Below are 57,671 nucleotides of genomic sequence, written 5' to 3' on the forward strand. Positions count from 1 at the left end.
CTGTGAACCTTCTCCTCTCACACTTAATTAAGGGTGAAATCCTGCGAATTCATGAGCCTGAGTGAGGAAACTGAATCATTTCGAGGGAGTTTAATTCATCAATTAATTTCTTGCGCTGATTTCCTATAACGTTTCTGTATTCATGAACCCCGAAGGGGTTGTCTGCTGAAATGCCTACTTGAGATCCATCTATCAGACCAAGGCTCCTTTCGGAGCCGCTGCTTGAATATTATGTTAGCTGAATTAACTGAATTCATTGAAATTACTGTAGCCCATCCCCTTCAAGAATAAATTTCAAGAATTTCTTTCCGTACAATGAAATTTCAACATCTTTTCTATCTTTATCTGAATCACTTCCACCAATGTCTTTCAATGTTTTCTTTATATTTAGTAATCCATTGTTCTCTAATCTTCTATCTATATTTCGTATCAAACCATGTACGTCACTTCCTTGGACAAAAGCAATAGTTTCTTCAGTCAATCCGGCTAAATAAAATAATCTTTTCAGATCCAGGTATCTTAAACTCCTTAACATATCATAAAAGTTAATTATTACCGATTCATTACTATTCTGTTCAATAAAAATATTTTCAAAGCCATTAAGTATTAAATTTATTTTTGCATCTTCATGTTCTTCAAACAAATCCGAAAAGATAATTGGGAAAATCCTTTGACTGATATATTCGGATGATAATACAGAATCTGCTGCAAGGTCCGATATAAAATCAATTTTTTTTCTCATGCTCTTTGAATCTGCGAATTAGCCGATTAATTTTAACTGTCTGAACTAATTTTCCTATGTAAGGCACAAAATCAATTCCATTTTCTAATATTTGTCCAAAGTATGGATTTATCATCCCTCCTTCTTGAATTACTTCATTAAAGATTTCCTTATCTGTCACTCAATATCACTCCTTGTTCTCTCAGTTATTTCAGCTAACGTTCCTGTATTCACGACCCCGTGCTGGGTGTCCGGCTCCTGCCGGACCCAGGGCGTATGTCCGCAGCGTGAATATTATGTTAGCTGATGTTTCCTACTTCATTGAGTTATTCAAGATCTAAATTATAGGTTTCATTCTTTAAAAGCCATGATATAGGATAATTCAATTCAAGTTCTTCAAAAAATAATTTTGTAAGATTAAGGGAGGAATGTATACCCCACTTAATAAAATCATAGCTCAGACATTTATCAGGAAAAAACGGATCTGGCGAATTAGCAAATGGATTCAATTTGAATTTATTTTTCAGCTTCTTTTCTAACGTTTGCTCAGTTATTTTCTCAGAGAATTCAGACTCAGTTGTAACCCATTCTGGTTCATAGTGAGTAATCGCATTCCTAACTTGAATCAATAAATATACATCTTGATAAGGGCTATTTCCCTTTTCAAATAGTTTTTTATCGGCTAAAGTAAGTGCAATTTGATATTTATCTAAAATGCTGTATTTTGCTGTTCTTGGCACACCCAGTTTCCACATTGAGTCAATCATTTCTATCTTTTTTGGCTTTAATCTCTTACCATTTTTATTATTTTTATCTTTTATGTTCGAGAAAAATTCATTTATTGTAGCCTCTAAATAGCCAACTGTACATAATAATGCACCTGTGACATAAGACTCGTATTGGATTCGAGCCACTACATCATCATTGTTATTTTGATTCTTTTCTACTTGTAAAGCATTCCTTGCCAAAAGCACTGCCGATTGAATATGGTTAAAAGAAAAATTTGTTTTTAGAGTAATTTCATAATTATCAATCATTCTTTCTCCTTTTTACTCTCGTACTTTATTCAGGTAATTTCAGCTAACGTTCTTATATTCATGAACCCTCACTGGCTTAAGGTAGCGCCAGCTGCCGGGTCCGACGGACTTAGCCAGTGCAGGGTTGTCTGCTGATTCCGCTTCCTCCAAATACCTCTTGCAGACCAAGGGACGGAAGGACCGCCGCGTGAATACGTTGTTAGGTGGAGTCATCGGCTTCTTAGAGTTCCTTAAGGATTACTTGAAGTTATTGTCGGGTTATCAGCGATATAATCAAAAATCTTCATGACATCTGCTCTAACACTACTGAAGTAATCTTCCAAAATATCCTTAGTTAAAACTGTAATTACAGTGTGTGGCATTCCTACTATTGGATTTCGCCAAAGTAAAATACCTTTATTTACTTCGCTTACACACATTTCGTTGTTAACATTTAAATAAGTTTCAAATAGCTTTCCGTCAATTACAATTACAGGGAAACTGATATTCACATACCTTTCATTTCTCTGTGCATCATATTCTTTTGCTATCGATCGAGTTGCTTTTGATACCGAGACGCATGGGTTATATGCAACGTCATTCCCGCTAGTAAAAGCCTGCGTCAATCCGTATCCTGGACGTTCCGGCAAACTGAAAAGATTAAGCTGTTGAATTTCATCTACATGGGCTATATTTCGCAGAATAATCTTCCCCGCCCTTGAACCTGCTCTTTGAGCAATTCTTGCAGGAGGAGCTAATCTAGTATTCTTTGATGTAAAAATAACCCAAGGTTTCTCCTTCGACACCTTACACTCCACAATAAAATTAATTCTAATAAATATATTTCCTATTTCCTTATGAAGACTTGCTACAATATCTATCTCCCTATGATTTCCTGATTCTTCGTCAATAAAGTATTCTGATTGAAGCACATTATATTTCATCTTCTGTAACACTTCTGCCACATTCATTTCAAGTGGGTAACCTTGAGTGTTTAACCAATCAATTAATCTATCATTAAAAGTATTATCTGACATACTTATTACATCCTCCTTATCGATGATTTCACCTAACGTTCCTGTATTCATGACACCCAGCGAATGCTGGGTGTGTCTGCTGAATCTGCTTTCATGAAATCCATCCAGCAGACCAAGGCTCCGAAGGAGCCGCTGCTTGAATATTATGTTATACGACGGAATCGCTTCTCGAATTTACCTTCACTATTGGTTTTCTTTGGGTACATACTCAATTAAATCTGATAATTTGCAGTTAAATGTATCACATAGCTTGAATAAGGTTTCCAGCTTTGTTGTTTCTATATTCGTTTCCCTATACAACTTGTTGACTGAGTTCCGACTTAAGCCCGATTTCGCCATCAATTCTGTTATATCATCTATTCGATGTTCTGCCATGAGTTCTCGTATATTACACTTGATTACGTTCATCTTTTCCCCTCCATAATTCTATCTTATCTTCCATATTAGCAATCATCAACGAAAAGCGAGGTTTTAACTCTATAAAGTTATAGGAAGGAGGAATAATATATGATTAATACATTAGAATCATTAACAGAACCGCTGATATGAGTACGTTTAGAATTACTCTATACTGAGCTTCTGGAGTGTCATAAGGAGTACACTCAGCTTTCTGCGGAGACAGATCAATATTTTAAAACACTTCGTGATGCTTTGCCCGATCAACTTCAACATACGGTTTTTCTTTACGAAGATGCCCAAATTTCTCTCCAATCCATCCTAGAAAAAAGTATCTACATACAAGGTTTCAAAGATGCTCTACAACTATTTAGTGAATTGCAAAATTCTGGGATTTAAATAATAATGCGAATCTGTTTACCTAATCTGCGCCCAACAATGTGCTTATAAAAAAATTATCTAAGCATTATCCATAACTTCATTTTATTAAACAAATACCAAAATCATATTTTGGTATTTGTTTAATATCAATATTCTCCCAATCCACCACTATGAGATACAATTCTTGTTTTTCTCTGTGTTCTTGCTCCTCTATTCTTATTGCTAGATGATACAGGTCTATAATTCATCTCTGATGGACTTGCAGGTTCTAGTTGTAGTGTAGAATCATAAAACTCTATATTTCTAGAAGCAAGTAATGAAAAAAAGTTGTCTGATGATATATAATTTGATCTACTTGTTAGAAAGCCCTTCTTAATTGCTTCGTATGCAAATATCCAATGCTCTTGATACAGATGATCATGTGATAAATAATTATTCCACTCTGATATATTTAATCCAGTAGTTATCAAACCATTACTCCTCATATCAAGTGCTACAATTCTAGAGAAAGAATCTTCGATTGTTGATAGCTCTTTCGCAGCGGCTCTACTAATTTTAATATTAAAAGATTTTGCCAGCCATAAATTCCATGAAACTTTATATCCGTGACTAAATTTTGAGTGATAACCAATGTTGTTATCAATAGTCTTAGCGATTTTTTTATAATTCAAATTATAACCTTTATCTCTATATGCCAATAAAATTTCTATGACAGTAGGTATAACACTTGGTTCAGCAATCATAGAATTTAAAATGAGAGACTCAAACAATTCCCAATTATCCTTATGAACTAGTACATTTTTTATTCTAGCTAATGAATATTTTAGAACATATTCATTAGGGTGTTTTTTACTATACTCAAAAGCCTTCGAAAAAAATGTAACCAAATCTGTTCTCTGTCTTTTAATGCTACTATGAAATTCATAATTACGAATTTCTGAGATCCAGTTAAACTCCAATGGCTCTGGTAATGGATAAATCATTGTTTTTTCAGGATTTATTTCTAGTTCATATTTTTTTACTATTTTATGAATTTTAGTAAGCGCTTCTTCAGCCTCAGATAATGAATTAAAAAAGAAATAATAATCATCAATATAACGCAAACCAGTTACACCGAGTTCTTGATAGATCTCTTGATCCATAACAGATCCTATTAATTCAGAAATCACATAAGAAGAATCCGGCCCAATCGGTATTCCGATTGTTTGTTGATCCTGAGTATTTCTCACATTAGTGTCCAGTACATTTCCAAAATGAGCAGATCCTCTATTCCTCTTAGCAAAACTCTTTCCATGACAAGCCCATGGAATCGAATGAGTATAGATTGTAGGGTAGTATCTTGAAATATCTGTTTTTAATACAAATCTGCTGTTAGACGATAGGATAGGTATTATTTGAGGAATTTCACTAAAACTATGTTGTCGACTAATTGCTCTTTGTAAATCTTTATTTACCATCGGCTTAGTAAGAGAATATTTCGACTTTTTAATCTCATTTTTTATCGTTATCCAATTGTGAATTATAGTTTCAAACACTTTTATTTGATGAAAGGGGTTGGGAATACTTAAGGTCCTTCGTTGATGTTGAATCTTTGGAATTGTATGTATACAACACTTACTACAATTTATTTTGTGACCGTTAACTATTATTGATATTCCTGAAAGGGCTGAAGCAATACTATTTATTTGAGTTCCAAGCATTTTCGTTGTAAATCCTGGAACTAGTTCTGCTGGAAAGTAGCCTTTTAGTATACAATTCTGTAAAGTGAGTCTTGCTTGTCTTGCCAACATCATCATCTCCAATATAATAATTTGTAGCTGTTACCTGTGTGATAAAGAAGATTTCTAAATTCTCTCATCTAAACTATATATTATTTAGATTAATAACCTCTTTTGATTCTGTCGTTATAACGTTACTGTATTCACGACATCCCACCGACTTAAGCGACCATCGGGAGCAGCCGCGATGCGGTTAGTCGGTGCGGATGTGTCCGCCAGATTTAACTTCCCTGCCTAACTCCTTCGGGCGGACCGAGGAGCCGCCAGGCTCTGATGCGTGGATATGATGTTATCAGATGTCGATGACCCCCTGATTATCCCCACACAGATCTAATTATCATATTTTTTTAACACTACAATTTGACTCTTAATTGAAAAAATCTCTAACTCAGTACCATATTGATTTGTTTTCGCTTCCCCATAACAAATAACTAATGCATTCTCTATTGATTCAATAAACTCTTTGTTTTTCTCAACATAATCCCATCTGATAAATAAGGAAAAATCTTTTGTGTTCTTATATGCAGGGTTATTACCTCTAGTTAATGGGATCACTATGTTGTTTTTAATTGTCTTAGCTTTTCTAGTGTTGCCTCTTAAAATACAAATAAGCCCTTCTCCATTTGTAGCATCAATTCTCTGAATAATTTCATCCTGTGATCCCATTAATTCCCTTAACTTTATTATATTTCCATCTTCAATCAGTAGTTCTAACTCTTCATAATCCTTCTTGAGATTAAAATAGTTTCTACTATCTAATAAGTTTACTAGAGAATAAATAAACTTTCTGCTTCTTCTTCCTCCAAATTCTTTTGCTCTATTTACCCTATTGATATTTATTGTTGTTTTGTCATCCTTTAACCTTTGTGATCTAGGCAATATTGTAGAAACTAACTGCTCAATCTCCCCGTAATTTTCAAATTTCTCTTTTTGCTTCTCAATATTAGGAATGGCACATTCACTTAGATGATTTATTAATGGCCAATTTTTGAAATGGGGATCTTTATGATCTTTTCCTCTTGTAAACTGCACTTGAACTCCGCAGAATTTGCAACTAAATTTATCTCTTTTGTCTTGATACTTGTAATATTCGCTATCCACATCAAGTGCACAAACTAAATTATCTGTTTGTTTATTAAAAATTGCATGACTCATTCTTGTCATTACTTTTCCTCCGCTATTTCCATCGATTTCTGATAACGTCCTTGTATTCACGAACCCGTCAGAGTTGTCTGCTGAAATTCATCTCCGAAATCCACCTGGCAGACCCAGGCTCCAAAGAAGCCGCAGCTTGAATATTATGTTATGCGTAGTTACTTCCCAGTATTGTGTACACCCTCAATCCATTATTGGATTCCTTGTATTTTAATCCTATTTATTCAATTTATATTTCCTTACTTCTTTTGTTTGAGTATAAGTTGCAGTTAAATAACTATTGTCAATACCTTCGATAATTCTGTCTAGTATTCCTTGCTTTAATGAATTCTTCTGTAATGACTTCGAAAAATCCTGAATACTAACACTTTTTTTTGCAATCTCAAAGATCTTTTCAAACATTTCTCCTGCATTCTTTATATCAGATCCATCCGAATCTAATTCAATTATTATTCGTTTGGTTTTGTTAAAATGTCCCCTATCATATTCCAATAAAATAAGCACTGGATTGTATGGATAATCGATCATAAAATCTTCTTCCAATTTATTCAGAAATTCAAGATATATTTCTCTATCGAAATAGTAATTTTTCTTTTTTATAGTTATTTTTTCATTATTACCATGGAAGTCTTCCTCTAAATATCCTGGTAAATAAAAATTAATATATCTATCTGATTTATAGTCGAATCTATCAATATAATTCAAGATATAATCTCTACATCTCTGCTGATTAAAGTCTGCCACTAATAAACCAAAAGTTACTGGAATACTATTATCTTCTCGACGTTTGATTTCATAAACTAATCTATCATACTGTCCTAATGGCCACATAAACATCCTCCATAACTATCATTGAATCTTAAAATCTTGGAATCGGACAAAATAAAAGCTGCTTTGTTTATTCTTCTTCGAATTCTATTCTACATTCTAGCCCTATAGTAATTACGCATAACGTTCCTGTATTCATGAACCCCGAAGGGTTGTCTGCTGAAATGCTTCCCTGAAATCCTTCTCGCAGACCAAGGCTCCAAAGGAGCCGCTGCTTGAATACTATGTTAGGCGAGGCTAACGGCATCTTCGAATAAATTTACCAGTTCTTCGTAAGTCTTTTTATTCTTTCTTTGACAAAATTCACAAGTACCTTGATGCAAATCCGATGATAATTTCAGTTAGCTTGCGGAGAATAGCCTTTTATTTGTTTTTTGATCGTTTCTATAAAAACCTTCAACAATTTCTCCTAACGCTCTTTAACAACACGAACTCGAGCGAGTGCGGTTCTAATAATACCATTCTGACGTCCCATAATGTTCCATGGACATTCTAATTAATTCATTCCAAAAATCTTCCAAATCACTAAATAGACGGTTTGTGTTTACTAATTCAATCAATTGTGAAATATAACTACTAAAGCTCAGTTCATCTGCATTGAAGGACTTCATAAATCTCAATTTATCTATTTCGCTATCAGTAATACCGAGTTTTTTGACTTCTTCTACCGTTTCGAAAACATGACTAACCCAAAGCAGGGAATAGAACGATTTATACATACTCCTCCCTTTGATATTGGATTTTATTAATATTTCCCTATAAATTTTCCTGATTACGTCGAATATATATGCCGAATCAGGTAACTCATCTATTTCTTTTCTGACATACTTCGAAGTTTGAATATATCCACCCTCTACATCAATAACATTAGAAGGTCGGTATATAGCTCTGTCTCTTACATAACAAAGCTTTTCATAAAGCCCTTTAATACTTTCATTTGGTTTATTTTCATCAGCAAATATAAAGTTGTTATAAAGTATTCTAAATACCTCATCCAATTTTTCACTTTCTTCTCTTAAACAATCACAATATTCTTTAACGTCAGTATGTGTTATCAGTGTTGAAAGGTCTTGTTCAAGTAATTTAAACTCATTCCATACATTTGGTAATTCGGAGGGATCTGATAAATCATTAAAATTGACTCCAAGATTTACAATACCGTTCGAGCATAACCTTTTGGGAACTTTTAAGTTAAAACGCTCATCTAATAGCATTAACGAAATAAATAAATGATACACCGAGTAGTAAGTCAAAACTGCCCTACTAATTCTTAATCCCCCAGCACTCTCTACATCTTTAACTGATTCAAGTGCCCTTAATTCTGATAAACCAATAAGACTTTTATGAAATGAAAGTGCAGAACATGAGCACAAATAAACCATATTGGTGATATTAGTTCTATCCAAATAATTGAATTTCCCACTTTGTATATATGTAAGTTCTTCTTTCATTTACCTGTCTCCTTATATAACGTTTTGGTCTTCTAAAATCTATCTAACAAATCTCACAGCTTTTATACCAGCCATCTTCTCATTTTTATAGTTTTTCAAGAGTTTCGCCTAACGTTCTCGTATTCATGAACCCCGAAGGGGTTGTCTGCTGAAATTCCTCCCCGAAATCCATCCCAGACCAAGGCTCCGAAGGAGCCGCCGCTTGAATATTATGCTAGACGAGGTTATTCTTCTTTTAGAAACTCACTCATCCATTTTTTATCTTCCTCACTCTGTTCAAATTTAAATTGACCTTCATCAATCTTATTCCAATAAATATGCTCATAAAAATAATCATAAAATACAATCTCACTGGTAACATATAAACACCAGGTGCATACCATTATCATATTTAAATTTATTCTTGTAGGCTGGTTATTCTTTGTGTGTTTTGTTAATCCGTTAAGTTCTGAATGTAGTGAACTGATATGTACGAAGTGATTACTTAGTAGTCCTTGTAAACTCCCTAAGTTTGGTATCAACTGTTTTCCGTATTTTATAGTTCTATTAACATCAAGCTTTCCATCCTGATAAATTTTGTGTCCATCGGGTTCTATTACGAAATAAGCAACTGTACTTATAGTTTCTATTACTGAACGAAGCAACATACATGGTTGTAAAGTATAACCTAATCTTAATAATTCTACGGATGATTGAATTGTAGCGGCAGCATTCATCATTAATTGTGTACAAGTGACTTTTACTGAATCATCCTCATAATTAGCTCTAAAAAAACTATTGCTGATAATATAGTTGGCTTTACTAAACAGTTCACTTATGGGAATTAGCTCATTTGAATATACCTTATCAAAAGATTTTGCTATTCCAAATGAATCTCTTTGGATTCTCTTTTGGAGCATATCTTTGGAATATACACGAATTTGATTGTTTTCATTATCTATGACAGCACCCAAAAAGTTTTTTTCGTGTATACGCCCATCTAAGAATTGTTTTTTCTTCTTTTTCATCTATTGTTTCTCCCCAAGAATAATTTCGTCTAACGTTCCTGTATTCACGAACCCCAACGTGGTTGTCTGCTGAAATCCCTCTCCGAAATCCTTCCCGCAGACCAAGGCTCCGAAGGAGCCGCTGCTTGAATATTATGTTATACGACGGAATTTCTTCTTGAATTCCTATCACAATTTTTGTTACATTTCATTTTAACCCTTAAGATTTTAAATATTTTATGTCAGATATTAAAATGATTGGTTGCTATAACTAAACTTAATATATAAAGAGAGACTTTATAAGTAGAAGAAATCACATTCATTCCAATAAAATAACTTTGTTTTTGCATGTATCTTATACTTTTATACGTTAGATAGTTCCAAGCTAGAAAAACCATACCCAAAAAAAATGTCAAAAAACTGCTTAGAAATCTCCACTCAATAACGGACACAAAAAATAATAAAATTGCAATTGAAACCACAATGTAGAATTTCAGAAATATACTCATTTTCCTCATTGTACTCTCATTGATTTCAACACTTTCTCTTCTAAATTTATCTAAACTTTCAATGACACCTTTATCAGAGAAATATGCCCTATATATAGTCAACTTCAACGTATCGTAGATCAAAGCTACTGTAAATAATAATGACAAAGCTAACAAAGTCATTCCTATATAAAAGCATATTATTAAGTCCATATTATCAAAGGCTTTATTGGCTAACTTAAATACCAAAGACGTAAATATTGTTAAAGTCCATAAAATTGAAACTATTAGAAATGGAAAAAGTGAGTTTTCAAGTTGCCCCATCCTCAATAGTGACTTGGAAAATGTAATATCTGTCATCGCAGCATAAAAACCAAAAGCAGCAATTATTACGGCAAAAATCGTTGCAGAAGTAGATACATTTATGCTCATGAACTCTTGAAATATATCTTTACTTGTTTCATTTTGACCAAACAAAAAAGTCAAAAACAGACTCACTAATATGGTTATAAAAAATAGAGGCATTGATATTAATCCATTATCAGAATAGTACTTAAAAATCAATTTTTTTATGGTTATTTTCATATATCGAGCACTTCTTTCACTATACTCCACAAACCGTTAATTCTCCCTGACTCAGAAGGCTCTACATTTTTATGATAGCGTTTAATATGATCGTGTGATCTCACTTCATCATATTCTCCTGAATTTTTATAGCCGGCAATAACATATTGACGCCCATGACCTTCATTAACTTCATCGACTAAACTCTCCATTTCCCCAGAGTACTTAAGCCCTTTTTGGTTTTCAAAATCATATGTACTACTTGTTGAGTTCATATCTTCACTAATTGACTCAAACATGCTCCACATTCTACGTCCTGGATTATTTGGGATCACCTCAAAATGAGCCCATGTAATAGTCTTTAAGGATGAAATTTTTTCTTTTATTTTTTCATCTTTCAATGCATTTAAAGTAATATTAAATTCAAAGTTATTAAAATTTACAATAAATTCAATAGCTTTTTTGAAGTCTTCAATATTTAAAGCACTCCTTTCTTCCAAAAAAATATATTCTCTTCTTTTATCATATATAAAGTATGCTTTTTCTAGTATATCGTTTTCCTCGACAACATTAATAATGTCATGATTTTTGTCATCCCATTGCTCTCTCTTTTTCATCCACATACTTAATTAGTCGAGACAAAATTAATTCCTCATCTTCTATTCTAATATTTTCCCTTTTTTGAATCGCATAAGTAATCCTTCTTTTTTTGTATGAATTATTGTTTTGTTCGTTAAACTTTGCATATACTTTCTCAATAACTTGAGCAGGATCTTTTCTCATCTAAAAATATTGTCGCTATTAATTGAAACTTTATAAATTATCGCTTTAAATCTCATATTGTTCCCCCACATTAATTCTTTTCTTTTATATTCTTTAAAGCTTTCTTAAACTAGAAGTTCATTTAAAGGAATTTAAGTTTACTTTCCCTTTATTAAATTAATTCTGTCGTATAACGTTGTTGTATTCATGAACCCCGAAGGGGTTGTCTGCTGAAATTTCTCTCTGAAATCCATCCCGCAGACTCAGGCTCCAGAGGAGCCGCTGCTTGAATATTATGTTATACGATGGTATCACTTCTTCAATTAACCAACATTCATTCTTGATTCTAACCTTCACTGATCTGTTATATGTTCCAATAAATCTCCTGGCTGACAACCTAAAGCAGCACATAATTTATCAATCACTTCTAATGACACATATTCGTTCGTATTGAGTTTTGCCATTGTAGCAGACGAAATACCCGTCATTTTCAATAAATCCTGCTTCTTAATCTCCCTGTCGATCAATAATTTTTGAAAAGGTTTATAACTAATCATCTACTATTCCTTTCACACATCAAGTGAATTTTTCTTTAATTATATGAAAGTATATTTTCTTTATCAAAAATATCTTCAACATATATTGACTTATTTATTTGATATGATAAAATTATTTTTAATAAGTTAAACTTTTATTCATAAAATTAAACGAATTGGATGGTGTTCAATTATGCATAATTCTTTAGAAATCTTACTCGATTCACTGATACGTAATCGAATTGAATCTTTATATGGCGAACTTATCAAAAACAACTCCAGCTACAACCAGTTCTCATCCGAACGGAATCTTTACTTCAAGCAGTTACATAAACTACTACCAGAGGATATACAAAAGACTCTATTCCTTTATGATGATGCAGACCTTTCAGTTCAAGCTATTTTAGAACGTGAAATCTATTTACAAGGTTTTAAGGACGCTCTTCACCTACATAACGAATTACATATATCTTTAGATTGAGAGTCTTCTGGCTCTTTTTCATTTTGATTCTGTTGTATAACGTTCCTGTATTCACAACGCCCTAGTGCCTTAGATCCGGCTGCCGCTTGCGGCAGTTAAGCGGTGGGATGTGTCCAGTAAATTCACTTCCCCTAAATGCCTCTTCCGGATCAAGGGGCCGGATTGTCCCGGCCCAATTCGTTAAATTCGATGTTATACGAAGGAATTGACTTCTTCGAATCATCATTCAAATTCAATAATTTCTTCAAGATATCTTAAAACTTCATCTTCACTAAGTTCAATTAGCTTAATAGCTGTTCCATGAGGATCTAATAGATAACTGGTAACATATATTGATATTCCTAATTTTTGTTCAATTACTTCTCGAAGCTCAATTAATTCTTCGTTATCAATACTAGTTTCAAATAAATTAGTTATTTGTTCGAAATACTCAATAACATCTTTGATCAATATTATCAGCTGTGCAAACAGTTTATCTGTTATATACGAATTGAACATTCCACCGATGCATGATCCCCAAAATGAATTATGATTCGAATGAACAATTTCACTTAATTGGCTATATATACGTTGTGAGGTAGTGTTGTTATCTACGGCAAGTCTTCGATCTTGTGGAGAAATTCTAAATTTATTATTTGCTTTTATCCAAAAATTCGCTTTATCGGGATTCTCAATAAAATATTTTAAGAGCCATGATGTTTCATAAGTTTGTCGAAGCATAACTAAACATTCGTCCTCTAACCCCATCTTTAGCATTTGGTAAGTGGCCACTATATGGTTTATTAGCCTTGAAGTTATAAAAAACCGAGCGTGATAAAATAAATCATCTTCTTTATCTAATTTTTCATCATTAAGCATTTTCAAGTAGCTAATACTTTCCCAAAATGTATCATCCCTATCACCTAGATGTTCCAAAAACAACTTTTCTTTGGAACTTTCGTAAACTAAATCTTTAATGTTTTTCACATTACCTGCTCCTTTGCTTAATCGAATTTAATTGATTTATTGTTTTTCGATACTTTCGTATAACGTTCTCGTATTCACGAAACGCCCCAGCCATAGATAGCTCTTATCTTAGGCTGGGGTGTTTGTTGACTGAGCTTTCTTCAATGATTTACATCTGTCAACCAAAGGGCGGTACGTCAGCAGTGTGAATACGTTGTTAGGTGGAGTACTTGCCTTCCTGAATAATCATAAATCTTGAAGTTTATATACCTCTATCTCCATAATCATATCCTTAACAGTAGAATTAAAAATACGCGAGAACCCGCATCCCTCAAGTTTTTCTATCATATCTTTTTCTTTTACTACCCTTGTATTTCTCGTAGTTAGTTTTTTTTCTATATTATGATCAATGGTTTGGGCTATATAAAAAACCACCCCTACATCGTTTCGAACGAAATCCCTAAAAGTATAACGTATTAAATCTATCTCAATATCATCATTGTCAAAAGAATCATGAACAGCTATATCCTTTATGTAATATAAACTCCCATTATCAAAGGGATTGTCATATAGCTCTCTCTCTGATATTTCATCGGCTCTCGAGCCTATTACCAAGTGATCTCCATCAATTACATCAAGCCAGTAAGACCAAGTAACATCCATACGTTCTCTCCAAGTATTTGGGAATTCCGTAATTGTCATCTTTGCAATTATTAATTGATCCCTATCTTCATCAACCCAATATTTCTTTTTCAATAGTTCTTCTATCTCATCTGTTATTTCATATTCATCATTTATTACTTCCAAAGAAACAACTAGTTTTATATTATGGACGATTGGATCTATGTCGGAATTATAGTGAAATTCAGGAAAATCATTAAATTCACAATATGTTTCGCAAGTGACAAAAGGAAGCACTTCATACTCCAGTCTTCCCGTTGATGTTATTAAATCAATGATCATAACTATCATCTCCATTATTAATTTTTTGCAAGTATTTCACCTAACGTTCAGGTATTCACGAACTTCCGCAGGAAGTTGTCAGACAGCGATCACATCCTGAATTTCCTCTGCTGACCAAGGCGAAGCCGCTGCGTGAATACTTTGTTAACTGATTTCGACACTTCTTTGATTCACATTCATAGATCATTATCCAGCTCTTTAATTAGATACATGAGCAGATCATCATCTACCGTCACTTGCTCCCCAGGTATTACTTGAATGTTCCTATAGACAATTCCTTTACCATCCATTACATACCCGCGTTTGTTATACATAATTTGAGCATTTCCATAATCTTTATAGAGCCCTACTCCTAAACCAATTAATCTTGATCTCTTTGATGCTATTCGTTCAAGCTCATCAAACATTCTACTTGCGATTCCCTTCCTCCTAAACTCCGGAAAAGCATTTAGGTCGTTTATCTCTGGTATATTACCTTTTTTAAAATGTGGATAATCCGAAGCAAACAATAAGTGGCAACAACCAGCCAATGTACCTGCATAGTAGGCCATTAAAGTTACTCTCTTGCCTTCTATGTTTTCTTCTAAGCACTTATAGAAGTAGTCATTCGAGGTATACCATGGATATCTTTTTAAAAATTCAAAATCCAATAAAGATACTTCTTCATGATTTGAAAGTTGCCTTATTGTTATTTGGTTTGACATTTTTATTCCTCTTTCTGTTGTTGATTTCAGTTAACGTTCTCGTATTTACGACGCCTGGCGAATGCCAGGTGTGTCCGGCTGCCTCTGCTTCCCCGAAATCCCTCTGCCGGACCGAGGGCGTATGCCCGATGCCTGAATATATTGTTATATGTTGTTAAATCGGCGGACTTCGGAGCATCTACTCCCAAACTTCAATCCCACTCTGCTTCCGCATTGGAAGCATTCCTCGTCCGCTCTTCACTCGTAACTTTCAATCCTTGATCCGCATAGGATCTACCTTCCGTTCTTTCCTGCTCTTATCTATCCTTGTTCTTCCAAGCCGAATTTTATGATCTTATAACGTTCCTGTATTCATGAACCCCGAAGGGGTTGTCTGCTGAAATGCTTCCCTGAAATCCTTCTTGCAGACCAAGGCTCCAACGGAGCCGCTGCTTGAATATTATGTTATCTGCTGTGACCATTCCTCTATGAACTGCCTACAAATTACTAAACCAGTCTTCCTTAATAATAATGTCTTCAATTATCTTTTCTTCTACTCTTACTCCCAATTTTAATTCTTTCAACTTTTCAGTTAACATTTCACCGTCTATAAGGTCTATTGGGGAAGCCCCATCACGTTGAGCTTCTTGACGAGCATCCCTAGTAAATGTTCCCGTAGAAATGATTAAGCCTTTATCTGCTCTTCCCTGCATGGCTCCTCTAAAATCCCTTACTACTCCTGAACCAACTGAATCTTTATATCTTTTACATTGAAAAACCACATGAAAAGATAAAAGTCCTCCTAACTTCACAACTCCCTTCCCGTCTATTCCACCATCGCCACTCTTTCCCGTTACAGTGACATGAGTAAACCCTGATTCTCGTAGGAGTCTCATACATAATCTTTCAAATGAATCAGGAGAAATATGTTTAACTATTTCAAGCAATCTATCTTTCCATTCATATTCTTCGGATACATCCTCATTTTCTTCTTCAAATTCTGATCCTGCTATATTTACTTGATAATTTGAATTTTGGACGATATCTTTGACTTGTTTTTTATCAACACTTTCTGTAGTAAGCCCTCGCTGTGTCAATGACCATATTCCCCTAGAGGAATTTTCAAGTAAACCAAATCTTTTTAGATATGTACGTGCCCATGCCAAACGATAACTTAATTTCGTTGTATTTCCTTTATGCAAATCTGCAACATCTGTTTCAGATAAATTCAAAATTTTAATTACTTCCTCTTCCATTTCAGCTATTGACGAAGAACCTCCAAGAGAATGAAGAGCCTGTAGTGCAGGATTAAATAACTCATCATATTTAGGTACTGCCATGGAATAACCTCCTTGGTATAATTACAGTCATTGCAGATAACGTTCCCGTATTCATGACGTGCGACGAAGTCGGATGTGTCTGCTGAAATACCTTCTAGAAATCCATCCGCAGACCAAGGCTCCGAAGGAGCCGCTGCTTGAATATTATGTTATACGACGGAATCACTTCGTGAATTTGCTCTCTATTGATCTTCTTCCTTCGCTACTCTCAGCCTTTTTTATAGTTCTTACCATCATGTGTATTGTTGAGAGGTAGATATAAAAAATCCAACTCAACCAAAGCGCATCATAATCTTTCTTTTGTTTATCATTATGATGTCTGATGGCGAAGTTATTTGCAATATTATAAAGTTCAGACTCATCTTTAGAAAACATATGCTCTTTAATTTGTGGTCTTAAGTATTCTAAAACATCAGTTAAATCTCTCACTGCATCTTTTCTTTCATTTAAACTGGCACGGTATCTTCTGAATTTCAAAATAGCAATTTCTACTCTATTATCAACATTACTCAAGTCATATTCCGGAATTTTGGCTTCTAACAGAAAACTCAAACCCTTATCTCCTAATAAGAGAACTTCACCATCGTTTGACAACTCATAACCCTGTTTATAATCTCTCAAAATTTCATTAATCTCTACTCTGAATTCCTCCTGGCCTAAATTTTTATCAAAATCACTATAATGCCATCCACAATCGCTCCAATCATGGTATGTACCTTCAATAGGTTTTGAGACAAGATCAAAGAGTAATTCTATCACATCAAAAATATCATCATCAGAGTAATTCGTATAAAAGTCATCTATAGGCCAAATGCTATGTTTACGCAGCTTCCTCAAAAAATATCCTTGAATATCACTTCCACACGTTCCAGAAATCAATCCTGCATCTACACACATTTTTCCAAATGCCTCTTGAAAATACTCCTTCTCATAAAAAAAATGATAAGTTCTAAAAATCAATTCTCTAAGTGTTTCAATGGGAAAGTTCTCTCCTATATTCTTTCCAGTACGTGCAGAGTAATACTGCCGTTTAGTCATTAATATTCACCCTTTTTGATACTATTATATAGCCCTTCTGTACTTGAACCCTAAAGGAGTTGTTTGCTAAAATATCTTTCCGAAATTCATCCCGCAGAGCCAAACTAAGTCGGAGGCATAGCTTGAATATTATTTTATACGAGAGAATCACTTCTTTGATTAGCCACGCTCTATCTGTCATTGCTCTGCTATGTGTTCCAATAAATCTCCTGGTTGACAACCTAAAGCCGTGCATAATTTATCAATTACTTCTAATGACACATATTCATTCGTATTGAGCTTCGCCATTGTAGCAGACGAAACCCCCGTCATTTTAAGTAAATCCTGCTTCTTAATTTCCCTGTCGATTAATAATTTTTGAAAAGGTTTGTAACTAATCATCCGATTTTCCTTCCACACATGAAATGAATTTCCTTTAATTATATGAAATTATATTTTCGTTATCAAAAATATCTTCAACATGTATTGACTTAATTATTTGATATGATAAAATTATATTTATTAAGTTAAACTTTTATTCGCAAAATTAAATTAATTGGATGGTGTTCAATTATGCATACTTCTTTAGAAGTCTTACTCGATTCACTGATTCGTAATCGAATTGAATCTTTATATGGCGAGCTTATCATAAACAACTCCAGCTACAATCAGTTCTCATCCGAACGGAATCTTTACTTCAAGCAGTTACATGAACTTCTACCAGAAGATATACAAAAGACTCTATTCCTTTTTGATGATGCAGACCTTGCTGTTCAAGCTATTTTAGAGCGTGAAATCTATTTGCAAGGTTTTAAAGATGCTCTTCATCTACATAACGAATTGGATTTATCTTTAGATTGAGAGCCTGTTGGCTCTTTTTTCTTTTTATTCTGTCGTATAACGTTCCTGTATTCACGACCCAGCGCATGCTGGGTGTCCGGCTAATGCCGGACCCAGGACGAATGTCCGCAGCGTGAATATATTGTTAGGCGAAGGAATCATTATATATATTGCTTTAGTTGTTCACTTCTCATCTTTATTATTCTAACAATATGATTTAGAAATTTTATATAATCCTCTTTGCTAAATCTAAGATAATCCCCAATTTCAAATTTGCTAAATTCACCGCTCAAGACATCATCTAAAAAAAAGTTCTTATCACTTAGAAAGTTATTATAAAAATAACTAGCGTACTCTTTTATTTCTTTTTTATTAAAATAGATATCTGGAATATCATAACATTGACTCATTCCTCTGTGACTATTTCCTCCAGGCCATATCGGTATGATATTACCTAAATCAGAATATACATCTATGAACTTTAGCAATTCTGGAAGTTTATTTAATTTATCGAACTCATGGTAGTTTTCTTTAGTATATTTATGGCTATATACGATCTGTCGATTATTTGCATGTTTTTTAGGTTTAATTTGTTTTCCGCAGCATACAAATTCGTCTTCATAAAAAATATTGAGTCCTATCACATATACTCCTTGAAAAGAGTACAATACATCAGTATAAGTCCAATTTAGATTGTTCGTTATCTTAGAATAATCCTTTTCTAATGTGAATTTTGTATTAATAACTTTTCCTATAGCTGATTCAACATTCATTAAGTGCACTCCTTATAAATCTACTTTCTCTTTATATTTCATCTTTTAATGTCAATCGGCAATATCTATTTGATTCTTTCGCCTAACGTTTTTTGTTCACGAGCCCGAAAGCCTTAAGTGACCAACGGGAACGGGTCGTCAGACTTAGGCTTGCAGGGTTGTCTGGCTGATTCCGTTTCCTCGCTTCTTAACTTCTGCCGGACCGAGGAGCGACAGCGACGATGCGTGAACATGGTGTTATGGGATTTTCATGCCTTCTTCGAGATATCAATCAAATCCCTTGGTTTCTTCGTTATATTTCGCTGCCTTCTTCATTTCATTAATTGCTATCTTTGTAAATTCATTAGATTTAATATATATGTCTTCTATGTTTGAGTGTTTCTCGTTAATTAAAGTGAATAAATCATGAGTAAGCAATCCACAAGTCCAAAAAATTGTAGTCTTTAAGGAAGTATAATGTTGTAATAGATCGTTTGGATCTGATAGTTTAGTGCCTGGTGAGAAAACCCCTAAGTGAAAAAGAGAGCCACACAATGTTCCGTGCAATGCTTCTGAGGCATCCTCATAAATATTAAGCTTGCACATCAACATTATACTGGGTTTTATTTTTGATCTTTCACTGATAATTTCAATTCGTTTATCTAAAGAAACTGGTGTCCAATGCGTTATCTCTTTTCCTGATTTACTTGTAAATCGATTTATTGCTTCCTCTAAATTCGGTAGACTGACTTGATCCTTCCCCGTATACGCAATACTAACCTTGCCTTTAGTTGTTGCAATTGACCTTTCCAATCTTCGATATGCCTTTTGGGTTGTATGCAATTGGAATGAATTAAAATCATCTTCATCGCAAACCTGTAATACAAAAAATTAACCATTCGCTCAACATAAGACCTGGCTATCATGTACATATCATTTATTAAGTTATAGTTACCTAATAAAGACATTGATTTGGAATTATCAATTATTGATACCAATAAGGGATACGCTTGTTTTATTCTCAATTCTTCTACATTGTTCAATTGCCTTAATAGTGCAACTTCTTCGATAAAAAACTTATTCATTTGCTGTAATAATTCTTCTGTAAAGAACGGGCTGTCCTCCATGAATCTTCCTTCTTTCAATTATTTGTTTGCATGAATTTCCCATAACGTTCCTGTATTCACGACCCAGCGTATGCTGGGTGTCCGGCGAATGCCGGACCAAGGACGAATGTCCGCAGCGTGAATATTATGTTATCTGATGGCTCTGGTTTCTTGAATTTCTTATCAGCCAATTTTTCTATTACTCTTATTGAATTTCAAATAAAAATACCGTTCTTTATAATCATAAGAATCATCAAAAGTAGAACTCATTTTGAATATTACATCATAGTATTCCGTATGTTCTTGTCCATGGATATCTGTATATGAGATTTTCAATAACGAAATTTCTCGTTCGCTAACTAAAGCATTGTTATTTGTATTTTTTTCTTTATTATTCTCAAGAGACTTTTTATACAAATACTTAATAAATAATATAACTTCATTTGGAACAAAAGCTTTGACTCTATTATCAGTATTTGTATTCAACATTATATCTGCTTCCGCTATAGCTATATGATCTAGTGAAAAGTTATTTAACATTTGCATGTATTCATTTTCACTAAAACCTAATTCGTTACATAATTTTTTGTGGTAATTTTCGCTAAAATCCCATGCAATTCGGATATCTATAGCATTTCCTGCACCAACATTATAAAGCCAAAAGAATACAAACGATTGACGTTTTGCTTCATTCATAGCTTCAAAAACAATCTTACGGCGGAAATTTTCATGAATTTTTTCTGCGAGTTTTTCTCTAACACCATCATTATATTTCTCTGGCAACTTATTTAAGATATTAGAGAATGCTTCCTCATAAGTCCTTGATTTACAAATATTTTTTATTTCTTCGAATAGATTATCAGCATCCACTTGTGCAAATACATCCCCCCATTCTCTATCTTGATATTCTTCTACTAAATCATTGATTATACTCACATAATCATATTTATCCATTTCAGAGAAATAAACTTTTTCTTTCTCTGCAAATTCTTTAACAAGAACCGATCTTGATTTTTCAGTAACAAAAATTCCTTGATTATCGTATAAAAAAAAGTCTGTTCTTACAGGCCTTATTACAGGTTTGACGTTTAACAGTGTATTTTTTATCGTATATTCGATACCCCAAAGCGTGACTAAACCAGCTATTCCAGCACCAATAATACTTCCAAAGAAACCCAACCACGCATTTACATTTGCAAGACTCGGCACAGGAATGTATAGAAAAACATTCGCTAAAAACCCTATTGCTATAGTAGCTAGAATAAGTATTCCATATCTCACCCAAATATTTATATTTGAGTTGTTTTGTTTTTTCATTGTCCTCACATCCATAATCTTTTATTTTAAAGAAGTTTTCACTTGCGTTTTAAGAGCTTTCAGATAACGTTCCCGTATTCACGACTCAGCGTATGCTGAGTGTCCGGCGAATGCCGGACCAAGGATAAATGTCCGCAGCGTGAATATTATGTTATCAGAAGAAGCCTCTTTTTTTAGATTCAAAAAAATCTTTCTCATATTGCTCTTTCAATGTATTTCTTAATTCTTGAATTGCTTCATCCGGAAATTTTTCTTAAACCTAAATTTTTTGCCATTTGGCTCATTGTATTTTTATTTTGCTTGAGCTGTCCCTCTAGGTGAAAAACAATCCGATAAAATAATGCTTCATGCCTTATCTTAGTATAAAACTCCTCTTTATCTGGATTGTAATAATGATGAGTAATATCTGGATGGTCAAATTCTTCAATCGAAAGTGGATGTATTGCATAAGGATTATGAAAAATATTAATCCCTTCCAACAAAGATTCTTTGTAATTACTTATCTCTTCAATTCCTGTAATGGGCTGTAACCCTTTGTCGTTATATTTCTCAAAAGCAACCAAAATAAAATCATTTGTTTTACTTAAAACCCTTGCTTTACCTGAAGTAGCGACATTGCTAAAAATCACTGCACTTACACCACTAAATTCTGGCTTCAAAAACAATCCTAAATCAAGATCAGTGCCGTTTGCTTTTTTTACTGCTTTTACGTACCTATTTCCCAAAATTTCTCTTTCCCCATTATGTTCGATGTATTCAGGAACGTCATAGGTATACAACACTCTTCTAATAGCATTGGTATTTTGAGTATAAAAAAATGGCTGTTCATATGTACCCAAAGCTATAACGAATGGATTATTGTTACATTCCTCTCTTTTCGAATAACTCTCTTCATATTTTTCAAACTTTGCATTGAGGGCTTGTAAAATTCTTGGAGTAGCACGAGTTATTATCTTTTCATGGTTGGTATATTCCTCTAGAAGTTTAGGGTCGTTAAATATGGTTTCTCTATCCCATTCAGCCATCTCATTACTGGCATTATTTGTAATTACCGCTTCCACAAAAAACTCATTGCCTTCCTTTGATCGAAGATGAAAGTCAGGAGCCGCTTTACTAAAGTCGAAACTAAACCCAAGCTCTTTAAAACATGCAAACAAATAAAATTCCCAAAAACTCGAATTAAAAGTTGTTTGAAACTCTTTAATTATTTTATTATCTCTATCTTTAAAATCTTCTAGCCAAGAGTTCAATACTTTCTGTACGGCTACATCATTTCTAAGAGCCAAAAAATTTTTATGCAGATTTTTTTCTTTAACTAACGGTTTAAAAAGATCCATTAAATTTGTCTCCTTTAGGCTTTTTCTGATAACGTTCCTGTATTCACGACGCTTGGCGAATGCCAAGTGTGTCCGGCTGCCTCTGCTTCCCCGAATTCCTTCTTGCCGGACCGAGGGCATATGTCCAATGCGTGAATATTATGTTATGTGTTGCTTCCCGTCTTCTTTGAGTACTCTGATTAAAAATCTTTCACTGCCGTCAGCCACTACATCTTCAAGTCTTTTTCTCGAAATCATACGGACCAAAGGTACCTATTTGAAACGTAAATCGTTGTTAAATGGAGTTATAATCTAAAACTATTCCCTGCTTTTATTTTTTTCTATTACCTCTAGCATCGTATAAGTAGACTCCCAGTTAATACGTTCAAAGTACTCTGACGATGACATCCTTTGATTAATTCTTTCTAAAAATGAATCTAACCAGTAAAAATACTCCCATTTTCCGTTAAATAAAAATTTAAGTATTTTAAATTGGATTCTCAATTCAACTTTCATTTCATATCCTTCGTACCTAAAAAACCTATCTGTTCTTTCAGCACCAGGACATAAATAGTGTTCAATAAATCCTTCTGGAGGAGAATACGGTTCTTCTTCAAAATTAACATATATATCAAAATTAAATCTATCAGTTATAATCCTTATAGTGTTCTTATCAACTCTTTTCACTCTACTACTTTTAGGTAAAACTAAGTTGAATTTGTTATACCTAGCACCGTCTTTTCCAAAGGCGTAAACAGTTTCCCCAATTTCAAGGGTTATCTTTTTGCCATTTACATAGTACTCTTTTGGTTTTTCTTCTTCCTTTCGTTTCGGATTATCAAACGAAGCTCGTTCTTCCATAGGTTTTGAAAATAAATTGAGGAAACGGTTTTGATATAAAACTTCTGGAACTTCATTTCTTGCAATCTCTTGGATATTTTCTTTACTGAAACTACTGTTGTTAAAGTATCTCGAAAGATGTAATGAAAGCTCCTCAATTACATAATACTCAACAACTTCATTTATAATATTTCTTGACTTACTGATTCTCCCATGCATCCAGTCTCCTACGGTCTGATAACAGCCTAAGGGCTCTCTATCCCATATGGCTTTTAGATCCTTGTCTTCTGATAGAGCTGCAAACAAATAGTCATTAATTCCTTTGGAGAAGCTATATCTTCCAATATCAATCAATTTATTTTCTTTTTTATCGTGGATCAAAATACAGTCTATAATAAGCTCTTTTTTCATGCTCTTTAGAACAAACCAAAAAAGATATGCTATTACTAGAAGAATTATAACGCCCCCTACCGAAAATCCATACACTGCTTTGAAACCATTGGTAAATGTTAAGCTTCCTGCAATGACGCTTAATCCAAAAGAAAGCAGTATAGTAATGAATATAAATCTAATAACATTGTTTCGATTATTTAATATTTCTAATAAATAATTATTTTTATTTTTCATTATTAAAATCTCCTCAGCTTATAAATCAATTTTACATTCCATGTAACATTCTTGTGTTCACGATGTTCGGCTATCTATAATGCATAAAATTCTTCCGCCGGCTCGAAGGAATATGACAAATATGTATGTATAATGTCATGTGGTACTTCTAGCTTCATTAAATACTCCAACTTAAGACCTTTTAAGCATCATTAGCTTTCGAATCTTTGTCTCGATATAATGATAAGAAGATTTGAAATGATGCTTTTATTGTCCTTAGGAAGTTACACATAACGTTCCTGTATTCACGACGTCTGACGCAGTCGGATGTGTCCGGCTCTCGCCGGACCAAGGACGAATGTCCGCAGTGTGAATATTATGTTAGGTGAAGTTAATTACGTCCTTCACATTAAAAATCTCTACTAGGTTCAAAATTATAATAAGTTCCAAATCTATCGTAAATTCTATCTACCGCAACTTCAAAATCTTTAATGATGACTTTAAGTTTTTTGTCAGTAATACTTAAGTCCATTCCACCTTCGTGAACAAAAGCATTCCTTAATTCAATAATTTCTTCAATAGAATCGAAAAGAGGTATTTTTCTCTTTGAAATAGGTTTGTTTAACACAGTAAATATATCTAGTTTCTCATCCAGCTTTTTATAATTTTCAGCGATTATCCTAGGCCTCTGAAATGAAAACTTTTCAACTAAAGCTTCTTCAATTGACATTTTTCCAGCAGAGATATCTTTCAGATTATTTACTGAAAATCGTGCTTCTTTAAAAATCTTGTCTCTATTATCTGCATATTTCAACAGCACAATAAATGATGTCTTTAAATATTCTTCCCAAATTGCTACTAAGTAAGGTATTAATAAGTTATTCGAGAAGAACCTTGGATTCAATTCATCGATATACACAATACCTGTAGAATCTGGCCTTGCAATTTGACCTTGTAAATTTCTTGAATCCAAATATATCTTAGGTTTAATAAGAGCATTATTATAAGTCCATCTAGCAATAAATAGTCCTGCTTCTAACTCAGTAGGAACTTCCTCATCCATTATAAAATAACGATTTTTCCCTTCGTCCGTCGAAAAGCTTCCTTTAAAATAATCTTTTATATATTTAATAGTTTTATTTTGATGTTCAAGATCCCAATAACTTCTCCCCGCTCTAGTTCTTGTGTCAACTGAAATAACGCCGTTTTCTCTATAAATATAAAGTTCGACTCCAACATACGATCTATAATTTTGATACTGATACCAAAAATAACTTGCTAGTAGACCTTCAATTTTAACTTCGTTTCTCTGCTTTATGTAACCTAATACATCTATTAAATTTATTAATTTATTATAGGATGCATCGTCTGGAAGGATACTTGTTGAAGTAAAACTCATTGTGCAATCATACTCCTTTGATTAGAAATAGAATTAAGTAATTAATTTCACCTAACGTTCCTGTATTCACGACCCAGCGTATGCTGGGTGTCCGGCGAATGCCGGATCAAGGACGAATGTCCGCAGCGTGAATATTATGTTAGGCGATGGTCGAGAGCTCTTCGATTTACTCAAAGTCTCTTTACAAACTCATCCGACAGTCCACGATAATCTCTACCTTTACCTGATGGAGAATGGCCACGTGTAATTATTTCGAATGCACTATAAACTTTGTTGTCACTGAAGTTGATTTGTTTGAAGTTCTCTCTAAGTGTGAAAATCAACGAACACTCTCGTCCACCTATATCATTATGAGTATATGTATCATCCGTAAATACGACAGAGATAAAATATTCAATATCTGTTTCCTCAATCGATTCTTCTTCCTCAATTTTATATAAAAAATCATCCGTGATATCTACTGTATAATCATCGCTTGTAAAACCATACTTACTTTGAAGTTTTAGATCTTGCAAAAGATTATTAATTTTTTCTTCTATTTGAGAATGAAATTTTGAAGACTCAAATATTAGATATGAACCTACTTCGTTTATTGGAATAAATTCGCTAGGATCATGTAATGATATGTTACTTTTAATTACCTCAATCAGTTTTTTTCTTTCCTCTGCTTTACTTTTTCCTTCCGTACAATAGCAAAGTGGCCTCCTAAATTTTATATCAAAAGGGAGGTTGGAATAGTCTCCAAAATCTGTGTTAAAAATGCAAATGATCTTATCCCATCCTAATACTTTTGCTGCATAGCCCAATTCGATTAAAACATTTGGATTTGGTGTTTTTCGTTTGTTGTAGTCAGAATTGATAATACTAACATCAGCAATAAATAATTTTGATTTCTCAATTTTAGTGAAAATTGAATCAACAATATGCGGGGTTCCTGGCTCATCCATAGTATCTTTATCTATTCTAAACTCAATGTCGAATTGTTCAGATAGATTTAATTCTTTGATTGCACTCTCGATACAAGTTCCCAAAAAACTTCGATTGGTATTATTAGGTAAATCTGACTGCCAAGAATAAAAAATATGATTTTTCATTTTGTATAAATCCTTTCACTTTTACTTGTTTAATTGACCAGCCTTTCTCGACTTTCGCCTAACGTTTCTGTATTCATGAACCCCGTCAGGGGTTGTCTGCTGAAATGCTTCCCTGAAATCCTTCTCGCAGACCAAGGCTCCAAAGGAGCCGCTGCTTGAATATTATGTTATGCGATGGAATCACTTCTACGATTAACCAACATTCATTCTTGATTCTAATCTTTCATTGTTCTGCTATATGTTCCAATAAATCTCCTGGCTGACAACCTAAAGCCGCACATAATTTATCAATCACTTCTAATGACACATATTCGTTCGTATTGAGTTTCGCCATTGTAGCAGACGAAATACCTGTCATTTTCAATAAATCCTGCTTCTTAATCTCCCTGTCGATCAATAATTTTTGAAATGGTTTATAACTAATCATCTGATATTCCTTTCACACATCAAGTGAAGTTTTCTTTAATTATATGAAAGTATATTTTCTTTATCAAAAACATATTCAACATGTATTGACTTAATTATTTGATATGATAAAATTATATTTAATAAGTTGAACTTTTATTCATAAAATCAAATACATTGGATGGTGTTCAAAATGCATAATTCTTTAGAAGTCTTACTTGATTCACTGATTCATACTCGAATTGAATCTTTATATGGCGAGCTTATCAAAAACAACTCCAGCTACAACCAGTTCTCATCCGAACGGAATCTCTACTTCAAGCAGTTACATGAAGGAGTACCGGAGAATATACAGAAGACCCTATTCCTTTACGATGATGCTGAGCTTTCTGTTCAAGCTATTTTAGAACGTGAAATTTATTTGCAAGGTTTTAAGGACGCTCTTCACCTGCATAACGAATTATATATATCTTTAGATTGAGAGCCTTCTGGCTCTTTTTCATTTTGATTCTGTTGTATAACGTCTTATTTACGAACTTCTGAAAGAATGCACTCTCCGTCATATTCACGAACTTCGTGAATCCTGCACTTTTCTCCTTATTCCCGCACTTTCTGCGTTTCAATCCTCCAGCCTGTCCATCTGATCCAGCGGGCTTTGAATTCGCCCAATGTCCCGTCTGCTCACATGTGTATAGCGCTCCGTTGTTCGCACACTCTGATGCCCCAGCAGTTCCTGAATATAGCGAAGATCAATCCCATTCTCCAGCAAGTGGGTCGAAAAGGAATGCCTTAGCGAATGGATACTCACCTGTTTGCGAATGCCCGCTTCAGCCAGCGCTTTTTCAAACACTTTCTGCGCTGAACGTTCCGTCAGGTGGCGGCCTTCCCTCTGCCCTGGAAACAGCCAGTCTTCTGGCCGCTCCACCCCTATGTACTGCTCGACCACCGCAAAAGCCGCTTCGGAGAGCAGCGTTTGCCGATCCTTCCTGCCCTTTCCCTGACGGATTTTCAGCACTTTCCGTTCATGGTCGCAGTCTTCAGGACGCAACCTCACCACTTCGCTTACCCGCAGCCCGGATGTATACGTCAGGTACAGAATAGCCTTATGCTTTGGATTTTTCACTACTTTCAACAGACGCATGACCTCATTCAGGGACAGCACATCCGGTAGTTTACTCTCCTTTTTCGGACGAACATAGGCGGAGGATTTGGGCTGCTTTAGCACATGGCGAAAATAAAATTTCAACGCACTGATCGCTTGGTTAACATAAGCGTGCGAAAGACCTTTTTCGAGCAGCACCAGCGCATATTTTTGCACCACCGCATCATTTATGCTTGCTTCGGTCCCTTGCAAATCGGCGAAAAAGCGTTCCGTTTGCGATATGTAAGCTTTTATCGTCTTGCTGCTGTACCCCCTTGCTACCAATGCATCGCGCAATTCTTGCCGCTGATCCGGATTCCATTCACCTCGTTCCGAAGAAGAGGGAACCGCATTAGCCAGCGTGTCCCGTCGATCCAGCCATTCCCGGATGTACGGTAGTTCTTTATTCAAGCGCTCGTCGTACTCGAACTTACAACTCCGATACGCTTCCAACAGGCTTTCTACAGCCGAGATACTGTACGGAATCGCCCAGATTTTTTCGTCTGGAACCCATTTCCTGCCTGGTATGGATCGAATCCCTTCCCGCTCCTTGACTCCGTATCGCTCCAAGCGTACGCTGATCGTTTTTTCATCCCGATAAAGTAGGTTTATCTTCATCTCACTTGCCTCCTTAGTATATCAGCCGTTCAAAAAATTGGAAATCTAATTTTGCACAAAAAAAGGGACTTAAGATGGATATTCATCTCAAGTCCCTGATTCTTTCAGAGTAAATTATTGATCCATTAAGTCCAATTTACATTATCATAAAATGTCTTACCTTTATTTGTCCAGTTCCTCCGTCACATCATCCCATAGCACTGCCGCCACCTTCTCCAACAGATACTCCAGCTTCAGGTTCAGTAGCTATCCAATTGGAACTCGCTCTACTCCCCACATAAACAAAAGATGAGCCTGATTATTTGTTTCTCATTTGTTAATACAATAAGGATAAGCCGTTAAAAAGCGCATTTTGTCGCCATTTTTTTCAGATAGACCGCTTGTATTACAATCATATATAAAGAACAACGAATTATATTTGCCATCTATTTTACTCAAATCATGTAATAGTGGAGATAAAAAAGAATCAACAAAGGAAACATCTTTTATACCATTATCTGCCCCATCCATCAGAAAGACTCCTTCAGCAAAATCTTCGTCAAAATCATCTATTTCATGGTCATTTAAAAAATCGCTAAAAACATCCTCATTCTCATCTTCCGGGTATTTAATCTCAACATATTCAAATAACTCATCATCAGAGGCAAAGTGACCGTACCAGACGGACACCATATTTTTTTCAAAGCAATTCATATCTTCACCCCGCTAAATTTCAGTTTATACGTTTAATCTATCTGTATCCCGCACCAGCTACCATGCCCTCTACCCCACAACAGCTGTTGAAGCTAAAAAGCCCGCGCTGATCGCGGGCTTTGCTGAATATTTAGTCAAAATCATGCCTAATAGACTTGTTACTCGACCTTAAACTGTTTTAATTCGTCTTGAAGCTTATTGGACAATTGACTTAATTGTTTGGATAGTTCAGCAACCTGTTCGAAGCTCTCCAATTGTTCCTGCGTGCTGGCGCTAACCTCTTCGGTTGAAGCTGAATTCTCTTCGGTGGTAGAAGAGATGATCTCCAGCGCTTGCAAAATCTCATCTTTGTGCTTGTGGACTTTAGAGGTGTTGTTGCTGATCTGGATCATTCGCAATTTCAAATCTTCCAAATCCTTGTTAATGCTAAAGAATACTTGCTTGGTGTTCTCCACCGATCTGGCATTTTCTTCTGCAATTTTCAGGCCTTGAACCGTATGCTCAACCGAAACACTGGTTTTTTCTTCAATCACACGTACCTTCTTGTAGATTTCCTGTGTCGCCAGTGCCGTCTGCTCAGCCAGCTTGCGAACCTCCCCGGCAACAACGGCAAAGCCTTTGCCCTGTTCTCCTGCACGTGCAGCTTCAATGGAAGCATTGAGTGCCAGCAGGTTGGTCTGCGTTGCAATTTGGTTGACCGTATCCACGATGCTCGAAATCTCATGACGGCTCAGATCAATATCCTGAATAATAGACGACATCGCTTGTGTGGAATTGTGATTTTCTTCAGCCCATCTGGATAACTGATCTACTACAGCAAGCCCCTGTCCGCTTTGCTCAGCAGAGATTTGCACCATCGTTTCGATGGCTTTGGCATCATTGGCAATTTCGTCAATTTGGCCGGATAATGCTCCGGTTTTTTGTAAAATGTTATCCGTTTCGATGGACTGGTAGTTCGTCGCATTGGCAATTTCATTGATTGCTGTTGCAGTATCGTTCATCGTGACCGCGGTTCTGGAAGATATGGATTGCAGATCGTGAGAAGACTGATTCAAGACTTGAGCTGAGCCACCCACCATTTGGAGCATGCCTTGAATTTTTTGAACCATGGTGTAAACTCCTTGAGAAATTTGCCCGATTTCGTTGTTGGAATGCGTATCAAACTGAACGGTTAAATCTCCATCTTCAATCAGCTTGATTTTTGCGAGCAACTTCGGTATCGATCTCAACAGATAACGGAGCGTTATATAACAAATCACAACCAGCAGGATGGTGGCTGCGGCAAAACCGCCAATGGTAAGCCAAGTAAAGGCTTTTAATTCTGTGAGCACCTCTTGCTCAGAAATGGTTAAGCCTACGGACCACCCGGTATCTTTACTGGTTGCATACCCGATATAACGACGTTCTCCATTGTCATTAATCAGCTGTACTCCGGACTCGCCGGCAATCATTTTCTTTCCGATCTCCCCAAGATCACCTGTGCTTTCGTTAATCTTTTCTTTCAACACTTTAGTCTGATCGGGGTGATACAAAATATCACCTGTTTTGGATGCAAGAATCGAATAACCAGTGCTTCCAAGCGAATAGCTTTGCATAAGGGCAGGGATATCTTTGAAGGCAATATCAGCTGCTGCAAATCCAATTAATTGGTTACTGTTATCTTTGATCGGATAGAAAATACCCATGAGCACACTACCCGTAGCGACGTCAATATAGGGATCCGAGTAGTATAAACCGTTTGCTTCAACAGCTGGCTTGAAGAACGGACGTTTTTGGATATCGTAATCCGGTTTGGAAGCAGCACCATCATTCTGAAGAAAGAAGCCTTTGCCAGATATTCCTGCAATCCAGGCGTCGGCAAAAGATGGCTCTGCCTTTACAATGGCTGCCAGAGTTGCTTCTGTTTCCGCAGCATATGGAGAAGTTTTCACCATTTCTGACGATTGGGTTGTTTCTATGTATTGCTGAAAAAGGTTGTTCGTTGACATTTGTTTGACAAGCGATCCCTTTTCCTTAAACAACGCATCGAATTGACTGACGATGGCCTGCGTCTTCGTCTGGAGCATGGCCTCTTGCTGCTTGATAAGTATGCTTTGCGTGCTTGCAAACATGAACGTCCCCAAGGTTGCAAAGACGACAACGATAATGACTAACAACACAATGGCTAATGTGTTCGCAATGCTGGATGATCTGAATACGCGCTTTTTAATATTTTGTGACATGCTGCCATCCCCCCGAGGAGTATTGAGCGAAAAGCTCTTAGATAATATGTCGGAAGTTTGCAGTTGTTTTAATAGGTTTTTAGTATACACAATTTAAAGTTTTGCTATCTTCGTCTTACTGCCACTGCTCCAGGCGCATCCACCTGTCCTAATCTATTGGCCATGAATGAAGCTGGGTTTAGTAATGTAAGGTGCTACCCAGGGAGCTGGAGCGACGGGTTTAGCTGGCGAGGAGTGAGTAAGAGGATACAGCGAAAAGCCCGCGGGAGACGCGGGCTTTTTGTGCTGCGGTTTTAGAGACTATGCCGATTCTAAACCGGACGGAATACTGGGACCTAGCTCATTTCGTAATCGCCGCAACAACCTGATCAACCAGCGCTTTCGATGAGATGGGACCGCCAAACGTCCATGTCTTGCTGTCCAATGCATAAATGCGTTTTTCTTTGACAAAATTCAGGCCGTTCCAGACCGAATTATTTTTCAGCGCTGCTCCGAAAACATCATCGTTCGGCTGCACAATATAGATGAAGTTGCTGTCCTGAACGGCAGACAACGCTTCAATGCCAACGGTTGAAAAACCATACTGTTCAAGCTTGTCCGGCTTCCAATCGTTAATCAGCCCGCTCTTCGCCAGTGTCCCGGCGACCACCGAGTTATCCGAAAACATGCGCAGGCTGGCCGCATTTTGATAAGTGAACGCCTGTGTCAGAATGTAGTGGAAATCCGCTTTACCAGCAGCGGCGAGCTTTTCTTTGGCTTCCGCATAATGCTGATCCAACTCCTTCAGCACCTGCTTCGCTTTGTCTTCTTTTCCAAGAGCGACCGCGATGTTGTTGAAAATCTCTACCATTTTGTCATGATCGTAGCCGTTACCGCTATTCAGACTATATTCGACTGTCGGTGCAATGGCTCTAAGTTGATCATAGATAGCTTCATTTCCATCAGCATTGGAAATGATCAGATCCGGCTTCAATGCAGCAATCGCCTCCAGATTGGGCTCGTTGCGTGTTCCCACATCGGTCACGCTGCTGTCCAGAGCCGCCTCTGGAGTCACATATTGCTTGTATCCAGCATTATCCGCATTACCAACGGGCTGAACACCCAGCGCAATCATATCCTCCGTAAATGTCCATTCCAGCACAACAACACGTTGTGCTGGCCGGTCGAGTGTGACCTCGCCACGATTATGCTTTACTTTCACAGGTCCCGCTGCTTCGGCTGGTGTGCTGCCGGAAGTTGACGCCTGACTTGTATCCGATACATTGCCTGCCGCTCCGCAGCCTGCCAGAACAAGCGCAAAAACCAGCAACACTAAAATCCCGCTCAAACCCTTCTTCATAGAACATATTCTCCTCGTGTATGTACATTTTATAGATAATGATAATCATTATCATTTTTTTGAATTATGACGGAGAAATACAATTTTGTCAATGATAAAAGACAGTGTCGAATGGTCAACGGAAACACTGACATGCTTTGCTTTCCGGTTCAGCGCAACGCTGACCCAGGCACTCCTACCACGGGGTAGTTGGTGCCTGGTGTCGTTATATTTTCCGAATGTTAAGAGCTTTGTAAGCATTCCCAGTCCCTTTCCTGCACACAGGAATCCGGATATAGATTTGAATTTATTGCGTTAACCCAATTGCATCGTGGTAATACAGGTATCGTCGTTTTCAAACGTGGAGATTTTGGATTTTGCAATTTTCCCCTCATGCTCCACCGTAACGCTATAGGTTTTGTCACGCGGCAGCCATAGATCAATAAATCCATTGGGCTGGGATTTTATTGAGGTTTTATTCATGACTGAATTTCCATCAGAATCGTGAATCGTTACACTGAACTCTTCATCCTTCATTTCACCTTGACAACCGGTCAGGCTATGGGTTGCACAAGGGTGAGTCTGTTCCATATATGGGGCTATCGAAAGGAAAAACTCGTTATCAGGCAAAACGTAGGCCTTTGTTGTGGTACCATCCTCTGTTATGCTCAACTGACTGGAAGTGATGGAAGCGGACTGGGCCGTTGCCTTTCTTGTACTGAAATCATGCACCAATTGCTTGATATTTGACGCTCCTTGGTTATCTGCTTCTTCTCGCTGGGCATTCCCTGCAATCAGGTATGTCCCTATGGCAACCGCAACTAACCCCGTAGCTATCAAGGTTATTTTTTTCATCTTGAGTTCATCTCCTTGTCCCTTTTTTTACTATTATAAACGAGTGCACATCAGGATGGCAGGATGAACTCTTTATGTCACCATATGCTCACATTCATCTCTGGTACAGGCCGAAAATTAAGCAACAGGCGGTTTTCACTCCATTTTTTATAGAAAATCCTGCACTTCACATAGCCACACCATGTGATCTCCATCCTTGCCCCAATAATCCTTCGCAATGGTGTAGGGTGCGCCAAATTTCCGTAGCCATTTGGTCTGGGCTATTTTGAAGCCGCTATCCAGGCAAAAATGCGTAACTTCCATTTCCTTCAGCCTGGTCATCAAAGCCCGAATTAGCGTCGAGCCTACTCCTTGTCCTTGGTAACCGGGCAGCACATATAAACTTCCCAATGTCCCCACATGTCCGAGTTCATCGTTGGTACATTTCCTGATAGTTTCTCCGCAAGGGCCATAAGAGATCGTTCCAACGACGTTATGGTTATGTTTGGCCATCAGGAAGAACAAGTCTGAATTCAAAGCTGACAAAGATGTACGCAGCAACCGCTTTTTGTGCTCAATCTCCTGCTGCATGTCGTCGATTAAGGCTTCCAGACCCTCCTGTTCAAATGCCGCAGATATGGAACTTTCAAAAACAATATCCGCCGCCTCCAGATCCGAAGGAACAGCGAGTTGAATGCTGAACTGTTTTTTCATGATGTCAAAACTCCTGGTCATTAGTCTTTTTTTTGCATTTGGCCTGATGTAGTGTCGCAACAAATGTCACTTAATGCCTCTTCCCAACCAAGGATTTAACGTCGTTGACGTTCTTTCCTTCACTTTTCAATCACCTCGAAAACAGAACTAAAAGATTCTCCATACTCTGTTATCTTATAACACACCTTTGGCGGTATTTCAGGATATACTGTTCGTTTGCAAAGCTTGCTTGATCGATAAAAAATCTGATTTCAAGCAATGCAGCTAATACTTTCATAAAGAATCCCGGCCTTTTCTTACACAATGCCTTAAAGTATGTAATCTCGCCCGGATTTCTTTCTTTTGAGTACAAAATAGGAATAATTCATTAGTATCAAATGGGAAATTAACTGTTCTGTTGGAGATTGATACTCATTCACACAGTCGAGAAGAACCTGGAAAATCCTATTTTTATCAGAGCTATAGGTCCTCATAAATATCTTTGCATCTACGAAGGCTTATTGAAATCATCGTATTGAAAATCATATAAATCATGACTGCCCATAATAAAATTGACTAATTGGCCTTGTAAGCATTTAATCTTTTCCAGTGCTGCTTGTACATCCATGTCCATCTTACTTTTGTGAATATGTTCATGCAAAACATCAATAAGCATGTGCAAATCACATTTTTGTGAGTTTTCCATTTTGAACATCATTTTATTATTTTCAATCGTTAGACGTTCATAGATATCATCACCTAAACCCAATTCAAATAAAAGATGATGAAGAAAAAACACCCTGTCCTGGGCAATCTCAAATCCATAGGATTCATCTCTTAGATGCGAATCTTGATGTTGATAATAAGATATCGAAAACATTAAAAGCTAATGATAGCAATCTAATCAGACGCTCAGCGTCGGCTTCGTTTAGAAAATCATGGTCTATTAGCACGAATGATGGCCCATTAAATAAATCATGCCAGCGCACCAACGAAATATCATCTGTATCGTTTATATTCATGATTTAAATCAGAAATGCGTTCGTTGAAATAAGCTCTTAGTTTATAGTCGTATATTTTAGAAAATGACATTTTTCCTCCTTGCATAGGTAAGGCTTTTTCCTAAAGTTACATGTCGCCATCCCTTCTTTAAATAATCTATCCATTTCAACCTATATTGTAATATTAATCTGGCTGGATCAATAAGGCTGCATAATGAATTAATCGTACTGCTTAAATATAGAAGCATATGTTCTTTATTTCCATATTATGATATATTAGAAACAGATAATATGTAGGGAATTCTGAAAAAAGGCGTATTTAAGTCTCCTGCAAGCAGAGAGGAATGAACACACATGCAACAATTAAGCGGAGCTCTGGCCCGTTTTGTACAACAACAAAACTTGTATAATGAAGCCTACGGGCTGTTCTCTTTTTTGCTGCGCCGGAGCATCTATATCGACAACAGCTAGGCTATCGCTGGATTGGAGCTGGCGAGCTTGTCCAGGAATCCTCCTCGTGGCCGCCCCATCATGTCGTAATCGCCACTTATAATGACGATCCACTTATTGTCGATACTGGGGCAGCCCATTCCCCTGTATATGCTGCGTATGAAGGTGGCGCGCCACAGCAGGTTGCCGACTCTTTGGCTGACTTCTTTACGGCTCTTTCCATCCTGATTGAAGCTGCCCGTACCTTTAAGGGAGAGCTAAAAGACGAGGACACATACGAAACCAAAAATGAATTTATCGAGCACGTAGAACCGTTGTTGCATCATTTGCTTGGCGAAAATCAAACCGCTTATTTATTTGAATATCTATCCCTGTGTTAATAAAATCCTTTTGTACAAGAGAGGTGGGCCTTATATGATTTATATTGCATTGCTGCGGGGCATTAATGTGGGTGGCAACAACAAGATTAATATGAAAAAGCTCAAGGAAACGTTTGAGAAGGCAGGCATGAGCCATGTGACGACTTACATCAACTCCGGAAACATCATTTTTTCCAGTGAAGTTCAATCCAACGAGGAGCTAACGCTCCAACTGGAGCAGGCGATTCTGGAGGATTTTAGCTTACCTATCCGGGTCATCGTTCGCAATATGGCGGAAATCCAGGCGATTATGAAGGCATTACCGGAGGAATGGTCTAATGATACACAGATGAAAAGTGATGTATTGTTTCTGTGGGATGAAATTAACGATATTGCCGTTCTGGAGAAGCTTCCTTTGAAGCCGGGAATAGGCAATATAATGTATACGCCTGGGGCCATTCTGTTTTCTGTCAGCAGAGAACATGTCACAACAAGCGGGATGACGAAACTGGCCGGCTCCAGTCTGTACCAGCATATGACGGTGCGGAATGTGAACACGACCCGGCAGATTTATAAGCTGATGCAAATGGCTGAACAGGAAGAGTTACGTGCTTTAGACTCCTGATTGAAATCTCCTTTCTAAGCATTTTATCTTCGTTAAGTAGCCAAATGAAGGCTACCGTAGAGGATAAAATCAAAAAGGGAGCCTTCTTGCGGCTCCCTCAACTGCATTTTTGGTTTATATTGTTACCTATAGCCCCTGCCTATCAAGCGAATGAAGTCAACCCTTCATATGGAATACCACTCACCAGACTAGCTTCGTCAAATAGTAAAACCTTCGACCAGTTTATTCAATCGGGTAGCGCTTTCCTTCACCTGATCAGACTGTTGTGCCACTTCAAGAGACTTTTCCGTCGATGAAACCATGTTCTCAGCAATGTGCTGAGTAGATACGGCAGACTGTTCGCTGGCTGTTGCAATCTCGTGGATAGCTCTCACCATGGTTTGGATCGTTGCATTCACCTGCTTAGATGTGGCGTTCAAATCATTAACTGTATTCGTATGCTCAACTACATCATTGTAATATTGTTCTGCCGTATCCTCAAGCAGCTGATAATCCTTGCCCACCTTGGCATGCAGGAAATCCAGTAATTCCTCGGCATTGGTCGTCAGATTGGCTACAGATTGTACAACCTCTTGAGTAACATTCTGAATTTGATCTACCGCCTGCTTGGACCCATCTGCCAACTTGCGAATCTCGTTAGCCACAACTGCAAACCCCCGACCTGACTCACCGGCTCGAGCCGCTTCAATAGATGCATTTAAAGCCAGCAAATTGGTTTGGGCCGTAATTTCCAGAATGGACTGGGAAAGTATACGAATTTGGTCTACCGCCTTGGCTTGTTCCAGCGCTTCCGTCATCTTTTCACTGGCCTTCCGGTAAATCTCTTTGGACGCTTTATTGGACTCACTCGCTTCATACTTCAACGCTTCGGCCTTTAGGCTTGTATCATAGGCAGACTGCGCTTTTTCTTGAGTTTTGAGCGAAATGTACTCTGCCGCCCGCTGCATTTCATCGGCAGAATGATTCATGTTTTCTGTATATGCCGAAGTCTCCTCCATCGCTGCTGATAGCTGTTCGACTGTAGCCGATACGTCTCTAATCCGCTCATTGAGATCGGTCATATTATGATTCGTCTGATCACTTAGATGATTAATTTGGCGGGATTCATTGATAACTCCCGTAATAACCATTGAGGTTGAATCTGTCATTTGTTGAATGGCACGTGCAATGACAGCGATTTCGTTATTTCCCTTGAGCAGGGTCGGATCAAGTGCTGCCGTTAAATTGCCTTGGGTAATCTCTTCACAGTATTTCGTAATGGTGCTCATCCGAGAACGGATATTCCGAATGGCCGAAAAGGAGATCATACTAAGGACAGCAAGTACTAGGACCAGAATCACGATCAAAACAATTGTGCGCATTTTTATCTCATTTTGCGTATTTTGATATAAGTTGGCCGATTGTTCATTGTTGTAATCAGAAATATCGGTCAGTATCTTAACAATTGCCGTACTGGATGTATTAATCCTGCCTCTCTCTTCCTTGTCATATGTTCCGGTATTTTTTTTGACTGCCATGATCTGCTCAATATTCTGATAATATGTGTCTATGCTGCTTCTTAGTTCCTCGTACAGTTTCTGTTCCTTCGGGTCCAGATTCTTTTGCGAAAATTTACTTAACCCTGATGCAACGCTGTCTTTTCCCTTCTGTACCTGCTTATATTGTTTATCTGTGTACTCCTCATTATCGAGTACTTTGGTGTAGTTGGCCCGCATGTTATAAAAATCACTTTTCACTTCCAGAATATTCGTTTGGTGTTGAAAGCGATCCATATACAAAATACCTTGTCCCTCTTTAGCTTGATACATGCCGAGAACCCCTACCAACGATACAATGAGCAAACCCACCAAGCTGATCATGATCATGGAGACCATCGTTGTCGTTACCTTTAAATCTCTAAATCCTTTTACTTTTTTAGTGCTGTCTGATAGTTTTGTTCTCATCAAAACCCCTCCAGTCGTCTATGTATAATAGATCACGTTGCTCCCATGGATACTATCCCCCAAACCATAAGAATTAAGAGATTACACCGTGATGATATATATATCGGAAGAAAGCGCTTAATATTGTAACAAAAATAACAGTGCTGCTAAAATAAAGAATATTTATCCTGTGAAAGTGAGCTTGGGACAGACAAATCAGGATTTTTCAAAATTCGATTCCAGTCGCTCCGAAGTGCAATATATAGACGAACTAGACCATTTCGATCTATATATTGTTCATTGGAAGTCGCTTATTGGATTTTTGCAAAATCCTCAAATATGACTATTATTTTAGCTTCTCACGAGCTTGGAGAATTTGCTAAACTAAAACAGTAGTCTTTATACCAAACTGGGACATATATCATCAACAAATCAAGAACAATACAGGATGAATAGGAGAGAACCTATTGTGACAAACCTACAAAACAAAAAACAAGTGTATATCATCCATGGATACACTGCTTCACCGTCTGATCATTGGTTTCCTTGGCTACAAGACAAGCTACAGGAAGATGGCGTTTCTGTAGATATATTGGATATGCCCAATTCGCAAGCTCCCCAGCTTCATGAGTGGACCCAACATTTATTATCAAGTATTGAGGTTCTACATAAGGATACCTATTTTGTTGGTCATAGCTTGGGGTGTGTTTCCATATTAAGATATTTGCAGCAAGTAAGTATCCCAGAGCAACTCGGTGGTCTTGTCTTCGTCTCCGGTTTTACCGATCCAGTGCCAACCCTGCCGTCATTAGATGAGTTTACAACTGATAAGTTGGATTATGAGCAAATCATGGACTCAGTAAAGATGCGTACAGTTATTGCTTCAAAGGATGACTCGATTGTCCCCTTTGCACTCAGTAAGAAACTAGCGAAAGATATCCAAGCTGATTTCCACGAAGTAGAGCACGGAGGACACTTTTTAGAGCGTGACGGCTTTACTTCCTTACCCATTGCATACCAAGTTTTAATGGATATGATGAAAAGTTGAAAAACTTTGGGCCCGAATGGATTCCATGGAGTGGGCGTAAAAGGTAACACTTAAATTCGCAAAATACCCCATCGCTTATATTAAGCAATGGGGTACGCCCCTTTTTAACGGTCCCGAGTTACCATATAATTCATTAAATGCTTCAGAAAAGCGATGTTGCGGGGTACCTCTTTCAACGCTTCCATAGCAAGGCAGTAGTGTTCCCACATCTCTTTACCGGCACCTTCCTGACCCAGGATGGATACGAAATTCGAATTGTTGTTCTCAGAATCCTGGCCAACAGGTTTTCCGAGTAAGAGCAGATCTCCCTCCACATCAAGTAAATCATCTTTAATCTGAAAGGCAATCCCCGCGTGATACGCGAATTTCTTCAAAGCAGCAATTTCTGACTCCTTGACCTGTGCGAGCATGGCAGGCATCACCAGACAAGCCTCAAATGCCACTCCGGTTTTGAAAAAGCACACCATATTTAACTGCTCCAGTGTCAATTGCTTTCCTTTGGAATCCAGATCCATCGCCTGTCCCATACACATATCTTCTGCCTTTTGGGCCGAGTATTGTATCAAAGCAAGTACGGTTTCGGCATTGAACTGGTCAAGTGACGCTTGTTCCCCAATCGCCTTCTGAATCAGATACAGACCGGTTAATTCCGCGGTAGCGCTATTATGCACCTGATGCAAGGTCTGACGCCCTCTACGGGTAGACGCATTATCCTGAGAAGGCAGATCATCGAAGATCAGGGATGCGGTATGCATATACTCCAATGATCTCAGAAGCGGCACGATTGCCGATGCGTCAAGTCCATATTCGTTCACACCCATTACCCAAGTCAATATAGGCCGTATCCGCTTCCCATCCCCTTCGAGACTGTAATTTGCAGCATCAATAAGCTGCCCTTTCATCGCTGGAATCACATGAGGTTTGGTAATTTTTAATTGGTTGTTAATCTGATGGCGGATCATTTTGAACGTATTAAAAAATTCTTCCTTTTCCTTGGAATCGTTTTTCAGACTGGTAATCATCTGGTCCCGAAGCAGTTTATCGAAGAAATCTACATCGTCCGCTTTTCGCACCATCTCTTGGATAAGTCGATTGAATTCCGGATTTCCGGATGCAAAGATCTCCATCATTTCATTATACTTTTCAGTACCTACACGTTCTTTATAACGTTTGAGTCCATTCATTGCACGATCCAGTATCACCTCACGGGCCATGGCATCGGAATCATACACGTTGTGGATCAAATAAGAGATAACTGCCCAGTACAATTCAAAGGGATTGATGAGATCCGAACGCTGATCATGGTATTTTAAATAATACGTATAGGGTGTTACCACACCGTCACTCATATCGTCAACCATATCCGCAAAATCATCAGCCAACTGGTTATAAATACCATAAAAGAATGTTCGTTGCTCAAAGCCCTCATCCTCGGGAGCACCAATCACGGAACGGACAATCAATCGGGAAGAAGAAGATTTTAAAATGACAGGTATATAAAGCTCTTCATTAGTGTAGTTAGCACGCGTTAGGTCCTTGACACGGTCGATATCCTGGGAATGAAAAAAGACATAGGACTGCTCGAAAAAGGTTTGCTGTGTATCCGGCCGCTGATGTTCCTTAATATACTCAAAAGCATCCGAGAGCTCTGAGTGTATGTATTGAATTAACTCCATATTATTTCCGGTCCAATCGCCCAACTCAGGCACAGCTCCAGTGAGAAGCGCAGTACGTATCATTCGGGAATATTGTTCTTTCTCCTGCGCGGTCAAAACCTGCGAATCGAGAAGATCGTCTATGAAAGGATAGGTTAGACCATAGGAGTAACCAAGTCTGATCGCTTCATCAAGTCTGCAAGTACGTTCGCCAGGTGACACAGTATCGTCCATTTCTTCCATCACATGCAAAATAACCCCGATAATGATCTTAATCAGTTTGCGCTGGGCTTGCTCGGCATCCATTTCCTTTGGAATATGGGAGGACACGGACCTAAGCTTGTTGATCACCCAAATTGTGGCGGTTTCTATACCTTCCTTCTGCGCCCACCGATACAACCCGGCCAAATTCATAAATTCTGGATGGTCTCCCCCGTTTGCACTGGTGGATTGAATCAAGTGTTTTTTGATGTCAGCAATGACACGCTGAATCCGGGACTGTGTGTCAGGAGAATCCAGAGCTTTGCCTAGATCCCTCATATAAATATAGGAGACGCTTCGATCCAGGTAATCATCCAATTTGCCTGTATAATTCAGCCATTGAATGTATCTATGATAATCCCGAGTATCAGGTTTTCTCTTTGCCCTCGAAAAGAAGGATAGCCATGAAGAATGATCAATATGATCCCTTTTCCACATTTGAATATCTTCTGTCAGGATAGTTACATAAGTTTTGTCTATGACCTGTGCATAAAGTGATGCAAAATACTGAACCGCCTTCTGCTCAGCCAATCGATATCCTGTATTGGCATGATTTATAAATTCCTCATTCATACGATGCATTACCTCAACTTCTATTTTGGTTAAACATGGTTGCATTTCTTCCCTGACGGGAATGGGGCGGATCATGTTTTTATCTTTATACGGGAAAGAATCTGTGAGGTTACGAAATTATTATGCTGCTTACCGAAATACACTTATTGGCTTCATCGAGCAGATGTACCTTTACTGACTGGTCTGATACCGTTCGAATTATATAGTATAATCGATTTTAAACCGTCTGTTGACTGGCTACCTAGTTATAATATGAATGTTATGAATAGGAGGTTGTGTGTTTAATGACAATGGAAGAAGTGCTTACGCTGGAACGTAATGAGACGAAGCTCATAGGATACTCTGTAACCGCGTCGTTAAATCAAGATCTGGAAACCGGAATTGTCGTAAGATTACGCGAAGAACTCTTTGACAAGCGTCATGAAATTACAAGTCGATTAGACGAAGACGGAATTTACTTGATTCAAGTTTACCCAGAGGACGAATGGACGCCAGATGTTCCGTTCGTAAGTATTGTTGCGGCAGAAGTCAGCAATTTTGCATATATTCCAGAGGGATTAGTTCGTCATACGATACCGGCTGGAATATATGTGAAGGTCACTCATCAGGGACCTGAATCCCAAATAGATGGAACCTATGACTCAATCCGTGATAGGGGGATCAGTGCTTCTCGCTCTTTTGATTTCGAGTATTGGACTGATATTCATTCTCTGGAACAAAAGGACAGCACGATAGATATTTATATGCCCTGGGAAGCTTAAGCCGATGTAACAAGGGCCGAATGCACCGCTACGCATGTTAACTTATATTATTTCGAGGTGTTTTTATGGAGTGGCTGGAAACGATCAGATTATGGAGCCAAACGCCGGTTAAGGTGCTGGACATTCGTCATTTTACGATGAAGCCTGAAGAGAGATTGAGTTCCTATTCCCTGCCTTCAAGCGGATTTCTATTCGCCAATCAAGGAGAAGCCAGATTGATGCTTGATGAAATCGAAACCTCAGCAGCCAAGTTTCAAGTTCTCCACGGCGGAAAAGGAGCAAGTCTGAATATCTGGTGCTTAAACCAGCCGTTTGAATACTACCTCATTTTATACAAACCCGTTCAAGAGCGAGCGGGTCAAAGCTCATTCGAACGAGAAGATCGGATGGTTCTATTTAGACAAAACTATGCGTTTCAGGCCCTCTATCCGCTCCCCCTGATATCGCTTGTCGAACAAATGAATCAGCAGTGGTCTAATAGAAATGAACTGGACAAACTGCAAGTGAATGGATTGTTCTATCAATTCGTGCATGAACACTTTCGTCAACTACAGATGAAGGAAATCAAAATATCCGAGCCGGATCTGGCTACACAAATAGCCCAATATATTCAAGAGCATTTTCAAAAACCAATCGCTATGGAGACGATGGCTAAACGGTTTCATTACAGTACCCACTACCTCGTAAAGGTGTTTAAGCGAAAATATGGATGCAGCCCTATCGAGTATGTCGTTCAGACCCGCATCAACAGGGCCAAATCCCTGTTAGCTGATACAGATGCTTCCATTCAGGAAGTTGCCGAAAACGTTGGATATACCAATTTTTATTACTTTAGTCGACTTTTCAAAAAGCAAACCGGCGAAACCCCAACACAATTTAAAATGCATAGCCTTGTTTCAAAAAGTTCAACAAATACAAATTTTACACTCAAATCATTCATTGCTCCCCGATCAGGACAACGTTATATTGGTGACAATGATAATCATTATCAACATGATGCTTGGAGAGTGAACGATATGAATGTTAGCTTTAAGCCTGCTTTTGCTGTTACCCTTTTGTTCAGCCTAACTCTGCTCCTGGCAGCTTGCGGCGGCGCGAGTGACGTTGTGAAACCAATTGAAACAAGATCGTATACAGATGCACTTGGTCGACAAATGGAAATTCCTGTTCAACCCAAAAGGGCTGTTGTTATTACATACGGCGGTTATTTGCTTCCATTAGGCTTAAAACCGGTAGGTGTCAATCAGGAGATACTCGATCTTTATCCTGAGAAGATGGCTGATGTCGCTAGCATAGGCAAAGGAACAGGTAATATCGAGGCCATTTCCGCATTGGAGCCGGATTTGATTATACTGTCGGATTTTCACGACAAAGCAACCTTTGAGCAGTACCAAAAAATCGCCCCAACTATTGCAGTAGCATGGGGTGGCGATCCAGACGTGGTGAATACACTACGGACGTTTGGCGACATTATGAACCGGAAAACAGAAGCAGAATCCTGGATTGCTAAGTTCGAGAAAAAATTACAGGGCATTCGGGAACAAACTCGCATCCCCATTAAAGCAGATACTACCGCAATCTCTTTCATTATTCACAAGGGAGAGGTACTGCTTGGAGGTGAGGGCGGTACGCTCGGAAAATTGATTTATCAGGATTTCGGTTTCCAGATGCCTGAGCAATTCAAACCCTATGCCGATGGCGGAACTGCTCTTTCCATGGAAGCTCTGGTCCATCGTCCGGCTGACTATTTCTTTACTCAAATGACAGATCAAGAGTTAAAGCAAACCATGCAGTTGTTCAGCGAGCCTGTGTACCAAACGATTCCCGCTGTGAAAAATAATCATATTATTAATGTTTCCCGTGATAAATGGAACAATGGCCCCTACCTGGTGGATGAGGCGGTCGATTCGTTGATTGAACAAATATCTCAAATTCAGCCATAGGGACATACAGCACCTTCATTGAGGTTTTTCAGGGGTAAAATGATTAAAAATAGCGAGAAGCCCAAAAAAATCGGCATCTCGCTATTTGCTATTCATATAGTTCCCATGTTTCTGTACACAGCTCAATGAAAGAATTTGCAGCATGTCTGCAATCGTCATACCCCAAACGACATGGCATTCGGCATATACTCCGGCAGCTCGTAAGCAAGATTCATTTCTCTCAAATCTTCGGTATCGAAAAACTGAAAATAACGTTCTCCATTTTGAAACTCCCCGCCGTTAGAGTATTCAAAAAATGGATATAGCTGTCCGGAAATTCACCCCGGGGAAAATTCCAGCCAACAGGATTGAGAGGTATGTATTGATCGTAGTATGGAGAAGACTTTGGAAAAGGGTTCACTTTGATCAACCGTTAAAGTATGCATGTTCATTCCCCTTATCCACTTTCAACCCGCGAACTGATTTTTGAAAACCTGTGTTTGATCCAAAATCACCCACTGATTCAGCTCGTCGTATCCTTTTACAATTGCTGTGATCTCAAGCTTTGGATACAACCACTCGGATGGTTTCTTTTCCGCATATGAACGAGTGTCTGCCAATCTCCTCCTCATCTTGCGATAAAGTTCATTCATACGCCATTCCTGCGAGGATCAACTCCTCCTGAATCCAGCTACTTCGGGTAGACAGTTGCAGCAAGTCGGCAGCGATCTGCTTGACCTGCTCTTGTAACACATGTGGCTGATCCGTTCCTTCTAGAAAGCGGCTCAAAAAATGAAGAAATACATCTACCTTCCTGAGCTGCATCAATACAGGTAAAGCATCAATCTCGGTTTGGGACAGATGAACTCGGCGGCTGAAGCCCCGGCAAAAATCCCGAACTGCTCTCGTCTCCTCCGGTTGACCCAACAATCCTGATAAAATGACCGCTGGTTCCATGACCCGAACGTCTAACGTACAAAACTCAAAATCAAGCAGTGCAGCCACTTGGCTATGATCGTTATCCTTTACCAACAAATTGGAAGCGTTCAAGTCCCCATGTACAAGCTGATGCGGCAACTCTTCCAATGCATGAAGCGAATCTGTAATCTCATCATATACTTTTCCTATCCATCGCAGCTCGTCATGCAAAGCTTTTAGGGGCTCTGGCGGATGTAGGCAAATCTCTCGAACTATCTCCTGGTTACACAATGGGTAGGATTGCTGCAAGGCGTAATACGGTCGGTATACTGGAGCCATATCAAGATTGAATGTCGCAAGCACAACAGATAATTCACCCGTGACCTCGCCAAAAGAATAGGCAAAGCTTGATTCCTTCTCCAGTGGTGATTTGCCTTCTATGTAGTCGAACAGACAGACATATTTGCCGCTTTCCTTCTCGAACTGAGCGAGTGTCTCTCCCATTACCGTTCGAATTGGCATCGGTACCCTGAATGATAGAGAATGCATACTTAGCACCTGCAAAACCGCATGCTCAAATTCAATTTTGTCCCTATCCCTGTGTGTATCGTAGACGCGCAGCACTCCGCTTCGCCTACCACCCTTAACAAAATACGTCGTATTATTCCAACCCCCGGTTCGTTTCTGCAACGTTCCGTTCCACTCCGGCCAGTGCCGTCTTAGTATCGCTTCCAAGGATGTATCCTCCCTTTTGCCGGAAATAAAGGTATCCAGCAACCTATCATTTCATCAGCCTTGTGCTTATGAATTTGCAGCTATTATAACATATAGACGCCCAATTAAAATTGGACGTCTATTACACCATATAATGGTCATAGCGTTTACATGATCCTTGGATATCCTTCATTTCCTCAACTGCTTGTTTCGGATATTTTGCGGGGTAGCGCCATAAGCCATTTTAAATTTTTTATAGAAAAAACTCATGCTGTTATATCCGACTTGCTTAAATATCATTTCGAACGGCAGGTTGGTGTTCACAACCAGAGAATAGGCTGCATTAAGTTTAATATTGGCAATAAGCTGAGTGTAAGTAAGACCGGTTACCTTTTTTAACTTATTACTTAAATACGTACTATTGTAATTAAAATGATTAGATAGCTGTTGCAGACTTAAATGCTGATAATGCTCTTCCATGTAATTCAGAATAGATGTAATATTATTTTCCTGCTGGTTTAAATGAATATTATGTTCGCTTTCCAATACACGGACCAATTCTCCAAAAATAATTTGCAAGTAAGCCTTGACTAATTCCATCGAATCCTCATACCTTGAAAAATATTCGATTAAGATTCTGCGCAGTGTATATTGAAGGTTTTCATTATATTGCGACTCAAAAATAATAAAGTGATTATGGTGTTGATGCTGGAGGACAGAGTTGGCGAGAAATTCGCCAATCAGACTTTTTTTCTTGGATAACCGTTGTAAGAACAGAGAAGAAATCGTTTCTCTTTGCAGCAAGATATTAATAAGGATATCGTCTTCTCCCAAAGGAGCGATGCTGTGCGGCACATCCTTATCCAGGACACACACTTGGCCTTCACAAAGCTGAATTTCTTTGCCTGCTATGATTTGATTGCACTTACCTGAATAAACATAGTTTAATTCAATAAATTCATGCATGTGCTCCAGCATCGGAGCAAATCTATTGTGCTTGCTAATATAAATATCATGTTCTCCAAAGAAAAACAAAGCGGGCATACGATACATATTCTGATTTATATCATAGTATCGTTCGTCCTCCGATTCTTCGGAGAGATCATTAATAACTTGATGGTTTTGTTGTTGTAAAAGTTCGATTTCCGTTTTGGTTCTCAACAACTGGTCCAACTCATGAAGGTTCATAAACACTGACTCCTCCTTCATTATATGATGGAAAAACGGGCGGTTCTCCGCCCGTTGAAAAAACTACCTGTACCTGATGACTCCCATTAACTATGGACTACAGCATGAGCTTTGCTTCCTCTTTCTTTAATAGCGATTCCCAAACAGATGAGTGCAGCAATTATAAACACAACCGCAGAAACGAGGAAGGAAAATGAGGCGGTTTCATTTCCAAACAACATGCCAACTAACTTGATGATATAAGGTGAAGCAAACGCTCCCAAATTGGAGCCTACCATTGCAATCGAAATAGATATCGTCTCACTGCCTTTAGGCACGATTTTAGTTAGTATGGTAAAGATATAAGGAATAAACAGCGCAAAGCTAAAGCCAATGATAAGCATGGCAACAGTAACCATGGTAACATTCTGAGCAAACCACAGCATTACAAAACCTGTTGCTGTTAATAGACTGGAGATAAAGGGTGCGTAATTTCTAAACCATTTATATATTTTACCAAACAAGAAGCCTGCAATCATAGTTGCCAAGGAGAACAGCGTTAACGCGGTTCCTAAAAAACCAGGATTAGGCATATTCTTTTCAGCAATCATAATACCTGTTTTAGTATACACAATCATGATAAAGGTCATAAACAGGAAAAGTGCAGCTCCTAATCCAAGTACAGGTATGGATACTCCGCCGCTCTTGTGGTCCGTTCCTGTTGAACGCTCCGCTGTAGGCTCCACACGCTCTGGTTCGGGAATGATAAAAAAGAATAACAGCGCAACAGGAATGGTGATAGCATAGCATAAAAAGGCAAACTTCCAGTCGATTAAGGCAAGCTGTCCTGCCACAAAAGTAGCTAAGCTGCTTCCAAGCCCTTGAACGGCGCTTTGAAAGCCTACTAATTGGGCACGTTCGTCCCCTTCAAAAAAATCACTAATTAAGCTAACAGCCAGCGAATTGAACATCCCGAGACCTGCACCTAATACCAGTCGCAACGCGAGAATCCATGTAATGTTAGTAGTGAACATAGGAAGGATTCCGCCGAGGACCACGAGCAAAAGTCCTAGCATGACTGTATTTTTTTTGCCCAATCGGGAAGAGATCGGACCACTCAACAGCACAAACAGCATCATCGTGAAGGATGGAATAGTAACTACACTTTCAATCAAAGAACCAGAAACCCCTGATAATTGATTCAGCATCATCGGTATGATAGCCGAAATGGCACTCGCTGATGTCAGTACTAACGAAATGGACAGCAACGCTGTTTTAAACAATACTTTGTTTTTTATATTCATCAAGTTACTCTCACCTCTAGTCTATGTTATTTAGCCTCTGGTTGTATGTGCAGGAACTTGGGTAGTCTGGCAGTATCTGTACTGGAAGACGTACTTCCCTGAACCGACCGTAAACGTAATTTCATGATCTCCGCTCCTTTGGAAAATCTCCTGTTCACCTGCAATCCCCATTCTCCCAGCCAGCTCCTGTGGTATATAAACAGGCGGATTCTGAATCGACGGATATTGCGTTGCAATGGTCTGCTGTAATGCATCCGGCTCCATAACTCCCGGAAGTGTAATCACAGCCGTCGCATTATGCGGAACGCGAACCGTCATCTGCATTTCTTCATTCACGATTTCCCAATGGACTTCCAGCGCACCATATGGCGTTTCCAGTTTCCCGTGGGCCGAAGTAAGATTAGCAGGCGGTTTAGGAGCTAATCGTGATTTTTTATAACCCGCTTCAACCACATCGATTCCGGCAATATTTTGGTACATAAAGTCTCCAACTGAACCGTATGAATAGTGATTGAACGAGTTCATATCTGTACTCCAGAACGAGCCGTCCACTTTGATGCTGTCCCAATGCTCCCACATGGTCGTTGCCCCCCGTTCAACCTGATAGAGCCATGAAGGATAATCATTTTGAAATAAAATCTTATAAGCTACATCCGTATAGCCATTGTCGGATAAAACCAGGCATAGGTAGGGTGTGCCCACAAAGCCGGTATCCAGATGCATATCATTTTTTTCTATAAGCCGTACGAGCTCCTGGATCACTTGCTTTTTATACTTGTCCGGCACCAATCCAAAGTGCAGAGCAACAATCTGTGCAGTCTGAGTATTGGAGGTCAGTTGGCCAGCGTCATCGAAGTAGCGGTTCGCAAAAGCAGTTTTAATCCCCTCATGTAAGCTTTTATATGTGTTGTAATCGGTATAACGATTAAGCAGTTTGGCCGTCTGCGCCAAAATATGAGTCGAATATGCAAAGTAAGCAGTTGCCACCAGCGTTCCGTCGGTCGCCCCAAAATAACTTCCTTCTTCACTGTCCAGCGCCAGCCAGTCTCCAAGCTGCAAGCCGGTATCCCAAAGATATTCTTCGTTCCCCTGGGCGCGGATGTAATCCACCCATGCTTTCATACTGTCATACTGCTGAGCTAAAATTTGCTTATCCCCATAGCATTGATACATGGTCCACGGACATATAACCGCCGCGTCTCCCCATGCTGCCGTCGTTTTGTCCATATTATCGGCAAAGGTTCCTTTGAGGACATCCGGCACTACAAAAGGCACTGCCCCATTCTCCAGCTGGTTATAAGCCAAATCCTTCAGCCACTTTCGGAAAAAGGAAACCGCATTCATATTGAAGCTGGCCGTTCTGGCAAAAATCTGTGCATCACCGGTCCAGCCTAATCGCTCATCGCGCTGCGGGCAATCGGTTGGCACATCCAGGAAATTCCCCTTTTGCCCCCACACAATATTGTGCTGTAATTGATTGAGCTTTGGATCGGATGTCTCAAACACCCCGATATTCTCCATATCCGAATGCAGAACAACGCCCGTAAAATCTTCAATTGTAACGCCATCCGGAAAGCCCTCAAGCTTTACATATTGAAAGCCTTGAAAAGTGAAATGTGGCCGAAATATCTCCTTCCCCTTCCCACTGCAAATGTACGTAATCTGCTGAGCTGCATCACGAATGTTATCCCTGTAAAAGTTCTCTTGCTGGTCTAGCACTTCACCATGAACCAGCTTCAAAACCGTACCTTCGGGCGCTTCAACTTTAAATTCCAGCCATCCTACCATATTTTGACCCAAGTTAAGCACAAGCTCGCCTTTAGGGGTTCGAATGAGCTCAACAGGCTTCAATCGGTTCATCACACGGACAGGCTCATTCTCCTGAGCAACCAGATGACTTAATGGGAACGGGACGACCTGCATCATTTTCCGTTCCGTTAAAGAGCTATGTTCGGGTGTCCGCTGCTCAAGTCTGGCATCATAGATTTCGCCGTTATAAATATCCGACATTAAAATGGCACAGCTCGTTTCCTCCCAAGAAGAATCAGAGCAAATGAGTTCAGAACGGTCATCTTCATAACTAATCTCCATTTGTAGTAGCAATGCATTCGTGTCCCCGTAGGTGTCCTTGCGCTTCTGCCAGCCCAGATAACCGCTATACCAGCCTTCTCCCACCGTTGCTGTGATTCGGTTATTTTGTTCTTGAATGGCAGAAGTCACGTCATACGCTTGCACCTGGACACGATCGTTATAATCCGTCCATCCTGGGGTAAAGTAAGCATCGCCCACTCTTTGTCCATTTAACTCCAGTTCATACAGACCCAGGCTTGTAGCATAAATGACTGCTTTTTTCACTTTTCCCTCAACTGAAAAACACTTGGAAGTGGCAAAAGGAGCGCGCGTCTGAAACTCTTCATTTATGTTCCGCTCCTTCACCGTGATCCATTGTGCTTTCCAGTCCTGCTCATGGAGCAACGCCATCTCCCAAAAGCCGGACTCACTCCATTCCGATTCTTCTGCTTCTGTGTCACCCGCTCCCTGAGCCCACACTTTTACCCGATAATAATATCTTTGTCCTGATTCCAGTGGAGGGCCTTCATATGGAAACAAAATGGATTGATCCGAATAGGAAAAATGATTCCAGATCAGCGGTTCAAAAGTGAGATTAACAGATACTTGCAATTGGAACCGTTTTTGTGAAACATACATTTTGTCAGATTCAATCTGCCAACTGAGTCGCGGCTTTTTACAACCAAGTCCAATCGGATTATTTAAATGCTCGCATCTAAGCGCTTTCACTTTTAACATTCTTATGTCCTCCCTGAGGTCTTCTTTTGTATTTCTATACTTAAATTAAAACGCTTCCATCGATTATACGTCAATGTTGTATCCATGCATGTTATATGCTTGATTTACAGGTGTTGAAATTCCACCTCATATATCGAATCTTAAAATGGATCTATTAGAAAAATATGTATGTTTTCAGAGCAGCGCTCATTAAAAAAGCCTGAATCCGTTTGGGGCGAATTCAGGCTTGAATTTTACTATAAAGTATTTTTTTTTAGCTAGCTTATGCCTGTCCGGCTATCGCTTGTTCCGGCGTGGAGGTCGGGTACAAGTGGCAGGCGACCTGCCGACCTGGTGCAGCTTCGGCAAAGATTGGCTGTACTTTGCTGCAAATGTCCATGGCTGCCGGGCAGCGGTTGTGAAACGCGCAGCCGCTGGGCGGATTTTCCGGGCTCGGCACATCGCCTTTGAGTACAATCCGGTCCCGTTCCGCTTCCGGATCGGCTACAGGTACCGCAGACATCAACGCCTTCGTATAAGGATGCAGCGGCTCCTTGAACATTTCTTTGGTCGGTGCGAGTTCGACCAGCTTGCCCAGGTACATCACACCAACGCGATCGCTAATAAATTTGACGACCGACAGATCATGGGAAATAAACATATACGTCAGGTCGTACTGTTTTTGCAAGTCCTTCATCAGGTTGAGCACCTGCGCCTGAATGGACACATCGAGCGCTGAGACCGGCTCGTCACAAACGATAAATTTGGGATTGAGCGCCAGTGCCCTTGCAATCCCGATCCGCTGACGTTGACCGCCCGAAAACTCATGCGGGTAACGATGAGCGTGATAAGGGGACAATCCGACCACTTCGAGCAGGTTTTCTACACGCTCCTTGAGCTGTGCTTTGCTCAACTTTTCATGGGTGATGAGCGGTTCTTCCAGCACCTGCTGCACCGTCCATCTTGGATCAAGTGAAGCAAAGGGGTCCTGAAACACCATCTGCATATCCGTTCTGAATTTGCGCAGTTGCTCGTTATTTAGCTTCCGTATATCCGTACCGTTAAACAGAACTTCTCCATCCGTCGGCTCGATCAGTCTGAGGATTGCCCGACCTGTTGTAGATTTGCCACAGCCAGATTCCCCCACAATGGCCAGAGTTTCGCCCTGCTGTACCGACAGCGTTATACCATCCACCGCTTTGACTGCTCCCACTTCTTTGGAAAAAAGTCCCTTTTTGATCGGATAGTGTTTTTTCAGGTTACGTATTTCAAGCAGTGTACTCATGATATCCCTCCTGCTGTAGCAAGCAGCGGCTTTTGTGCCCAGCTTCCACTTCCACAAGCTCCGGGGCCTCTGCAAGGCAAATTTCTTTGGCAAACTGACAGCGTGGTGCAAAACGGCAGCCTTTTGGCATATCGAGCGGGTTGGGAACCTGGCCCGGAATAGAAGCCAGACGCTCCTGATCACTATTCAATTGCGGCAATGATGCTAACAGACTTTGTGTATACGGATGCTTGGGATCTTTAAAAAGCGTTTTGACATCCGTCTCTTCCACCACCTGCCCGGCGTACATAATAACTACCCGATCACACATTTCGGCTACAACGCCAAGGTCATGGGTAATCATCAGAATGGAAGTTCCTTCGGACTTTTGCAGGTCACGCATCAAATCAAGGATTTGCGCCTGAATGGTCACGTCGAGTGCCGTGGTCGGCTCATCCGCGATCAGCAGCTTCGGATTGCAGACCATTGCCATTGCAATCATAACCCGCTGGCGCATCCCTCCCGAGAGCTCATGCGGATAAGAAACGGCTACTTTCTCTGGGCGTGGGATGCCAACTTTAATCAGCATTTCCACTGCCATGTCCTTGGCTTTATGTTTACTTACACCGTGATGGTATCTGGCAGATTCGGCAATTTGTTTACCGATTTTGAACACGGGATTCAGCGAAGTCATAGGCTCCTGGAAAATCATAGCCATCTCATTGCCTCGAATTGAACGCATTTTCCGTTCTGAGTAATCCAGTATGTTTTCGCCGTTAAACCGCACTTCACCAGCAGCTACTTTCCCAAGCCCTTTGGGGAGAAGCTGCATAATGGAAAGGGAAGTGATGCTTTTGCCACACCCGGATTCCCCAACAATCCCGAGTGTTTCCCCTTTGCCAACCGACAGATCGACGCCGTCCACTGCCCGGATGGTACCCGCCGCAGTCTTGAACTCTGTGCGGAGATTGGTTACTTCAAGCAATTGTGCCATGTCCTCTTCCCCCTCCTTGTCCACAATGTATCTTCACGTTTTTATCTAAAAGGAACGAGCCTATTCGGACTTGCCCATCGTTTGCAAATGCTTCATGTCTCCGTACAGCTTGGTGATATGTTGAAATTCTTTTTCCGAATGAAAAGAGCATTGTCCGCGTCCATAGGCCTTGGCTGCTTCGACAGCCACTTTGGCTGCCAGCGCAATATCGCCTTCGTGGCTTGCACCCGTTGCACTGCCTGGTACGGGGGCGGCTGCGGTAATCGCTACACCCACAACCGGAGCCGATGTTGCTACCGCTGGCTGCAAAATGCTGTTGATATGATACAGATCGTTGCCATAAGGTGTGATATCCTGTGTGGTCACGGCAAAAGTAACACACGGTTCGCCGGTTACGGTCTGCACAATATCGACAAGGTCTTCGCTGATCCGCAACACGTAGCCCTCGCGTACGGTAGGGGAAATAGCAATACCTTTATGGTTGATGACACGATTCCCTTTTGTGGTATCAATCGACAGAATGGCTTCCATCTCGGGAGTCACTTCATACTGGTTCATAGTCAAAATATCTACTGGCGAATCCATAAATGGAACCGGATCATGCGGCTGGGTAGGTGCATCCGGACAAATGTGCGTACAGATAATCACGTCGCCGTCCAGCACATCACCTTTGGACTGCATAGTCAAAAGCTTGGCTGCTGTTGAAATCGCTGCTGCCGCGCCATCGCCATCAGATACAAATCCGATCATTTCCGGACGTGCTCCAAGTCCGCCAAGACGACCAATTACACCCAGAGTTGGGCAATTGCCACCGCGAATACGGCCGTTTTTCCCAGCAATAACCACTTTGATAAAATCTGTAGAGCCTTTTTCACCCTGAACAGTTGTGACGCTGATGTCCGCTTGACCCAGTTGTTCCAAATAAGCTTTTACTTCCGTCCCGCTGGCGGACGGGCTATCCAAAAGATCATATACCTCGTAAACTTGTTTCATCATACGTCCAGCTCCCCTTAAGCTTCTGTTTTTGTAGTTTTCAGATATTTAAGCGCCGTCAAGGCGTATACTTTCGCGGATTGAATGATCTGCCATACCGGAGCTCTTTCGTTGAAGTTGTGGATGGTTCCCAGGTCGGCAGGTCCATATTGCAATACCGGAATATTATATTTGCGGAATGCACGTGCATCACTGGTTGCCCACTGCAACACGCCATAGGCTTCTTTACCGCTAACCTCAGCGATGGAATCCACAAGATCATACACAATCGGTTCGGTTGGCGGAGTCCAGTTGGCATTACCGAAAAACCCGAACTGCTTGGGTTCAACGTGAATGTCTACACTAGCAAGTAATTCTTTCGCTCTAGCCAGTACATCCCGGTGGTCTACACCAAAAGGAACGCGGGAATCCACTTGTACCGTACAACGGTCGGCAACCACATTGACTTTGGTGCCCCCCTGGATCGTACCGATGTTCACTGTTACATGGTCAAAGGCTTGCCCATAAGCCGGGTTTTCCCGTTCGCTTACATAACGCTTGGAAATTTCAATGATCTCTTTGACTTCTTCCGGAATGTCCGGTTTGATATCCCACAGTTGTTGCAGGGCTTCAATTCCTCTGGCTGCTTTCAAAATAGCACTTTCACCTGCGATCGGTTGCAGACTGCCGTGACCCGGCGTACCTTCAACGGTAAACTCAAACCAGCAGCTTCCTTTTTGACCGATCGTCGGATTTTGCGGGCCCGAAGGCTCTGCAATTACAGCAGCCGTTCCTTCAATCAGTTTTCTTTCCAGCACCCAAGGTACCCCAAGATGGCCCCCGGTTTCTTCGTCTGGAACAACCAGCAGCGACAATGCGCCCTCAAGTGGTACACCGAGTTTGGATAACAGCGCCACTGTAAAAATCAATCCACCCAAGCCCGCCTTCATGTCCGAAGCGCCGCGGCCCAGCAAATATCCGTCACGGATTTCGCCACAAAACGGGTCAAAATCCCAGCGAGTGCGATCCCCGGCCGGAACAACATCCGTATGTCCGCAGAAGATCAGTTTTTTTCCATCTACGGATTCAGTTCCATAGTCGGAAATAAGATTCCACATATTTGGCCCGGATTCATGTACAGTTGTTTCAATCCCCGCTTCTTTAAGGTAGTCCATAATAAACTGGCTGATTTCACGTGAATCACCTGGAGGATTTTCCGAGGGAAACTGAATTAACCGCGAGCAAAGCTCAAGCAGTTCATCCTGCCGTTTTTCTATTTCATCAAGAACTAACGTTTTCCAATCTGTCATTTCCATTCAACCCTTTCACGTTTTCCATATCGCTAACTGAACCCTTACTTTCCATACAGATCAGCTTCATACTTCAGGTGTAAAATGATAGCCTTCGGCTGTAAGAAACCGAAGGCATCCAGGTAAGATAAACAACCTACTCTTTTTTCAATGAATAGAATCGGATCACTTCATCCGGGTAGTAAACATATCCAGTGACGTCTTTGCCCATGCCAACAACCCGATTGTATTCATACAGGTACGCCCAAGGCGAATCTTGATTGATAAGTTCTTGTGCTTTGCCATACAGTTCTTTTCGTTTATTTTCATCTTGCTCTTTGCCTGCTTGCTCCCACAGCTTATCCACTTCTGGATTAGCGTAATGGATATAGTTCGAGGAACCACTGCTGTACATCAGGAATCCAAGATGGTAACCCGGGTCATTGACGAAGGAGGTCCATTTGGAGATGTATGCTGTCAGGTTGCCTTCTCGTTGTTGTTCAAGGAACTGTGCACGGGCAACGTTGACAACGTTCATTTTCACGCCGATTTTGGCAAGTTCAGCTTGAATCAACACGGCGTCATCCGCCCAGTCCTGGAAGCCCGAACCCAGTGTCAGATCGAAATTAAACCCATTAGGGTAACCCGCTTCGGTAAGCAGCTGTTTCGCTTTGTTCAGATCATGCTTATAGCTGTAGCCCGCATCGGTGTAGCCCGGTGTGTTGCTCGCTACGGAACTCTTCATTTGCTTCGCTTGACCATACATGACATCGTCGATTAATTGGTCGTAAGGAATGGCATAAGAGATCGCTTGACGTACTTTTGGATCATTAAAAGGTTTTACTTTGTTGTTCATGGCGAAATACAGAATCCGGTTACTTGCGTTGGATTGAACCTTCAGATCAGCGTTGGTTTCAAGCTTCGCAACGTCCTTTGCAGGAATTTCAATCGCCATATCGACAT

General features: G+C 39.2%; 56 protein-coding genes and 1 pseudogene (1 of these 57 running past the window's edge). 9 read left to right on the plus strand and 48 right to left on the minus strand.

The window, feature by feature from the left end:
- Window positions 1-262: 262 nt before the first annotated feature.
- The 5 genes from ABH897_RS22835 to ABH897_RS22855 form a co-directional block, all read right to left on the minus strand.
- Window positions 263-742 carry a hypothetical protein gene (locus ABH897_RS22835; protein WP_404592742.1) on the minus strand — a complete coding sequence of 160 codons (480 nt, stop codon included), beginning with the start codon at window positions 740-742 and terminating at the stop codon, window positions 263-265.
- Window positions 726-902, minus strand: coding sequence for a hypothetical protein (locus ABH897_RS22840; protein WP_404592743.1), 177 nt, complete (start codon window positions 900-902; stop codon window positions 726-728). Before ABH897_RS22840 ends, ABH897_RS22835 begins: the two co-directional genes overlap by 17 nt.
- A 145-nt stretch (window positions 903-1,047) precedes the next feature.
- Entirely contained in the window at window positions 1,048-1,758 is a 711-nt protein-coding gene (locus ABH897_RS22845) for a hypothetical protein (RefSeq protein ID WP_404592744.1), read from the minus strand.
- Window positions 1,759-1,988: 230 nt separating this feature from the next.
- On the minus strand, window positions 1,989-2,825 hold the full coding sequence (locus tag ABH897_RS22850) for a hypothetical protein (RefSeq protein WP_404592745.1): 837 nt from the start codon (window positions 2,823-2,825) through the stop codon (window positions 1,989-1,991).
- A gap of 132 nt (window positions 2,826-2,957) precedes the next feature.
- Window positions 2,958-3,182, minus strand: a complete 225-nt coding sequence (locus tag ABH897_RS22855; RefSeq protein ID WP_404592746.1) for a helix-turn-helix domain-containing protein — start codon at window positions 3,180-3,182, stop codon at window positions 2,958-2,960.
- Window positions 3,183-3,281: 99 nt separating this feature from the next.
- Here ABH897_RS22855 and ABH897_RS22860 point away from each other — a divergent pair.
- Window positions 3,282-3,569: pseudogene (locus ABH897_RS22860) on the plus strand (hypothetical protein).
- Between the two features lie 128 nt (window positions 3,570-3,697).
- Here the strand turns inward: ABH897_RS22860 and ABH897_RS22865 are convergent.
- From ABH897_RS22865 to ABH897_RS22905, 9 genes are all read right to left on the minus strand, one after another.
- Window positions 3,698-5,338, minus strand: a complete 1,641-nt coding sequence (locus ABH897_RS22865) for an RNA-directed DNA polymerase (RefSeq protein WP_404592747.1) — start codon at window positions 5,336-5,338, stop codon at window positions 3,698-3,700.
- A gap of 321 nt (window positions 5,339-5,659) precedes the next feature.
- Window positions 5,660-6,544: a hypothetical protein gene (locus ABH897_RS22870; protein WP_404592748.1), complete on the minus strand. Its 885-nt coding sequence runs from the start codon at window positions 6,542-6,544 to the stop codon at window positions 5,660-5,662.
- A 156-nt stretch (window positions 6,545-6,700) separates the two neighbouring features.
- The gene (locus ABH897_RS22875) at window positions 6,701-7,315 is read right to left on the minus strand and encodes a hypothetical protein (RefSeq protein ID WP_404592749.1); all 615 of its coding nucleotides are present in this window, start codon (window positions 7,313-7,315) and stop codon (window positions 6,701-6,703) included.
- Window positions 7,316-7,761: 446 nt separating this feature from the next.
- On the minus strand, window positions 7,762-8,763 hold the full coding sequence (locus ABH897_RS22880) for a hypothetical protein (RefSeq protein WP_404592750.1): 1,002 nt from the start codon (window positions 8,761-8,763) through the stop codon (window positions 7,762-7,764).
- A 224-nt stretch (window positions 8,764-8,987) separates the two neighbouring features.
- Complete coding sequence (locus ABH897_RS22885) at window positions 8,988-9,770, minus strand: hypothetical protein (RefSeq protein ID WP_404592751.1); 783 nt, start codon at window positions 9,768-9,770, stop codon at window positions 8,988-8,990.
- Window positions 9,771-9,991: 221 nt separating this feature from the next.
- Window positions 9,992-10,822 carry a hypothetical protein gene (locus ABH897_RS22890; RefSeq protein ID WP_404592752.1) on the minus strand — a complete coding sequence of 277 codons (831 nt, stop codon included), beginning with the start codon at window positions 10,820-10,822 and terminating at the stop codon, window positions 9,992-9,994.
- Window positions 10,819-11,418, minus strand: coding sequence for a DUF4747 family protein (locus ABH897_RS22895; protein ID WP_404592753.1), 600 nt, complete (start codon window positions 11,416-11,418; stop codon window positions 10,819-10,821). Before ABH897_RS22895 ends, ABH897_RS22890 begins: the two co-directional genes overlap by 4 nt.
- On the minus strand, window positions 11,393-11,584 hold the full coding sequence (locus tag ABH897_RS22900) for a hypothetical protein (protein WP_404592754.1): 192 nt from the start codon (window positions 11,582-11,584) through the stop codon (window positions 11,393-11,395). The genes ABH897_RS22895 and ABH897_RS22900 overlap by 26 nt, the downstream gene beginning before the upstream one ends.
- Before the next feature lie 332 nt (window positions 11,585-11,916).
- Window positions 11,917-12,120 carry a helix-turn-helix domain-containing protein gene (locus tag ABH897_RS22905; protein WP_404592755.1) on the minus strand — a complete coding sequence of 68 codons (204 nt, stop codon included), beginning with the start codon at window positions 12,118-12,120 and terminating at the stop codon, window positions 11,917-11,919.
- A gap of 172 nt (window positions 12,121-12,292) precedes the next feature.
- Here ABH897_RS22905 and ABH897_RS22910 point away from each other — a divergent pair, with 172 nt between their 5' ends.
- On the plus strand, window positions 12,293-12,580 hold the full coding sequence (locus ABH897_RS22910) for a hypothetical protein (protein WP_404592756.1): 288 nt from the start codon (window positions 12,293-12,295) through the stop codon (window positions 12,578-12,580).
- Between the two features lie 222 nt (window positions 12,581-12,802).
- Here ABH897_RS22910 and ABH897_RS22915 read toward each other — a convergent pair whose 3' ends face one another.
- The 6 genes from ABH897_RS22915 to ABH897_RS22940 all read right to left on the minus strand — a co-directional run bounded on the left by ABH897_RS22915 (window position 12,803) and on the right by ABH897_RS22940 (window position 17,930).
- Complete coding sequence (locus ABH897_RS22915; protein WP_404592757.1) at window positions 12,803-13,546, minus strand: hypothetical protein; 744 nt, start codon at window positions 13,544-13,546, stop codon at window positions 12,803-12,805.
- Between the two features lie 225 nt (window positions 13,547-13,771).
- Complete coding sequence (locus ABH897_RS22920; protein WP_404592758.1) at window positions 13,772-14,488, minus strand: hypothetical protein; 717 nt, start codon at window positions 14,486-14,488, stop codon at window positions 13,772-13,774.
- 176 nt (window positions 14,489-14,664) lie between these two features.
- Complete coding sequence (locus ABH897_RS22925) at window positions 14,665-15,192, minus strand: GNAT family N-acetyltransferase (protein ID WP_404592759.1); 528 nt, start codon at window positions 15,190-15,192, stop codon at window positions 14,665-14,667.
- 476 nt (window positions 15,193-15,668) lie between these two features.
- On the minus strand, window positions 15,669-16,511 hold the full coding sequence (locus tag ABH897_RS22930; protein WP_250270686.1) for a restriction endonuclease: 843 nt from the start codon (window positions 16,509-16,511) through the stop codon (window positions 15,669-15,671).
- A 162-nt stretch (window positions 16,512-16,673) separates the two neighbouring features.
- Window positions 16,674-17,549 carry a hypothetical protein gene (locus ABH897_RS22935; RefSeq protein ID WP_404592760.1) on the minus strand — a complete coding sequence of 292 codons (876 nt, stop codon included), beginning with the start codon at window positions 17,547-17,549 and terminating at the stop codon, window positions 16,674-16,676.
- A gap of 177 nt (window positions 17,550-17,726) precedes the next feature.
- Window positions 17,727-17,930, minus strand: a complete 204-nt coding sequence (locus tag ABH897_RS22940) for a helix-turn-helix domain-containing protein (protein WP_404592761.1) — start codon at window positions 17,928-17,930, stop codon at window positions 17,727-17,729.
- 171 nt (window positions 17,931-18,101) lie between these two features.
- Between ABH897_RS22940 and ABH897_RS22945 the strand changes: the two genes are divergently transcribed.
- Window positions 18,102-18,389 (plus strand): hypothetical protein, encoded by a 288-nt coding sequence (locus ABH897_RS22945; RefSeq protein WP_404592762.1) that lies wholly within the window; start codon window positions 18,102-18,104, stop codon window positions 18,387-18,389.
- A gap of 140 nt (window positions 18,390-18,529) precedes the next feature.
- Here ABH897_RS22945 and ABH897_RS22950 read toward each other — a convergent pair whose 3' ends face one another.
- From ABH897_RS22950 to ABH897_RS22985, 8 genes are all read right to left on the minus strand, one after another.
- Window positions 18,530-19,141: a hypothetical protein gene (locus ABH897_RS22950; protein WP_404592763.1), complete on the minus strand. Its 612-nt coding sequence runs from the start codon at window positions 19,139-19,141 to the stop codon at window positions 18,530-18,532.
- A gap of 267 nt (window positions 19,142-19,408) precedes the next feature.
- Window positions 19,409-19,933 carry a hypothetical protein gene (locus tag ABH897_RS22955; protein ID WP_404592764.1) on the minus strand — a complete coding sequence of 175 codons (525 nt, stop codon included), beginning with the start codon at window positions 19,931-19,933 and terminating at the stop codon, window positions 19,409-19,411.
- 476 nt (window positions 19,934-20,409) lie between these two features.
- Window positions 20,410-21,543: a hypothetical protein gene (locus ABH897_RS22960; RefSeq protein WP_404592765.1), complete on the minus strand. Its 1,134-nt coding sequence runs from the start codon at window positions 21,541-21,543 to the stop codon at window positions 20,410-20,412.
- Window positions 21,544-21,779: 236 nt separating this feature from the next.
- Window positions 21,780-22,880, minus strand: coding sequence for a hypothetical protein (locus ABH897_RS22965; protein WP_404592766.1), 1,101 nt, complete (start codon window positions 22,878-22,880; stop codon window positions 21,780-21,782).
- A gap of 297 nt (window positions 22,881-23,177) precedes the next feature.
- Window positions 23,178-24,326 (minus strand): hypothetical protein, encoded by a 1,149-nt coding sequence (locus ABH897_RS22970; RefSeq protein WP_404592767.1) that lies wholly within the window; start codon window positions 24,324-24,326, stop codon window positions 23,178-23,180.
- Between the two features lie 388 nt (window positions 24,327-24,714).
- Entirely contained in the window at window positions 24,715-25,704 is a 990-nt protein-coding gene (locus ABH897_RS22975) for a HEPN domain-containing protein (protein ID WP_404592768.1), read from the minus strand.
- A gap of 170 nt (window positions 25,705-25,874) precedes the next feature.
- Window positions 25,875-26,798 (minus strand): hypothetical protein, encoded by a 924-nt coding sequence (locus ABH897_RS22980; protein WP_404592769.1) that lies wholly within the window; start codon window positions 26,796-26,798, stop codon window positions 25,875-25,877.
- Window positions 26,799-27,021: 223 nt separating this feature from the next.
- Window positions 27,022-27,225, minus strand: a complete 204-nt coding sequence (locus tag ABH897_RS22985) for a helix-turn-helix domain-containing protein (protein WP_010345194.1) — start codon at window positions 27,223-27,225, stop codon at window positions 27,022-27,024.
- 171 nt (window positions 27,226-27,396) lie between these two features.
- Between ABH897_RS22985 and ABH897_RS22990 the strand changes: the two genes are divergently transcribed.
- Complete coding sequence (locus tag ABH897_RS22990; protein WP_404592770.1) at window positions 27,397-27,684, plus strand: hypothetical protein; 288 nt, start codon at window positions 27,397-27,399, stop codon at window positions 27,682-27,684.
- Between the two features lie 138 nt (window positions 27,685-27,822).
- On the opposite strand, the gene ABH897_RS22995 is transcribed toward ABH897_RS22990, so the two are convergent.
- The 8 genes from ABH897_RS22995 to ABH897_RS23030 form a co-directional block, all read right to left on the minus strand.
- Window positions 27,823-28,962 (minus strand): tyrosine-type recombinase/integrase, encoded by a 1,140-nt coding sequence (locus ABH897_RS22995; protein WP_404592771.1) that lies wholly within the window; start codon window positions 28,960-28,962, stop codon window positions 27,823-27,825.
- 309 nt (window positions 28,963-29,271) lie between these two features.
- On the minus strand, window positions 29,272-29,655 hold the full coding sequence (locus tag ABH897_RS23000) for an immunity 22 family protein (RefSeq protein ID WP_149093863.1): 384 nt from the start codon (window positions 29,653-29,655) through the stop codon (window positions 29,272-29,274).
- A gap of 158 nt (window positions 29,656-29,813) precedes the next feature.
- The gene (locus ABH897_RS23005; protein WP_404592772.1) at window positions 29,814-31,877 is read right to left on the minus strand and encodes a methyl-accepting chemotaxis protein; all 2,064 of its coding nucleotides are present in this window, start codon (window positions 31,875-31,877) and stop codon (window positions 29,814-29,816) included.
- A gap of 340 nt (window positions 31,878-32,217) precedes the next feature.
- Complete coding sequence (locus ABH897_RS23010) at window positions 32,218-33,216, minus strand: ABC transporter substrate-binding protein (RefSeq protein WP_283652687.1); 999 nt, start codon at window positions 33,214-33,216, stop codon at window positions 32,218-32,220.
- Window positions 33,217-33,510: 294 nt separating this feature from the next.
- Window positions 33,511-34,050, minus strand: coding sequence for a CueP family metal-binding protein (locus ABH897_RS23015; protein ID WP_283652688.1), 540 nt, complete (start codon window positions 34,048-34,050; stop codon window positions 33,511-33,513).
- Window positions 34,051-34,197: 147 nt separating this feature from the next.
- Window positions 34,198-34,743: a GNAT family N-acetyltransferase gene (locus ABH897_RS23020; RefSeq protein WP_283652689.1), complete on the minus strand. Its 546-nt coding sequence runs from the start codon at window positions 34,741-34,743 to the stop codon at window positions 34,198-34,200.
- Window positions 34,744-34,862: 119 nt separating this feature from the next.
- Window positions 34,863-34,928, minus strand: coding sequence for a hypothetical protein (locus ABH897_RS23025; protein WP_404580119.1), 66 nt, complete (start codon window positions 34,926-34,928; stop codon window positions 34,863-34,865).
- Window positions 34,929-35,230: 302 nt separating this feature from the next.
- The gene (locus tag ABH897_RS23030) at window positions 35,231-35,602 is read right to left on the minus strand and encodes a hypothetical protein (RefSeq protein ID WP_404592773.1); all 372 of its coding nucleotides are present in this window, start codon (window positions 35,600-35,602) and stop codon (window positions 35,231-35,233) included.
- Between the two features lie 765 nt (window positions 35,603-36,367).
- On the opposite strand from ABH897_RS23030, the gene ABH897_RS23035 reads away from it, so the two are divergent.
- Window positions 36,368-36,553, plus strand: a complete 186-nt coding sequence (locus ABH897_RS23035; RefSeq protein WP_404521220.1) for a hypothetical protein — start codon at window positions 36,368-36,370, stop codon at window positions 36,551-36,553.
- A 34-nt stretch (window positions 36,554-36,587) separates the two neighbouring features.
- Window positions 36,588-37,157: a DUF1697 domain-containing protein gene (locus tag ABH897_RS23040; RefSeq protein WP_404580613.1), complete on the plus strand. Its 570-nt coding sequence runs from the start codon at window positions 36,588-36,590 to the stop codon at window positions 37,155-37,157.
- Between the two features lie 197 nt (window positions 37,158-37,354).
- Here ABH897_RS23040 and ABH897_RS23045 read toward each other — a convergent pair whose 3' ends face one another.
- Window positions 37,355-39,100 carry a methyl-accepting chemotaxis protein gene (locus ABH897_RS23045; protein ID WP_404580614.1) on the minus strand — a complete coding sequence of 582 codons (1,746 nt, stop codon included), beginning with the start codon at window positions 39,098-39,100 and terminating at the stop codon, window positions 37,355-37,357.
- Between the two features lie 427 nt (window positions 39,101-39,527).
- Between ABH897_RS23045 and ABH897_RS23050 the strand changes: the two genes are divergently transcribed.
- Entirely contained in the window at window positions 39,528-40,127 is a 600-nt protein-coding gene (locus ABH897_RS23050; RefSeq protein WP_404592774.1) for an RBBP9/YdeN family alpha/beta hydrolase, read from the plus strand.
- A gap of 104 nt (window positions 40,128-40,231) precedes the next feature.
- On the opposite strand, the gene ABH897_RS23055 is transcribed toward ABH897_RS23050, so the two are convergent.
- Window positions 40,232-42,625, minus strand: coding sequence for a polyprenyl synthetase family protein (locus ABH897_RS23055; RefSeq protein ID WP_404521214.1), 2,394 nt, complete (start codon window positions 42,623-42,625; stop codon window positions 40,232-40,234).
- Between the two features lie 275 nt (window positions 42,626-42,900).
- On the opposite strand from ABH897_RS23055, the gene ABH897_RS23060 reads away from it, so the two are divergent.
- Both ABH897_RS23060 and ABH897_RS23065 read left to right on the plus strand, forming a co-directional pair.
- Window positions 42,901-43,377, plus strand: a complete 477-nt coding sequence (locus ABH897_RS23060) for a GyrI-like domain-containing protein (protein ID WP_404521212.1) — start codon at window positions 42,901-42,903, stop codon at window positions 43,375-43,377.
- Between the two features lie 65 nt (window positions 43,378-43,442).
- On the plus strand, window positions 43,443-45,320 hold the full coding sequence (locus ABH897_RS23065) for a helix-turn-helix domain-containing protein (protein WP_404592775.1): 1,878 nt from the start codon (window positions 43,443-43,445) through the stop codon (window positions 45,318-45,320).
- Window positions 45,321-45,766: 446 nt separating this feature from the next.
- Here ABH897_RS23065 and ABH897_RS23070 read toward each other — a convergent pair whose 3' ends face one another.
- The 10 genes from ABH897_RS23070 to ABH897_RS23115 form a co-directional block, all read right to left on the minus strand.
- Window positions 45,767-45,919, minus strand: a complete 153-nt coding sequence (locus ABH897_RS23070; protein WP_404521208.1) for a hypothetical protein — start codon at window positions 45,917-45,919, stop codon at window positions 45,767-45,769.
- Window positions 45,920-45,944: 25 nt separating this feature from the next.
- A complete protein-coding gene (locus ABH897_RS23075) occupies window positions 45,945-46,952 on the minus strand; it encodes a phosphotransferase (protein ID WP_404592776.1) in 1,008 nt (335 codons plus the stop codon).
- A 168-nt stretch (window positions 46,953-47,120) separates the two neighbouring features.
- Window positions 47,121-48,119, minus strand: coding sequence for an AraC family transcriptional regulator (locus tag ABH897_RS23080; RefSeq protein WP_404521204.1), 999 nt, complete (start codon window positions 48,117-48,119; stop codon window positions 47,121-47,123).
- A gap of 86 nt (window positions 48,120-48,205) precedes the next feature.
- Entirely contained in the window at window positions 48,206-49,402 is a 1,197-nt protein-coding gene (locus ABH897_RS23085; protein ID WP_404592801.1) for an MFS transporter, read from the minus strand.
- Between the two features lie 30 nt (window positions 49,403-49,432).
- Window positions 49,433-52,210: a family 78 glycoside hydrolase catalytic domain gene (locus ABH897_RS23090; protein ID WP_404592777.1), complete on the minus strand. Its 2,778-nt coding sequence runs from the start codon at window positions 52,208-52,210 to the stop codon at window positions 49,433-49,435.
- Window positions 52,211-52,472: 262 nt separating this feature from the next.
- A complete protein-coding gene (locus ABH897_RS23095) occupies window positions 52,473-53,474 on the minus strand; it encodes an ABC transporter ATP-binding protein (RefSeq protein WP_283652701.1) in 1,002 nt (333 codons plus the stop codon).
- On the minus strand, window positions 53,458-54,447 hold the full coding sequence (locus tag ABH897_RS23100; RefSeq protein ID WP_283652702.1) for an ABC transporter ATP-binding protein: 990 nt from the start codon (window positions 54,445-54,447) through the stop codon (window positions 53,458-53,460). The genes ABH897_RS23095 and ABH897_RS23100 overlap by 17 nt, the downstream gene beginning before the upstream one ends.
- 60 nt (window positions 54,448-54,507) lie before the next feature.
- Window positions 54,508-55,443: a DUF1177 domain-containing protein gene (locus tag ABH897_RS23105; RefSeq protein WP_283652703.1), complete on the minus strand. Its 936-nt coding sequence runs from the start codon at window positions 55,441-55,443 to the stop codon at window positions 54,508-54,510.
- 14 nt (window positions 55,444-55,457) lie between these two features.
- A complete protein-coding gene (locus ABH897_RS23110) occupies window positions 55,458-56,729 on the minus strand; it encodes a M20 family metallopeptidase (protein WP_404580621.1) in 1,272 nt (423 codons plus the stop codon).
- 136 nt (window positions 56,730-56,865) lie between these two features.
- On the minus strand, window positions 56,866-57,671 hold the 3' portion of the coding sequence (locus ABH897_RS23115; protein WP_404592778.1) for an ABC transporter substrate-binding protein. It continues 787 nt past the right edge of the window; the window shows 806 of its 1,593 coding nt (coding positions 788-1,593); its start codon lies beyond the right edge, outside the window — the gene reads right to left on this strand; the stop codon is at window positions 56,866-56,868.

The organism is Paenibacillus sp. RC73 (genome assembly GCF_044908085.1).
Lineage (GTDB): Bacteria > Bacillota > Bacilli > Paenibacillales > Paenibacillaceae > Paenibacillus > Paenibacillus terrae_A.

What these genes read in the sequence shown, in the direction of transcription:
- ABH897_RS22835 (WP_404592742.1), bottom strand. Translation starts at nt 742, where the DNA reads ATGAGAAAAAAAATTGATTTTATATCGGACCTTGCAGCAGATTCTGTA.
- ABH897_RS22845 (WP_404592744.1), bottom strand. Translation starts at nt 1,758, where the DNA reads ATGATTGATAATTATGAAATTACTCTAAAAACAAATTTTTCTTTTAAC.
- ABH897_RS22850 (WP_404592745.1), bottom strand. Translation starts at nt 2,825, where the DNA reads ATGAATACAGGAACGTTAGGTGAAATCATCGATAAGGAGGATGTAATA.
- ABH897_RS22855 (WP_404592746.1), bottom strand. Translation starts at nt 3,182, where the DNA reads ATGAACGTAATCAAGTGTAATATACGAGAACTCATGGCAGAACATCGA.
- ABH897_RS22875 (WP_404592749.1), bottom strand. Translation starts at nt 7,315, where the DNA reads ATGTGGCCATTAGGACAGTATGATAGATTAGTTTATGAAATCAAACGT.
- ABH897_RS22880 (WP_404592750.1), bottom strand. Translation starts at nt 8,763, where the DNA reads ATGAAAGAAGAACTTACATATATACAAAGTGGGAAATTCAATTATTTG.
- ABH897_RS22885 (WP_404592751.1), bottom strand. Translation starts at nt 9,770, where the DNA reads ATGAAAAAGAAGAAAAAACAATTCTTAGATGGGCGTATACACGAAAAA.
- ABH897_RS22890 (WP_404592752.1), bottom strand. Translation starts at nt 10,822, where the DNA reads ATGAAAATAACCATAAAAAAATTGATTTTTAAGTACTATTCTGATAAT.
- ABH897_RS22895 (WP_404592753.1), bottom strand. Translation starts at nt 11,418, where the DNA reads ATGAAAAAGAGAGAGCAATGGGATGACAAAAATCATGACATTATTAAT.
- ABH897_RS22900 (WP_404592754.1), bottom strand. Translation starts at nt 11,584, where the DNA reads ATGAGAAAAGATCCTGCTCAAGTTATTGAGAAAGTATATGCAAAGTTT.
- ABH897_RS22905 (WP_404592755.1), bottom strand. Translation starts at nt 12,120, where the DNA reads ATGATTAGTTATAAACCTTTTCAAAAATTATTGATCGACAGGGAGATT.
- ABH897_RS22910 (WP_404592756.1), top strand. Translation starts at nt 12,293, where the DNA reads ATGCATAATTCTTTAGAAATCTTACTCGATTCACTGATACGTAATCGA.
- ABH897_RS22920 (WP_404592758.1), bottom strand. Translation starts at nt 14,488, where the DNA reads ATGATCATTGATTTAATAACATCAACGGGAAGACTGGAGTATGAAGTG.
- ABH897_RS22925 (WP_404592759.1), bottom strand. Translation starts at nt 15,192, where the DNA reads ATGTCAAACCAAATAACAATAAGGCAACTTTCAAATCATGAAGAAGTA.
- ABH897_RS22930 (WP_250270686.1), bottom strand. Translation starts at nt 16,511, where the DNA reads ATGGCAGTACCTAAATATGATGAGTTATTTAATCCTGCACTACAGGCT.
- ABH897_RS22935 (WP_404592760.1), bottom strand. Translation starts at nt 17,549, where the DNA reads ATGACTAAACGGCAGTATTACTCTGCACGTACTGGAAAGAATATAGGA.
- ABH897_RS22940 (WP_404592761.1), bottom strand. Translation starts at nt 17,930, where the DNA reads ATGATTAGTTACAAACCTTTTCAAAAATTATTAATCGACAGGGAAATT.
- ABH897_RS22945 (WP_404592762.1), top strand. Translation starts at nt 18,102, where the DNA reads ATGCATACTTCTTTAGAAGTCTTACTCGATTCACTGATTCGTAATCGA.
- ABH897_RS22950 (WP_404592763.1), bottom strand. Translation starts at nt 19,141, where the DNA reads ATGAATGTTGAATCAGCTATAGGAAAAGTTATTAATACAAAATTCACA.
- ABH897_RS22960 (WP_404592765.1), bottom strand. Translation starts at nt 21,543, where the DNA reads ATGAAAAAACAAAACAACTCAAATATAAATATTTGGGTGAGATATGGA.
- ABH897_RS22965 (WP_404592766.1), bottom strand. Translation starts at nt 22,880, where the DNA reads ATGGATCTTTTTAAACCGTTAGTTAAAGAAAAAAATCTGCATAAAAAT.
- ABH897_RS22970 (WP_404592767.1), bottom strand. Translation starts at nt 24,326, where the DNA reads ATGAAAAATAAAAATAATTATTTATTAGAAATATTAAATAATCGAAAC.
- ABH897_RS22975 (WP_404592768.1), bottom strand. Translation starts at nt 25,704, where the DNA reads ATGAGTTTTACTTCAACAAGTATCCTTCCAGACGATGCATCCTATAAT.
- ABH897_RS22980 (WP_404592769.1), bottom strand. Translation starts at nt 26,798, where the DNA reads ATGAAAAATCATATTTTTTATTCTTGGCAGTCAGATTTACCTAATAAT.
- ABH897_RS22985 (WP_010345194.1), bottom strand. Translation starts at nt 27,225, where the DNA reads ATGATTAGTTATAAACCATTTCAAAAATTATTGATCGACAGGGAGATT.
- ABH897_RS22990 (WP_404592770.1), top strand. Translation starts at nt 27,397, where the DNA reads ATGCATAATTCTTTAGAAGTCTTACTTGATTCACTGATTCATACTCGA.
- ABH897_RS22995 (WP_404592771.1), bottom strand. Translation starts at nt 28,962, where the DNA reads ATGAAGATAAACCTACTTTATCGGGATGAAAAAACGATCAGCGTACGC.
- ABH897_RS23000 (WP_149093863.1), bottom strand. Translation starts at nt 29,655, where the DNA reads ATGAATTGCTTTGAAAAAAATATGGTGTCCGTCTGGTACGGTCACTTT.
- ABH897_RS23005 (WP_404592772.1), bottom strand. Translation starts at nt 31,877, where the DNA reads ATGTCACAAAATATTAAAAAGCGCGTATTCAGATCATCCAGCATTGCG.
- ABH897_RS23010 (WP_283652687.1), bottom strand. Translation starts at nt 33,216, where the DNA reads ATGAAGAAGGGTTTGAGCGGGATTTTAGTGTTGCTGGTTTTTGCGCTT.
- ABH897_RS23015 (WP_283652688.1), bottom strand. Translation starts at nt 34,050, where the DNA reads ATGAAAAAAATAACCTTGATAGCTACGGGGTTAGTTGCGGTTGCCATA.
- ABH897_RS23020 (WP_283652689.1), bottom strand. Translation starts at nt 34,743, where the DNA reads ATGAAAAAACAGTTCAGCATTCAACTCGCTGTTCCTTCGGATCTGGAG.
- ABH897_RS23030 (WP_404592773.1), bottom strand. Translation starts at nt 35,602, where the DNA reads ATGTTTTCGATATCTTATTATCAACATCAAGATTCGCATCTAAGAGAT.
- ABH897_RS23040 (WP_404580613.1), top strand. Translation starts at nt 36,588, where the DNA reads ATGATTTATATTGCATTGCTGCGGGGCATTAATGTGGGTGGCAACAAC.
- ABH897_RS23045 (WP_404580614.1), bottom strand. Translation starts at nt 39,100, where the DNA reads ATGAGAACAAAACTATCAGACAGCACTAAAAAAGTAAAAGGATTTAGA.
- ABH897_RS23050 (WP_404592774.1), top strand. Translation starts at nt 39,528, where the DNA reads ATGAATAGGAGAGAACCTATTGTGACAAACCTACAAAACAAAAAACAA.
- ABH897_RS23055 (WP_404521214.1), bottom strand. Translation starts at nt 42,625, where the DNA reads ATGCATCGTATGAATGAGGAATTTATAAATCATGCCAATACAGGATAT.
- ABH897_RS23060 (WP_404521212.1), top strand. Translation starts at nt 42,901, where the DNA reads ATGACAATGGAAGAAGTGCTTACGCTGGAACGTAATGAGACGAAGCTC.
- ABH897_RS23065 (WP_404592775.1), top strand. Translation starts at nt 43,443, where the DNA reads ATGGAGTGGCTGGAAACGATCAGATTATGGAGCCAAACGCCGGTTAAG.
- ABH897_RS23080 (WP_404521204.1), bottom strand. Translation starts at nt 48,119, where the DNA reads ATGAACCTTCATGAGTTGGACCAGTTGTTGAGAACCAAAACGGAAATC.
- ABH897_RS23085 (WP_404592801.1), bottom strand. Translation starts at nt 49,402, where the DNA reads ATGAATATAAAAAACAAAGTATTGTTTAAAACAGCGTTGCTGTCCATT.
- ABH897_RS23090 (WP_404592777.1), bottom strand. Translation starts at nt 52,210, where the DNA reads ATGTTAAAAGTGAAAGCGCTTAGATGCGAGCATTTAAATAATCCGATT.
- ABH897_RS23095 (WP_283652701.1), bottom strand. Translation starts at nt 53,474, where the DNA reads ATGAGTACACTGCTTGAAATACGTAACCTGAAAAAACACTATCCGATC.
- ABH897_RS23100 (WP_283652702.1), bottom strand. Translation starts at nt 54,447, where the DNA reads ATGGCACAATTGCTTGAAGTAACCAATCTCCGCACAGAGTTCAAGACT.
- ABH897_RS23105 (WP_283652703.1), bottom strand. Translation starts at nt 55,443, where the DNA reads ATGATGAAACAAGTTTACGAGGTATATGATCTTTTGGATAGCCCGTCC.
- ABH897_RS23110 (WP_404580621.1), bottom strand. Translation starts at nt 56,729, where the DNA reads ATGACAGATTGGAAAACGTTAGTTCTTGATGAAATAGAAAAACGGCAG.